Genomic DNA, 57,671 nt, shown 5'->3' on the forward strand with positions numbered 1-57,671 from the left:
AGTGAGTACGAATAGCCTAACGATTAGCCCGGCTAATGCCATAATTTATGCGCGTACGCCCATTATTGTTGAATTGCTGTCATTTTCGACTAAACTAATTTAGTGAAATTAGTTTAGCTTTTTAGATGGACAGCCCTGTCATCTTATCGAATTCTGCATCTACTATACTAAAGACGAAAGGAGGTGAATTAAATGGCGCTTACCCTTATTAATATTAACGTGAACGTTTCAGGTACTTCGACGAGGTTTTTTAATGTATTGGCAGCACCTTTAGTTGTCGAAGATGGTACTACTGTCGCTGCAACTACTTTTTTGGATGACAGTGGAACGGCTGCAACGGCTTTTCCTGTAGTAACAAATGGCTACTATAATTTTTATTTAAATGGTGTGTTACAAGAGGGCGATTCGTATACAATTTCTGCAACAGAATTGACCTTTAATACTGTCACCGGCAGTATATCTGCTGGAACTCCATTGGTTATAGAAGCAGTAGAGTTAGTAACAGTAACTTAACTGGAACTTTTGGCTATGTGGGACAAGCTGATCGATGGATATGGGTACCAACCTATACCCGATTTAAATTCCTCACAGGAAGAAATTCCAATCCTCAAAAAGTAATTTTCCCCGCGAATCTGCCAATTTCAGCTATCAAAAAGAGAAGATATCCGTGATGGGTATCTTCTCTTTTTCTGCTGTTATTCCACTTTAGAAAACAAATCATTCAGCGCCTCACTCATCGAGGGATGTGTGAAAATGGTATCCCGCAAAAATGTATACGGCAATTTTGCTTCCATTGCAATACGTACTGTATTGATCATCTCACTGGATTCAGCACAAAATAGTGTGCAACCTAAAATCTCTTTGGTGTCTGGATCTACAAGGGTTTTCAATAATCCGTCCGTTTGTTTCACGATACGGGCACGAGGAATCGCAGCTGCTGGAAGTGTGACCACTTTGTAGGCAATCCCTTTTTCTTTAGCCGTTTTTTCATTCAACCCTACCTGCGATAAAACCGGATCAATGAAAACAGAGTAGGGGACGTTACTTCGGGCTTTCCTCGTGTAGTTTCCATCGCCAACTAATTGGTCTTTGATAATCCGGAAATCATCTAGTGAAATATAAGTAAACTGTGGTCCACCATTCACATCACCCAATGCCCAAATGTTTTTAGCGTTTGTTTTCAATGAATCATCAACCACAATTGCCCCTCTATCATTTACTTCTACAGAAGTGTTTTCAAGACCTAATCCTGCAGTGTTTGGCTTTCTGCCTGTAGCCAGTAAAACTGCATTTCCGTAAGCTTCCGCATGATCAGCGTCACCCGTCTTATAAGAAACAACCACACCACCATCAAGATTTTCAATTGACTCGACGCTGCTGTCTACTACAAACGTGATATTTTTTGCCTCCAGCACTTTTTTCACTTCTTCTGCGATATCACGATCATCATTCCGTAAAAACTCAGGTGAATGGTCAATAACCGTCACCTCTGAACCAAAGCTCGCATAAATCGAAGCAAACTCAAGACCAATATAACCTCCACCAATGATGACCAACTTTTCAGGAAGTGTATCTAATTGTTGAAGAGTAGTCGAATTATAAATGAAATCAGCCCCCTCTAATCCCTCAATTGGCGGAGTGATAGGGGAAGAACCTGTGTTAATAAAGAATTTATCCGCTGTTAACTCGAATTGTTCATTGTCAGTTTTCACTTGGATCTTATCATCATCTAAAAAGGAAGCAACTCCTGTAAAGACCGTCACCTTTTCAAGGTCATCTAGCATATGAAAATTCTTATCGCGCAAAAATGAAGTTAAATGATCTTTTTCTTCAATCGCTTCTTTATAAAATTTCATTTTAGGTACTTCTGAGTATTTACGATTATTAGATTGGAAAACGAGTGATTTCGTTGGAATACAAGCAATGTTGATGCACGTTCCACCATACATTTTTGCCGACTTTTCAATCATTGCAACGCGCTGACCCTCTTTAGCCAGCATTGCCGCCAGTGTCTTTCCACCTTTACCAAACCCAATAATGACTGCATCAAATTTCTTCATTGTTCACCCTCCTTGTCTATCTATTACCTTGTTAGTGGAAGTGTAAACAGACGGTTTTTAAGAACTATGAAGAGGATGACTATGGATGTGCTACTAACAACGGTCCATACACTCGTAGCACCATGGTTGTAATGTAGCTTGGTGTGCGGAAACCAGGACTAAATAGGCTAATTAAATCCCCTAATTCATGGGTGCTCTTTTCTAGTATATTAATATGGGGTTGGTAATATATTTCATACCATGTGTTAAAGAAACTTTACTTTAGGAATGAAATATATTACACTCTGTTTATAAGAGGTGATGAAATGACTTTAACTAATGAAAGAAAGATACGAAACAGAATTGTTGTACTAAGGGCCGAAAGAGGCTTATCACAAAGAGAAGTGGCTGATAAATTGGGGGTGAGCAGGCAAACAATTATTTCTCTGGAAAAAAATAGGTACAATCCATCTTTAAAATTAGCATATGACATCTCACTGATGTTTGGGGTAGATTTACACGAAGTTTTTCAATATGAAGTCGAGGAGGAGTAAGAAATTATGGATATTTTATTTGCTGTGTTTAATCTTGTCTATGTAGTAATTTTCTTTATTGCAATATTTATTTCTTTGAAATTTGAATGGGGTGAAGAATACAAAGACGAACGTGGAAAAAGTATTTCGAATAAATCATATAGTATAGTATTTCCACTATTGCCTCTCGGGTGGCTTTTCCTCGAATTGTATAATCGATTCATCAGCACCCTGGATTACGAAGCGTATAAATTGGCAATTTGGTTTTTAGTCACAGGATTATTAATTCTTCAAGCAACTATCCTATCGGTATTAAAAAGAAAGTATTAAGTTAGCTATTCGCTCACACGTAATGTACGTGAAAAACTAAGATTGTAAGAAAGGGAGTTGTTGTGTGAATACTCTTTCGTGGATTGGGATGGTAGGAATCGTGATTCTTACACTCTTGCCATTAGTCAAAAAAGAGAACAGAACAAAAGAGGAGATGCGGAAAGCAATAGTAACGGTAGCAATTGTACTCGGCATCATTATCACCGTATTAGTTTTCGGCGTTAATTACTTACTTGCATTGATAGTCGGTTTCTTTGCAATGATTGTATTCGATAAAAAAACGTATACAAAAAAGCGCTTAATTATCTATGGATCAATTATTTTAGTTATAGGAATCGCGGGCTTCGCCATATTGAGAGACAATCCGGAGTATGTCTTAAACCATCTGAAGGACAATCCACAAACGACCTCCCTGTACCTAGCTGAAAACGGTGTGGCATTAACCAGGTACCAATCGGATGTAGTACGACCGCTGGCAAGTACCGTGAAGATACTGATTGCTGCCGAATACGCTATGCAAATCGATACAGGCCAGCTGAACAAAGACAGTTCCGTACCGGTTGCGGATTTAAACCGCTACTACTTAAAAAACTCGGATGGCGGGGCTCATGAAGAGTGGTTAAAGGCGATGCAAAGTGAAGACAAAATCGAAAATAACGAAGTGACATTGCATGATGTCGCAAAAGGGATGGCCACCTATAGCTCCAACGCCAACACGGACTACCTAATCGACCTGCTCGGAATATCTGCCATCAATGAGCGGGCAAAGGCCCTCGGGCTAACACAGCATGAGGAAGTCTACCCAATTGTCAGCGCAGTCTTAATTCCAAATCAAATAAAAAGTGAATCGATGAACGATAAGCAATTAATCAAAAAACTCGAGTCCATGTCGATGGATGAATATCGTACATTAGCTGAAGAACTGAGTGAACAAATGAAAGAGGGAACAATCCAAACTGGAGATATGAAATATAATTCGTCTAGGGGTGTTCAAAAAGTGTGGTCAGATCGTTTAATTGGTGCATCCGCCAGCGACTACGGGAAGTTACTAACGGTAATTTCGAACGACCAACTTCCGACGACAGCTGCTGAAACCATAAGAGATTTACTTGAATGGCCAATGCAGCTAAACGAGAGCAATCATGACCGCTTTGTCCACCTAGGCGCAAAGGGAGGATCGACCGCATTCATACTGAACGACGCATTGTATGCAGAAAATCACAATGGGGATAAAATCGAAATCGTCTTCCTGATAGACGACCTGAACTTCTGGCAAGGAATGCTCATCAGAAAAAACATGAATTCATTCGAATCGAAGTTACTTGGAAGTGAAGATTTCCGATTGAAAGTTCAAAGGGAACTCATGGGGGTGTAATGAATCTGGAAAAGCCATCGAACATTGAAATGTCGATGGCTTTCACATTCATATTCTCTTGCCTTTATAATGTTCCGAGGGGGACTTTCTAAATGGGCTGCTTGACCTTTACTTGTGAACAGTGCATATTAATTAATATACATTATGAATTATATTATAAGTGTTTTATGTACAATTGTTAAAGATACTTTAATAATTAATACATAATGGTGAGGAGGGAATTATTAATGGATGTGACTGATAAAAGAATTATCGAACTACTCATAGATAATGGACGGCTCTCTTATGTAGATATAGGTAAAGAACTTAACTTGTCACGTGTTGCAGTACGGGAAAGAATTCATAATCTTCAAGAGGATGGTACTATCGAGCGTTTTACAGTTGTAGTGAATAGCGAAAAAGTGGGAAAGGGGGTTTCGGCATTCTTCGAGGTGGACTGTGAACCATCGTCTTTAGTGAGTGTAGCAGAGGCACTCGCTGATATTTCTTCTGTTGCGAGCTGCTATCAAATGACAGGTCCATCAACACTTCATATGCATGTGTTGGTTGATGATTTTACGGATTTGGAAAAGTTTATCAACGAAGAATTATATGCACTAGATGGGATAACGAGAGTAGAGAGTCATATATTACTTCGACGCTTTAAGAGTCGATCCGGTTTGAAATTGTGAATAATTAAGAGTGAAAACCTATCTTTGGATAGGTTTTTTTATTTTGTGAAACGAAGTGTTTGAATGTACTGTCGTTAATGAGAATTCCATTTCAGTACAAATAGTAAGGTTATGGCATCATCTACTTACTATTTGGCGGTATATGATAATCAGGTGATCTGAATGTAGTGTAAATTCTCTATATACTAACTATACGAAATATTATGTTGCTTTAACGGAATATTTGTTTTATACTCGTATCTAACTTGATAACGACATTTGTTAAGTAAAGTTGGTTATTTGGTTAACAAATGATTAGATGTGGGGGGATTTAATGATTGCATTAATTGTACGTAGGGCCTTTGAACTTATATTCCTTCTATTTGGAATTTCTTTTCTCGTTTTTTCTTCAATGCACATCGCACCTGGCGATCCGGCATCGATGATTGGAGGACCTACTGCTACTGAGTCTGATTTGGCTGCAATAAGAACTAATTTAGGTCTCGATGATCCATTTCTAGTGCAATACGGAAGATATGTAAAGGATGCAGTACAGGGTGATTTTGGCTACTCATACCAAACAAAACAGCCGGTATCAGAGGCTATTGCAGTGCGATTTCCAAATACGCTCAAATTAGCTATCGCGAGTATGATAATTGCTGTTATTATCGGCATCTCCGCGGGGCTCATTTCAGCACTACGACACAATTCTTGGCTCGATGTATCGTCGACCACTTTCGCACTCGCGGGAATATCCATTCCGAATTTTTGGCTGGGTGCATTACTTATTCTTGTATTTGCAGTAAATTTTCAAATATTACCAGTAGGGGGTCTATCGAGTCCCTTTTATACATGGCAGGGCATAAAAGAACTAATTTTACCGGCTATAACCCTTGGAACTGGTTCGGCAGCGATGATCGCTCGAATGACACGTTCTTCAATGCTTGAAGTCATACGTGCAGACTATGTGAGGACTGCAAGGGCGAAAGGAGTAAAAGAACGTAATGTAATCTGGATTCACACATTGAAAAATGCAATGATTCCGGTAATAACAGTTATCGGACTGAACTTTGGATTTTTGCTGGGTGGGACAATCATCACAGAGAAGGTATTTGCTATAAATGGTATTGGTCGTCTAATGATTGATGCCATAGCTTCAAGAGATTTTCCGATGGTTCAAGGGTCGGTATTACTCGTCGCAACATTGTTTGTTATTGTGAACTTGATTGTTGACATTATTTATACGTTTATTGATCCGCGAATCAAATACGATTGAAAGGAGAGAAAATAATATGGAGCAATCTGTTAGCGGATTGAAATTAAAAAAGAAAACAGCATACAAGAAAGAGAAAATTTATATTGCCACGTTAAAAAAAGTATTAAAAAATAAATTGGCTGTGGCTGGTTGTATTATTATTCTAGTTCAGATATTGATGGCAATATTTGCGCCGTTTATCGTTATTCACGATCCGGTCAAGCAGAATCTATCTGCAAGCGAACTTCCTATGCTCAGTGAAGGTCATTGGCTTGGAACTGATAATTATGGAAGAGATGTATGGAGTCGTATTGTTTACGGAGCCCGTGTTTCGCTAGTTGTAGGAATAGCTGCGGTGACTTTAGGTCTGATTGGCGGAGTAACGCTAGGTTTGTTAGGCGGTTACTATCGTAAACTTGACGGTGTTATTATGCGAATCGTGGATTTACTGTTCTCATTTCCAGGAATTCTGCTAGCGATGCTTATCATTGCAGTTCTCGGTACAAGTCTTGTGAATGTTGCAATTGCTATCAGTATTTGGTCTATACCGACATGTGCTCGTATTGTTAGGGGATCCGTCTTATCGATTAAAGAAAAAGAATATATTATGGCTATGAAATCAATGGGTGCTTCCGACATTAGAATAATGCTAAAACATATATTGCCTAATGCGTTCGCCCCAATCATTGTTTTTGCCACAATGAGGATGGCCACAGCAATCCTCTCAACCGCTTCACTTAGTTATTTGGGATTGGGGGCTCAACCACCGACGCCTGAATGGGGAGCGATGATTTCGCAGGGGCAAAGTTTTATGTGGACATCTCCACATCTGACGATTATTCCTGGTATTGCAATTATGTTAACTGTATTTGCTTTCAATGTTGTTGGTGATGGTTTAAGAGATGCGTTAGATCCGAACATGGATATTCACTAAAAACTTAGGGGGAAAGAAAATGAAGAAAAACTCACTAATTATAATTATTTTTAGTTTGTTATTGATGCTCGCGGCATGTTCTGAGGGGGAGTCTTCAGAAAAAGAAAAAGGAAATGGTAATAAGGGCGGTGAAAAGTCTATTATTTTTGCAACAACAAGTGATGTCGTTGGACTTTCACCTATATTAATGAATGACTCTGTATCTGCTAATGCTACTGAACATCTATATGAACAACTGTTTAAGTTAAATGGAGATACGATGGAAATTGAACCGCTACTAGCTGAGTCCTATGAAAATCCGGACGAACTCACTTGGACTATCAAGCTTAAAAAGGATATTAGTTTCCATGACGGTACACCATTTAATGCGGAAGCAGTGAAATATACTTTTGAAAAACTGCGTGACCCTGCCACAGCTGCCCCACGTGCTTCGCTTATGGAACCAATTGATACGATTACTGTTATTGATGAACATACTATTGAAATAAAAACGCTTTATCCGTATGGACCATTCCTAGCAACGCTATCCCATACTAACGCGGCTATTGTAAGTCCTACAGCTGATCAAAAACAAGACCTAATGAGAGAACCAGTAGGGACAGGGCCATATAAATTCGTAAGTTGGACGCCTGGCGATCAGGTTGTAATGGCGGCTAATGAAGACTACTGGGGTGGGAAACCCGAAATGGATAAATTCACAATAAAAGTTGTTCCTGAAATTTCTACAGCTATTTCCATGCTACAAGCTGGGGAAGTTCAATTCATCGATAATCTTCCAACAGAGCAAATTGAACGTCTGGAAGGGATGGGAAATATTAATATCGAGAAAAAAGAAGGAACCACAATTTACTATCTTACATTCAACCATGCGAAGGATCGTAACAAAGATCCTGATTTTAGAAAAGCAGTAGCGAGCGCGATTGACCGTGATGCATTTATCTCCAAATTGAATGGACTTGGTGTTCGCAGTGATAGTATCCTTGGGCCAAAAGTTTTCGGATATGATGAATCAGCTGATAAAGCGGGGACTCCATATGATGTGGAGGCAGCTAAAGCACTTGTTGAAAAGAATGGATACGGTAAAGAGCCAATCAAGTTACTGACGGCGAACCGTTCTAACTTCATTCTTATGGCTGAAATCGTACAAGCTCAATTAACGGAAGCAGGTTTCAAAGTTCAAATTGAATCGATGGAGTGGGCAACTTTCCTGGATACAGCAAGAGCGGGAGACTATGATCTGACATTTTTGAGCTGGGCAAACGTAACAGCTGATGGATCTGAAATGTTCTATCCGAACTTCCATAGTGATAACGTTGGTTCTTCTAACCGTTCTCATTACAGTAACGCTGAATTCGATAAGCTTGTGGATGCTTCAAGAAGCACAATTGATCAGGATGAGCGTAAAAATTATTTAGAGCAGGCAAATAAACTAATGCTCGATGAAGACGTAGCCGTCGTTATGAATCATGGATTTGTTACAGCAGCATTAAATAAAGAATACTCTGGTCTGCAACTCGATCCAAATGGAAAATGGTATATCACTGACGTTACTAGAAAGTAGGAGAAATTATGAAGGAGACATTGCTTGAGGTGAAAAATCTAGTCACTGTTTTCCGAACGAAGGAAGGAACACTTCCTGCTGTTCGGGACGTCTCCTTTTCTATTAATAAAGGGGAGACATTGTGTATTGTGGGAGAATCCGGATGCGGGAAAAGTATCACGTCTCTATCGGTAATGGGATTACTTCCTTCTAACGGCAACATATCGTCGGGTGAGATTTTACTGGGTGGTAAACCGATTCATAATCTGCACCCTGAAGAGTTGAGAAAGATACGGGGTAATCAGATGTCGATGATTTTTCAGGAACCAATGACCGCCCTTAACCCAGTACTTACAATTGGCTTTCAACTAACTGAACCACTAATGCTTCATCAAAAATTAACAAAAAAACAGGCGTATGAACAAGGCATTAAGTTACTGGAACAAGTAGGTATGCCATATGCTGAAAAAAGAATTAGGCAGTATCCACATGAACTGAGTGGCGGGATGCGACAACGCGTAATGATTGCTATTGCTCTTTCATGTGGTCCTCAGTTGCTCATTGCGGATGAGCCAACAACCGCACTTGATGTAACGATACAAGCTCAAATTCTTGATCTGATTAAAGAGTTGAAAGAAAAACTCGATATGGGAATCATGATGATTACGCATGACATGGGGGTTGTTGCGGAAGTCGCAGATAAGGTGATGGTCATGTATGCAGGACAGAAAGTAGAAGAAGCGCTTGTAGGAGAAATTTTCGACAATCCGAAACATCCATATACTATCGGCCTTCTCAATTCAGTACCAGATATTGATAATCCGGATTTTGAACTTGAAGCGATTCCGGGAACTTTACCAAGTCTGAGCGAAGAAATATCAGGTTGTCGTTTCCATCCTCGATGTAAATTTGCCATGGATAAATGCCGGATTGAATCCCCGCCTGAATTTAAAGTTTCGAATGGTCATACAGTTAGTTGCTGGTTACAAGAGGAGGTCGGACTTGATGGTAGTGGAAATGAAGTACACAGAACAGAACTCGCCAGAAGTGCTAGTGGAATTGAGGGGAGTGAAAAAATACTTTCCAATTAAGGGGGGAGTACTAAAGCGTGTGCAAGGACAAGTGAAAGCGGTTGAAGACGTTTCACTTCAGTTATATGAAGGTGAAAGTCTCGGTGTAGTAGGAGAATCTGGTTGTGGGAAATCAACATTAGGACGGGCTGTATTAGGTTTAGAAGGCCTCACAGAAGGTAAAGTATTTTTTCGCGGCAATGAAATTCAAGACTTAAAAAGAAGAGAAAGACTAAAGTTTGTTAAAGAAATGCAAATGATTTTTCAAGATCCCTACGCTTCATTGAACCCAAGACAACGTATAGGAAATGCATTGGAAGAGGTATTTACAATGCATACCGATTTATCTCCAAAAGAAAAGCGGGATACAGTAATTCAATTATTACAGGAAGTGGGACTTAAAGAAGAACATTTTGACCGCTACCCACATGAATTTAGTGGCGGCCAACGTCAGCGTATTGGGATTGCTCGTGCAATAGCACTTAACCCATCTTTTATAATATGTGATGAGGCTGTTTCCGCATTGGATGTGTCTGTTCAAGCACAAGTACTTAAACTATTAAAAGTATTGCAGACTAAATATAACTTGTCATACATGTTTATTTCGCATGACCTAGGCGTTGTAAGATACTTTTGCGATCGAGTGCTAGTTATGTATTTAGGGACAACTGTGGAATTAGGCTCTGTAAAATCGTTGTTCGATAACCCCATTCATCCATACACGCAAGCACTACTATCTGCAATCCCTAGGCCATCAGTTCATGCTAAGAGAATTAGGGTGAGGCTAAAAGGTGATTTACCGAATCCGGCAGATCCGCCGACAGGCTGTCCGTTTCATACGCGATGCCCTGTTGCTCAAAGTATTTGTAGTGAAAAGAAACCAGTTTGGGAAGAAGTGGAACCGCAACATTTCGCAGCCTGTCATTTCGCAGGCATAAAAATATAACAGGAAATAGTATAGTTCAGAGGAGGATTTTCATGGATTACTTGTATCATCCGTATCAATCTAAACGTCATACGGTATTTGCTCGAAAAGGTATGGTCGCTACATCACAGCCGCTTGCCGCAAGTGTGGGTTTGGATATTTTGCAAAAAGGAGGCAATGCAATTGATGCAGCAATTGCTACCGCGGCAGCACTTACTGTTGTCGAGCCAACTTCAAATGGCATAGGGGGCGATGCATTCGCACTTGTCTGGGTGAAGGATAAAATGTACGGACTCAATGCATCAGGGCCAGCTCCAGCAACTTTGACGCCGGAAGCGGTGAAGGCGCTTGGTCACGACAAGATGCCTGCATACGGAATGATTCCTATTACGGTGCCGGGTACGCCTGCTGCTTGGGCGGAATTGTCACGTAGGTTTGGCAAGCTCCCTTTAAAGGAAGTGTTGGAACCAGCGATTCGCTATGCCGAAGAAGGTTTTCCTCTCACGCCGATACTTGGTAAGTACTGGGCAATTGCGTATAAAAAGTTTAAAGAACAATGCAGCGGTGATGAATTCAATACCTGGTTCGAAACGTTTGCACCGAATGGACGCGCACCTAAAACGGGTGAGATGTGGTCATCACCAGGTCATGCAAAAACACTACGAGCCATTGCTGAAACAGATGCACGCGATTTTTATGAAGGCGAAATTGCCGATGAAATTGTAGCTTGCATGAAAAAATATGGCGGTTTTATATCGAAAGAAGATCTTGCTACATACAAACCAGAATGGGTTGACCCTATATCCGTGAATTATAAAGGCTATGATGTATGGGAAATCCCCCCGAATGGTCATGGAATGGTAACACTGATGGCGCTAAATATTTACAAGAAACTGAGTAAACCAGAGTGGGAGTCTACTCAAACGATTCACGAACAAATTGAAAGTATGAAACTAGCATTTATAGATGGCAAGGCATTCATTACAGAAGAAGCGGATATGCCAGTCGAGACAGCACACTTGTTATCGGATGAATACGCGGCGAAGCGGGTCTTGCTGATTGAAGATGAAGCGATGGATCCACAACCGTATGAATTGCCGAAGGGTGGTACCGTGTATCTTGCTACGGCAGATGAAGAAGGCAACATGGTCTCCTTCATTCAATCCAACTACATGGGATTTGGTTCAGGTATTGTTGTTCCTGGAACAGGGATTGCACTTCAAAATCGAGGACATGATTTTTCGCTCGACAAAAACCACCCGAACGTCCTTAGACCAGGTAAACGATCATATAACACAATTATTCCTGGCTTCCTCACAAAAGGCGGAAAAGCGGTTGGTCCATTTGGGGTAATGGGAGGCTATATGCAACCGCAAGGCCATTTTCAAGTAGTCATAAATACAATCGATTTCCTGCTAAATCCACAGGCAGCGCTTGACGTGCCAAGGTGGCAGTGGACGGAAGCAAGAAAAGTACTGGTAGAGCCGGAGTTCCCGAACTATCTGGTGCAGGCGCTTATTAGAAAAGGCCATGAAGTGACAATTTCACCGGATGGCGGAGGTTTCGGACGCGGGCAAATTATATGGCGAAATCCAGAAACGGGTGTGCTTCAGGGCGGAACTGAATCTCGCACAGACGGAGCACTTGCAGTTTGGTGAAAGGTATACAGACTTCCCCGAGTGAGGAGAAATTACCTGTTCAGGGGAGGTGGGGGTTGCAAAAAGATTTGTTCATCGCCTTTTGCAGAGTAGGCTTATTGGGCTTCGGCGGAGGACCTTCTGCAATTCCGCTGTTCCATCAAGAAGTCGTACGCAAATACAAATGGATGGATGAAGACGAATTCAGTGATACACTCGCGCTTGCAAATGCGATGCCTGGACCGATTGCAACAAAATTGGCAGGGTATATTGGCTACAAAGTGGGGGGGAAGTTGGGCTGTCTCAATGCCATACTTGCCTCTGTAATACCGACGTCCTTAATGATGATCATGTTAATTGGCATCTTACAGGCATACAAAGATATTCCATGGGTTAAAAACATGTCCGCTTCCGTTGTGCCAGTCGTGGCGGTTATGCTAGGCATACTAGCCTGGGATTTTATCAAAAAATCCGGCGATACTCTTGGTTGGAAGAAGGCACTGACGATGATGGTCACCGCGGGGATTTTAATGGAAGTATTGAATGTACATCCTGCATTTATTATACTAATCGTCCTTGTTTTCATCTTCCTTCCAATTAAAAGTAGGAGGGTGAAAGTATGATTTATGTGCAACTGTTTCTCGCGTTTTTCATATCCGGAATGCTAGGGTACGGGGGCGGACCAGCTACAATTCCTCTCGTGGAGAATGAAGTAGTTGGTACATACGGATGGATGGACACCCAAGAATTCAGTGAGGTTGTCGCTATCGGGAATTCCTTACCAGGACCAATTGCGACAAAAATGGCTGCATCCATCGGCTATTCAGAAGGTGGGATTCTCGGAGCATTTGTCGCCTTATTTGCGTCCGTTGCACCCTCTCTGTTTCTAATGATTGGATTAATGGCGATCCTCATGAAATACAAGGACCATCCCAAAGTGAAAAGTATAACGAAACTTATCAGGCCAATCATTGCCATCCTCTTGTTGTTCATGACTGTCCAGTTTGTGCAAACATCTGTCGGAGGTATTGGGTTTCTATTCACCGGCGTTATCGCCCTGGCAAGTTTTCTAATGCTTCAAAAGTGGAATTGGCATCCGGCATTCGTTATAATGCTAGCGCTAAGTTTTGGGGCATTGACTGGGATTGACTGGTGAACCTTACACTGCAAAAGCGGTTTTTTTAATGTCTCAAGCCCCCTGCTAATAACAAACCTTGATAAGCTAGAATTTATGGGAAACCGTATTTAAAAACGCCATTGCAGATATTAAATCTGGCAATGGCGTTTTCCTATTTGCAATGGAGTACCGATACTCACTAGAAGGTGCGCAACTCTGTACAATTTATGAATTAGTCTAAGAGCACTTCGGATTTATCTGTACAACAAGTTACGAGTTAAACATCATACTCCCCGCTCAGGATCTTCGCATGAAAGGCCTAAAGGATGATGAGTGTTTATTTTCAAAATGTGGAATACTGGTGCCAGAAGGATTTTGCTTTGAATCGGTTACAACATCGAATGAATATTTAACGGTTCATGACAACGGGAATATTGTGATTGTAGGAGAAATATAGTATGCAAGGGGTCTTGAAGAATTGAAGGTCTCAGATAAATTAATAATTCACATGGCAACTATATGGTATGATTTGTTTATATTAACAGATAATTATTTCTGGCATGAAAAATAGAATAAGAATAGGTGATTACAATTAAAAAAATAGTACATGTTGTTGGAGCAATTATAGAAAATGAAACTGGTAAAATCCTTTGTGCACTACGAGGACCTGAAATGACCTTGCCGAATTTTTGGGAGTTTCCAGGCGGTAAGATTGAAGAAGGCGAAACAAAAGAAGAGGCCTTAAAGCGAGAAGTTCAAGAAGAGCTGGGCTGTACCATTGAAGTGTTTGATCAAATTGAAGATACAACATATGAATATGAAAAATTTATCGTGAGGCTTGAGACATTTATGTCGAAAGTTATTTCTGGAACACCAATGCTTTCGGAACATGCGGAAATAAGATGGGTTTCGAGAGAAGAGTTACCATCATTGAACTGGGCGCCTGCTGATATTCCAGCAATTGAAAAGTTAACGAATCTAATCCGGAAGAAATAAAATAGCAAAGAGACGCGGTGATCATATGGAAAGTTTTATGCGGAATTTAAATGACTCACTGCAAGAGGGATTCATCGATAAAAACCAAAGCAAATTGGGTAGTTTTAAACCAGAACTATTAATCAATAATGTGAAGAAAAATATAAACGTTTTAAATACACTACAAGAAGAACTTGAAACCAGTGAAGATTTCATCTTTTCAGTAGCGTTCATTACTGAAAGTGGTCTTGCTACAATGAAATCCCTGTTTTTAGATCTTAAGGACAAGGGTGTTTCAGGTCGAATATTAACCTCTACATATTTATATTTTAATCAACCAAAAGTATTTAAAGAACTCATGAAGTTAACGAATGTAGAAGTGCGCCTAACGCAGTTAAAAGGCTTTCATTCCAAAGGTTATATCTTTAAACAAAAAACGCACTACTCTCTGATCGTGGGAAGTTCCAATTTAACCGCGCATGCTTTGAAAGTGAATTACGAGTGGAATGTGAAATTGACTTCCCATGAAGATGGCGATATTGTTCATCACTTTAAAAATCAGTTTGAAGATGTATGGTCCGGCTCGGTATTACTAACTAAAGAGTGGATAGAAAGTTATGAAATAGAGTACGAGAAAAATGCGGATAAAAGGATAGTTGAGCAAGTTGTTGAGATGCCCGGTAAGTATGCGACCAATGCAATCGAAGAGTCATTAAAAATAATCCCCAACAATATGCAGCAAGCAGCATTGTTACAAATTCAGGCGGTCCGTGATGAAGGAAAAGATAAGGGGCTCGTTATTTCTGCGACGGGTACTGGAAAAACGTATTTATCTGCATTTGATGTGAGAAACTTTGCGCCTAAGCGCATGTTGTTTATTGTTCATCGGGAGCAAATCTTAAACAAGGCAAAGGATGACTTTCAAAGAATTCTTGGTGGGATCAGTGAAGATTTTGGCATGTATGTGGGGGCAAGTAAGCAGCTTGATAAGAAATACCTATTTGCTAGTATTCAAACTCTATCAAAACAAGAGAATCTTAGCCAATTCGATCCAACAGATTTTGATTATATATTGATAGACGAAGTACATAAGGCTGGGGCAGCTTCTTATTTGAGGGTAATTGACTATTTCAAGCCGAAGTTTTTAATGGGCATGACAGCTACGCCAGAACGAACAGATGACTTTAATATTTATGAGTTGTTCGATTACAACATCGCGTATGAAATCCGCTTACAGGAAGCGCTTGAAGAGGATATGCTTTGTCCATTTCATTATTTTGGTGTGACAGATTTTGAACGTGATGGAGAGGAAATTGATGATGCAACACTGTTATCAAAGCTTGTCACGGAAGAACGTGTCGATCATATACTTGAAAAGGTTGAGTACTATGGTTTTTCTGGTGAGAGTATAAAGGGGTTAATGTTCTGTAGTCGAAAAGATGAAGCTGTAGAGTTATCTGATGCGCTAAATGCTAGGGGATTGCGAACGGTTGCTTTGTTAGGCGATCACGCTCCAGAGGAACGAGAGCGTCAGATAAACTTATTGGAAAACGGATTCCTTGATTACATTTTAACCGTGGATATTTTTAATGAAGGAATCGATATTCCTTGTATCAATCAAGTCGTCATGCTGAGACAAACGCAGTCGAGCATTATCTTTATCCAACAGCTTGGAAGAGGCCTGCGGAAGCATAATTCGAAAAGCTATGTCACGATCATTGATTTTATCGGGAATTATAAAAACAACTATCTTATTCCAGTTGCACTTTCTGGCGACCAGTCTCTAAATAAAGATAATATACGTCGACATACGAAAGATACGAGTTATATAAAAGGTGTTTCAACGATTAACTTCGAGGAAATTGCTAAGAAAAAAATCTTCAGCTCCATCAATCAAAGTAATCTAACGGCGTTAAGGATTTTAAGAGACGCGTATACTGATTTGAAAAATAAAATCGGTAGAGTTCCGTATTTTTATGATTTTGTTGTAAATCATTCCATTGATCCGATAGTTATCGCGGATAAGTATGTGAACTACTATCGCTTTTTATTGAAAATGAATGAAGAAGTTTCCGCATTAAGTGTTTATGAAGATAAAGTATTAACAATGCTTTCCGCAGAAGTTTTAAATGGTAAACGCAAGCATGAAATCATTTTGATTGAGATGTTATTGAAGCAAAATGAAGTATCACACGATGACTATTTGGAGCAGTTAACAGCCAATGATTGTCGTACAGATAAAGGTACCCTGCAATCAGTAAATCGCATCTTGGATCTTTCATTTTTTACGTTGGCCAATAAAAGTAAGTACGGAGAAAAGCCGATTGCGGAAATGAATGAGGCCGGACGCTATCAGCTCAATATATCCATACAGGAAAGTCTGGCGAAGAATCCATATTTCACAAAAATAATTAAAGATGTCATAGACAGTGCAAAAGAGAAAACAGAAAAATATCAATGCGATCAGCCGCTTACACTGTACGAAAAGTATTCAAGAAAAGATGCATGTAAACTATTGGATTGGGGCAGTGACGAAAGCTCGACGATGTACGGGTACAAGCCTAAGCACGGCACATGTCCAATCTTCGTGACCTACCATAAAAATGATAAAGTCGAATCAAGTGTCGACTACGGAGATGAGTTCTTAAGCCCAGGACTTTTTAAATGGTATACAAGAAGTAACAGGACGTTGCAATCTCAGGAAGTTCAAAGAGTTATTCAATCAGCTGAGAACAATATGGATATTCACATATTCGTAAAGAAGGATGACGATGAAGGAACTGATTTTTATTATCTAGGAAGAGGGGTTCCGGACAAGTCTAGTGTTGAGGAAGATAGAATGACGGATAAGAATGGGAAGGAACTTCCGGTTGTGCATATGAACATGGTGATGGAGCAGGCTGTGGAGGGGAAGTTGTATAATTATTTGATGAAAGAGTAGAGTTATTATTTTTTAATTAGCAACAAGAAAATACATTTAATGTAATGAAATTATAATGATTTTAGTTACATTAATTTAATAGAGGTGACATATGCAATCGGGTACTGATATTATGCATGATTATTTAAACTCGTTTATGGAAACAAATAACATAGATAAAGAGTATATGAAATACGATTCTAAACTTAAAAATCTAGCGAGTAGAACTGAAAAATGGTTAAGCAAAGTTACGGAAGAAGAAAAAGAAACTTTTTTATACTTATTATCAAAGTTTACCTATATGAGCAGATTCAATATCGAAGATAGATTAAGAAAATTATATTCAAAGTATAAAGAGATAGAACCAAATTTTAAAGATACTATTTTTTTATCTGTGACATCTTTTGGGGGGATATACAATGGTGCAGTCAATATATTAGAGTGTTTTGAAGAAGCGGTTGATAGCGAAGAATTTATATCTAAAAAAAATATAGCTATTGACCCACTTAGTTTTTTTGATAGTTTTAATCTGGATTCGGTTAAAAATATCGTTTTTTTAGATGATATAGTAGGTAGTGGAGACACCTTTATTGACTTTATTTACCGTATAAGTAGTCAGTTGCCTGATTTGATAAGTGGAAGGAATTTATATTTATTTTCTTTAATTAACCTTGAAAAGGGCATGGATAAAGTAAACGAACTTTCCGTTGATTTGGAATGGGATATAAAGGTGATTAATGAAACGGTAGAGGGAAAAATATTTGATAATTTATCTATATACCCAAACCAAGATATTAAAAAGAAGCATAAAAAAATAATTAGAAAGTACGAAAAAGTCCTTATAGATAAGGATGAAAATGATGAAATTTATGCCATGGGTTATAAAAAGTCTAGCGTTATGGTAGCATTTTACTATAATACTCCAAATAACACACTCTCCACGTTTTGGAAGGAGAATGGAGATGATTGGTACCCTGTATTTCCTAGAAAGAAAGATCATCATAAGTTCAAATTGAAAAGTGAGAATCCCTTCCAGGAAATTAGAGAGATGAAGGAATTAAAATTGAAAAGAAAAGAATTTATAAAAAAACAAAGAGAAAAAGTTAGAAGAGGTAATTAATGAGAGAATTAGATTTTAAACATGACCTAATTTTGATCTTTTTAAATGAAAAGAAGTATATATATAATTCTTACGATATCATGTTAGTACTGTCAGTTAATTATGAAATGTTAAATCTATTTTTTGAAGATTTATTTGAACATGAACTTATTGTTAAAGACAAAGTAGTAAAGAGATACATATTAACAAAATTAGGCTTGAAAAGGCTTAAAGAACATTATCTTAATAACTTTGATTTGGATGCTTTCTTAAATCTTGAATTTACTGATTCCAAAGTTGTCAAACAGCGGAATTTGTCTCATGAAAATATTGTGTATATTCCGAATAACTTTGAAAAGTAACTGAAATGTTTTATACTAGAGTTGGGCCCTCTAGAAAATTGGGCGTCGCAGTCGACGTCTATTAAAGAAAAGTTACTAATGGATTATAAAACAAAGGAAAGCGCTCTGTTTCATAATCCATAGGTTAGGGATAAAGAAAACTAAGAATATTGTTAGATAGCGTAGAGGGCCCCTTTTAAATACTTTGAGTAAGAGTGATAAAAATGAATAATTATATAAGTACCTTAACTGACAGAATGATTAAAGAAGGTTACGAAACTGATTATATTAAAACGGTAGTCGGTTATTCTGAGCGGCTAATGCAAAAGGATTTACCTGTGATATTTGATTTAGCGCATCTTGCTTTGTATTTAGATGAATCTGAAGAAACTTTATCAGAAATGGTAAATAACTCTACTTCCTTCTATTCGAAAGCAAAAATAAAAAGCAAAAAAGGAAAAGTAAGAAACATTTATATTCCTTACGAAAAGTTAAAGAAGATTCAAATCTGGATTTTATATAAAATATTATATAAAGTTGAGACTCCAAAATGTGTGAAAGGTTTTAAATTAGGCAGCTCCATAGTAGATAATGCAATACCACATGTAAATAAAAACTATGTATTAAATCTTGATTTCAAAAATTTTTTTGAGACCATTAAAGAAAAACAAATAATTACAGTTTTTACTTCCTTAGGCTATAATAAAATAGTGTCTAGCGCACTTTCAAAAATATGTAACTATAATGGTTCTTTACCTCAAGGTTCACCAAGTAGTCCATATTTGTCTAATTTGGTATGTAGAAATTTAGACAATAAGATTATTGAATTAATAAAGTTTGAAGATGTAACCTATACAAGATATGCTGATGATTTAACATTCTCTTCTAATCAAAAACTAGATAGCTTAATACCCTTACTAGAAGAACTGATAGTAAGTGAAAAGTTTAAAATAAATGAAAGCAAAACAAGAATGCAATTAAAAAATCAAAGACAATTAGTGACGGGGTTAGTTGTAAATTCGCAGGTGAGTGTTCCACGTAAATATATTAGAGAGTTACGTTCAGAGATATATTATTGTAAAAAGTATGGTGTTTCTGGTCATATGGATAGAAAAGGTATACTTTATTCAAATTATAAACTTCATTTATACGGAAAAGCATTATATATTAAAATGGTAGATAAAAGTAAGGGTGAAAGTTTTTTAAAAGAGTTAGATAAGATAAATTGGCAATATTAATTTTAAAGTTGTGCATTTTCATACATTAAAGTGAAATTTACTATAAGTAGACGAGGCTTCTCTGCTTAATAAAAGTAAGCGTCGGATATTATCCATCTTTTAACATTTCTCGAAACATACCGGTGCGGAATCAATTTAACAGCTGTTATTTCAATAACGTAATAAGTTGCGCCCAGCTCAGGAAGGTTTGCTTTATATGGCTAAAGTTGCTATTGGGATTCTTATGGTGAGTTTTATCATTGGAACTATATAGGTTGAACTAATGATTCTATATAGTCTCCGGCGGGAGGCATCCCCTAGCGCTAACACAAATGCAAATCATTCAATCACTAGGAGAAGCGATGAGTTGGTTAGAATGAGAACTCAGCTGGGGAGCGTATCTGGCTGAGTTACGATACCTCATGGGACGTATAGGTGAATTATATGTAGTGATGTATACGAATGAAAATTTGGCAGAGCTGGCTCTGTTCAGTTACGATGAACGGATTTCGGCAAAGACGACGACGCGTATGAGTGCGCAAGGTCATGTTTATTTCAATCTGAATACCTTACAATTCGTGGACCGGGTGATTATTTTACAATTTAATGCAGAAGAAATGGAGCTGGAAAGTGGGACGATTGAAGTTTTTGAGGATGGCGTGAAGCAAGTTGTTGTAAAGCCGATTTTGTGGAAGCTTGCTGGCATGCTTTCGATTTACGCATTTAATTCAAAAGGTAATCCCTACAATACACGCCAGCTGGGGACGCTAATTATTCGGGAATTGATTTAGCCATACAACAAATAAGGTGCCTGGTTCCAACAAGTAAGTATTGTTGGAACCAGGCACCTTATTTTATTTCACAACCGACACTGAAAGTGAAATCTCATCTAGACAACAACATCAAATGCTATAACATGTTTCATATTCCGTCTCTTCCTGTTGTATTTAGGATTCATCTTCAGCTTATCAATTCCTATTTCTTATAGCCAATTTGAATGGGTCCAACATACATAAATCAGATTCAAATAAGGGTGGTGAAGTAGCTAGTTTTTTATAGGGATTCGAGATCTTGAGAAAACGTATATTCTGTATTCTTTTTTTAATGTATAATGCGATATAGGTTTACTTATTTCGTTTAATATGCGATATTGTATATATAATTATAGTTATTATAGGCAGGGGGATGAAAATGGCTTCTATTCAGAGCAACGAAGACTTGTTAAAAAAAATGACACGGGCTTTTTCAGATAGTTACGACGAAGAACTAGGAGATATTAAAGCCGTAACTGGCGGTAAAACGAGTAATGCCAAAAATCAAAACATTTGGGATGTTAAGTACTCTCGCTTGCATGATGTAGCGATAGAAACTGGGAATACACCTCTACATATTAAAAGAAACGCTTTATGGGAATGTGTTACTATTCTCGAAAATGAAAAAAAAGAGTTATTTGTTTTTTTTAGAGACAAGAATTATCAAAGTATTTTGAGGGATCTGGGAAAGAAGCCATTTCATTATTTAGATTGCTTACTTGTGAAAAATAAATCTAAAGATGGCCAAGCCCCTTTTTATCAACCTGATCTTTTTGATGATACTTCATATGATGATGAAAGAGACAAGCAATTGAGAGAAATATTAGGGGACTCGTATGAAGAAGTGAATAGCATTGTTGTTTTTACACTGGAAGAAGCAAAAGGCATTGCAACAACTGTTAAAGCTATTTTGTTAACAAGCAACGGCGAGTTGATTGACGAAATGAATCTGTCTAAATACATGTCAACCAACTATTCATCTAGTGCTGCAATTAATGACGAAGCACCGGAGAAAACTATTGTGAAATTAAAAGCTAAAGTAAAAGATAAGAATGAAAAGATTAATGAAATTAAGCTATCTAAAAAAGCTGAAGAGGAAAAAGGGTGACACTGCTTCTTCTTAAGCTAACTTGGAGGAATTAGTAATGTCTGATGTGAAATTTAACGGAAATAGGTTAAGGGAGGCAAGGCGCTTTAGAACGAAATCCATCACTGATTTAGCTGGAGAAGTTGGTGTAACTAAACAAATGATATCAAAGTATGAGAATAGCAAGGCTGTACCAAGTCTTGAAGTCCTTTTTCAAATAATAAATAATCTTAAGTTTCCGAGAGAGTTTTTCTTTGGGGAAGATACATTTTCATTGGAAACGGAAGGTACTTTTTTTAGATCCCGTCTAACATCGACACAAAAAGAAAAGGTGCCTAGTGAATTCACGAAAAATATGTCGGTTGTCATAAGAGACTTTCTAGAAAACTATATTGATTTCCCAATGTTACCAATTAAGCCGAATGTCGATGATTTTGAATCAATTGAAGCTCTTGCTTATCAAGTACGAAAAGATTTCGGATTATCTAATAAGCCTATAAGTAATATCTTAAGAATTTTGGAGGAGCAAGGTTTTGTTGTTTCATTAATTTCGAATAATATGGATAAGGTCGACGCATTTAGTAGTCAAACAAAAATTAATGAGAATGTTTACTATACTGTAATCCTGGAAGGAGAAAACTATTCGTATTATAGACAACAATTTAGCATAGCGCATGAGTTAGGCCACTGGGTTTTACACTCTGAAGTATTAGATCCACAGAGCTTAGAAAAAGATGAATATAGGGAGATGGAGGAAGAAGCTAATGAATTTGCTGCTTGCTTTATGTTACCTAAAGAAACCTTTACAAAAGATATTAGCTTGGACCCTTTAAATCTAGATTACTACGTAAATTTAAAGAAAAAATGGCAGGTCTCTATTGGGGCAATGGTAATGAGGGCTTTTAATTTAGGACTTATATCTAGCGACGATTATCAAAGACTTCAGAGGCAAATGAGTTATAGGAAGTGGAGGACTAGTGAACCGCTAGATAATGTAAAAACAATATCGAAGCCAATCGCTTTAAAGCAGGCTATAGAGTTGTTGGTTGAAAATAGTATTCTTAAGGGACATGAAATACCAAAGGAGATTTTTAAACACTATAATTTATTGCTTCCCACGGACTTTATTGAAGAAATTACAAATGTCGAGAATGGTTACCTTGAGTATCAGGAGCCGCAAATTGTATCATTGATTAATGAAAAAGAAAATAGAAGTAAATCATAAAGCAATAAATGGTATCAAAATAGTGGTTACTTGAAATAGAACTGAAATGATTAAGGGGGGCATTCTCTAGCACCAATAGTTGTTGATAAGATTCTTTATTTCAACATATAGTTAGAAAAGCTTTTTGTCTGTTTTAGGAAGCGAGAGGAGATATAGTATGTCAGTAAGTACTAACTTTCAAACATTCTGTACTAACTTAAGGATGGCAAATGAAACTACTGATAAAATTCAAATTAGGTACCGCCAGATAACAAAAAGAATTAATATAGATTACTGGGATAGTACATCGGAGACATCATATAGTTTATACGTAGGCTCTTATGGCCGAGGTACTGAAATATGGACCAGTGATATTGATATGGTTGTTCAATTGCCTTATGCGATATATAAAAAATATGATGGTTATAGTAGCAATGGTCAGTCTGCTTTATTGCAAGACGTAAAAGTGGCGTTACAAAAGACATATAGTGCGTCGAATTTAAAAGGTGATGGGCAAGTCATAGGAATTAGTTTTACGGATGGAATCTGTTTTGAAATAGTTCCTTCTTTTATTAATGATGACGGTAGCTTTACGTATCCCGATACTAACAATGGTGGGACATGGAAAACTGCTGACCCGCGGAAAGAAATCAGTGCAATGGATGCTCGCAATAATGCTACAAACAAAAATTTAAAACGACTATGCAGGATGGCACGAGCATGGAAGAACAAATGTGATGTTCCGATGAGTGGAATTTTAATTGATACTCTAGCCTATAAATTCATTAATGAATGGGCGTATAAAAATGAATCTTTTGCTTTTTATGATTATATGAGTAGAGACTTCTTTATGTTCCTTAAGGATATAGATGAAGCTAACCTTTACTGGTTAGCACCAGGTAGTAGTCGATATGTCTGGAAGAGTGGTAACTTTCAAAGTGAGGCATCTAGAGCATATAGTCTTTCTATAGAGGCTATTGTGCGCGAAACAAATGGTAACCCTTATTCATCTAAGCAAAAATGGAGGGAAGTTTATGGAACGAAATTCCCTAGCTAGTCAAGGCTATAAGTTGGAGTCACAGATTAGGGAAGCCTATGGGCGTGTAGTCTATACATTTACTTGCCAAAATAAAATTGTACAGCGGCTTCTATCAAAAAGTAATACTATTAAGGTTTGGCAGATTGTATTGTCGGCTTTAACTACAGGAAGTTTTTTAGCAATTATTTTGTCTAATGAGATATTTGTAAGTGTTGTGGGGGCTGTTATTTCTATAGCTTTGTTAATACTAAATGCTTACACTAAAAATTTCGACTTGGTTGAAACAGCCCAGTCCCATCAGCAGGCTGCTGATGCATTATGGAAAATAAGAGAAGAATATGTTTCGTTACTTATAGACTTCGACTTACTTGAAGCGTCAGAAGTAATGGAACAAAGAGATGATTTACAAAATAGGACAGCGGAAATTTATGCTCAATCACCAAGAACAGATTCCAAAAGCTATAAGGAAGCACAGAAGGCATTAAAAACAGAAGAGGAACAGACTTTTTCAGAGAAGGAAATTGATGTAATGCTTCCAAACTCTATAAGAAGAGAGAATAGATAATATTTTTTTATTGGATTAGAATATTCAGGGAGGTGGAAAATAGGGCTACATTTTCAGAAGAAAAACTAGGCAAGTACTAACTCCATTTGAAAATAAACTGGTCGCTAACCAAGAAAGCCACATTTAAATATTTTATGGAGAGCCTTTCCGTATGTAAACTATAATAGCCTAAGCAATTGTTATACAACTGCTTAGGCTATTATAAAAAAAAACTAAAAAAATACACAATACTTTACCAATTAAAATAAGCACGGCTCGGTGGTAAGATTTCTTATGCAATTTTATGATATCGGAGAATGAATAAACAGTTAAATAGTAGCTAAAAGGGGAAATTATACTTCCACAATGCTTTTTAAAACTGTAGAAATATAAAAATGAAATGAGTTTTTTGATTAGTCTAATAGGTTGATTATTTTACAACTTCTTGCGAAAAATTGTCGGCTTGCTTTCGATTTCCACATTTAATTCAAAAGGAGATCCCTTCAACACACGACAGCTAGGAACACTCATCATTCAAGAATTGATTCAACCACAAAACAAATAAGGTGCCTGATTCCCAACAATTACATACCGTTGGGAACCAAGTACCTTATTTCATTTCACATAATCTCCAGCAACATAAACCCCAATCCATATAGACGACACTGGCCATTATTGATAGTATGAGAAAAGTAGGACTACTTTCAAATAATGCTGAATAATGCAGATATGGAGAATAAAATGAAGAAATTTGTATGGATTGCTTCTTTAATTTATTGTTTGAATGGGTTTGGTCATATTATTATTGGGACCGTTTTAGAACCTATGGTGGATTCGTATGGGATTCATTACAAGGATGGCGGACAGTTGATTATGAATCAATTTTTAGGTTTTTTAGGTGGAGTAATGATCGCGCCGCTTATCGTTAATCGAATTGGGCGGAGAATGACGATTTTTCTTGCCTTACTCATTTTTGCGCTTTCCCAGTTTGTGTTTAGCGTCTTACCCAATTGGACTGTGATGTTAGCTATTGCTCCATTTGGTGGGGCGGGAATAGGGATTGCTGAAACAATTGTTGCTTCCCTTATTATTGGCCATTTAAAAGAAAAGAAGGCTACGACACTTGTTATAGTTGAAATCTTTTTTGGGGTAGGCGCATTGGCGATTCCAGTCATTTCTGCATTTTTGATTATGACGGGTGTATGGAACTTTTCGTTTACATTTGTAGCCGTGTTTGCCTCGGTCATTATGCTACTCTGGTTATTTCTTTCGTTTGGAGAATTGGATCCGATTTTAAAAAGACAGGTGAAGGCTTTACCTGAAGACGGGAATAAACCTGAAAGAAAACGTTACTCTAAAAGGCAATTACCGATTATTGCGACGGGTGCGTTGTTTTTCTTTATGTATGTGGGAACGGAAATGGTTTTGCCAAACTACTTGCCGACAATCATGAGCAAAACAACGAATTTAGATGCGTCCACGCTGGCCTTAAGCATTACTGTCTTTTGGGCAGCGATGACACTTGGACGTATCAGTATGACTGGCATCATAGATAGAATAGGTTATAGCAAGCTCTTTATTATTTGCTGTACGGGTCAGTTTTTCACCCTCTTGATGTTTGCTTATTCAACCTCTGTCATGTTTAGCTTTATCTCGATATTTTTAACGGGTTTATTAATGGGTGGAGTTTTCTCAATTGGTCTCTTGATTATTAATGAAACGTCTAAAGGATTAGAGGAATGGACAACAAGCATACTGATGGCAATGGGGGGATTAGGCGGTGCATTTCTGCCAAGAATTGTTGGCGAACTGATAGATCGATACCCAATCAGTGTTACCCTATGGTCACTTGTATTATGTACCTTTATTCTTGCGTGTTTAATGGCCGTCATTTTTCACTTTAGAAAAAAAGCAATGGACTTTAAAGGATTGCAACCGATAAAAGCGAGTAATGTTGTATAAACTACAGTGAAGCCTAGGTGCAAGGCAGCGCCTGAAGAGACCAGCTCATGATAGTGAAAGTGTGCTTAGTAAGCAGGCGACGTTTCAAAACTATATGCTGAGCAAATGAATATCTGTATTAACCAAGCGAAGGCACCTTATTTTAGGCACCAGTTTAGAGTAAGTCGGGAATTATATATGCTGACAAATGCATGATAAAGCTGATTGAATGGATCAATGAACCACGGAGGGCTTTCTGCAAGTATGGAGCCGGCGTGCAATTTTAAAAGGTTTTATAAACAGCCATGACGGAACAAACATATAAATACAATAAGGGGTAGTTCCCACAAGTACATTTGTGATAAGGGACTGCCTTTTTTGTATAAGCATTGGTTAACGTCATTACATGTGATATAGATTAATTTTGCTGGAAAGGAGGATATTCGAGTGAAGAATAAAAGCGAAATCATGACGATTATTCAGCAATTGGATCATCATATTGCAGATGATTTTGAAGCGCAGGACCTAGACTTTAAACAATGGAATTATAGTGCTGAGGAGGAAAATGTCAATAAAATGATTAAATATGCTGTTTGTATGGCGAATGGCGGCGGGGGTAGCGTTGTTTTCGGCGTGGCCGACAAAGTGCGGGGAATAGACAATGTTTTAATAGGGATTCCATTTGATGTAGACATAAAGGAATTAGAAAAAAGGGTATTTGAAAATACAGATCCACACATTATTCCTTCATTTGATGAACTATTTTATAAAGATCATTCGATTCGGCTCCTTGTCATGAACGTTTTGCCGGAAACCCCACCTTATACAACAACGAATGGTACAGCAACCATTAGGCAAGGAAAAGAGTGTCTGCCGTACAGGAACAATTCGTAGGGATAGTCTGATTTTATGAGTAGGTAAAGGGATCCTTATAAATAGTGACTGGGATGAATTGTGTTCCGTTTTAATCACTAATAATACGATAAAAAGAATATAACCCACTATGGTGAGGGGGATTTCATGTTCCTAGATCAACTAAAAAACCAGTTAAATGAAAAACAGCCCCTGTTTATAGGGGAGGAAACAGCTCTTCGTTCCGCGGTTTTAATACCGCTAGTTCAAGTGGATGAAGAATGGCATATCCTTTTCGAAGTACGTTCATTTACCATGAGAAAACAACCAGGTGATATTAGTTTTCCCGGTGGTCGCATCGACTCCACAGACCCATCCCCAATGGAAGCCGCTTTACGAGAAACGCATGAAGAATTAGGTGTCGACCCAAAAACGGTTACGATTGTAGGGACATTAAGTCCTTATGTTGCCTCCTCTTCATTTGTTATCTACCCATTTGTAGGAACCATTGATTACAATCAAATTATTCATTCGTATAACAAGGAAGAAGTTGAAGAAGTATTTATGATACCTGTCAAATGGCTATTGAATTATGAGCCTTATATGCATTCAGTATCCGTTGAACCAGTGCCTTCGCTAAACTTTCCTTATGAAAAAATAATGAATGGCACACAGTATCAATGGAGAGCTCGTTCAATGGAAGAATGGTTTTACGATTATGAAAACTATACAATTTGGGGTTTAACGGCTAGGATTTTGAAACATTTTATAGAAATCATAAAATGAGTGAAACTTGTAATCTTGAAGAAGCGCCGATTATGAAAATTAATAAACCTCACTTAGTACCATAAGTAAATGAGGTTTTAAATGGCTTGCCTTTGCCCGATAGCTTACTTAAAAGTAAAAGGCTGTTCCACTCAAAAGTGTTGAGTGGAGCAGCCTTTTCATATTAACTTTCATTCTTTGTCGTAAAATCAGGTACGAGCCAATAAATGAGCAATCCAGCGATCGTCGCGTAGGCTATACCATGAGCATATCCAACTCCGATGATAAAGATAACTGCGACAATGACCAAGTTTTTCATATTCGCCAGATTAACTTTTTCCTCAATGATGTGACGGATCCCCATGCCTGCAATCATACCGAATAACAAGATACAGATGCCGCCCATCACGGCAACTGGAATGGATTGGATAGCAGCTCCAACTTTACCGAACAGACCTAGAATAATCGCAATAACAGCAGCACCTTGAATGATTCTACTGGAAAATTGGCGTGTGATGGCTAAAACGCCGAGGTTTTCCGCATAAGTCGTTTGTGCAGGCCCGCCGATGAAACCGGAGACTAATGTTGCAAGACCATTCCCCCATAGGATTCTTGAAAACCCAGGATCCTTTGTTACGTCTTTACCTGTAATCTCTTTTAGTACCATCATATGTCCAAGGTCTTCGATGATGGTAACCAAGGCAATCGGCGCCATCCCCAAGATGACGACCCATGTGAATTCTGGCATTACGAACTGTGGAAGGGCAAACACTGGTGCATTGGCAATGGTACCAAAATCAACTAATCCACGCACCGCAGCATAGACATAACCTACTCCAAGACCAATGAGGAGCGGGAAAAGGCGGATCATCTTAGTACCTGCAAGCGTAGCAAAGATTGCTGCAAGAAGGCTGACGATAGCTACATCCCAATTGACAGCAGCCATGTTGTTCACCGCCGTGCTTGCTAGTGCAAGACCGATGATACTGACTACTGGTCCAACAACAACTGGAGGAATTGCTCTTCGAACTTTTTCAAAACCGACATATGAAATGATAATAGATACAATGGCATAAACAATGGAAACACCGATAAGACCTGCAACGGCCTGACCGGGTGAATTTAACTCTCCTACATACAATGCTAGAGGAGCAATGAAAGCGAAAGATGAACCTAAATAAGTAGGAACTTTTCCTCGTGTAATAAGATGGAAAATTAACGTTCCTACACCACTGGCAACAAGTGCACTCCCTGGATCTAGACCAGTTAGTGCTGGAACTAAAACTGTCGCACCAAACATTGCAAACAAATGCTGTAAGGATAATGGTATAGCTTTCAAAAAACCTTTCAAATGTGTCCCCCCTTTACTAGTGTTAATACATGATATTTCTCCTATTTAATATTTAGAATAAGAATTAAAGAGTAATACTGAATAATATTTTACGCTTACATGGAAAAGTAATTTTCACATCACAAGAACTATCATAAGAAAGAAAAGGATATCACTTATAATTTTATTCAGGAGTGAAACAAATGAATGAGTATATACAGCTTATGATAGATTGGGTTGAAGAACATTTAAACAAAGAGTTTTCACTAGATGAATTGGCTAATTACATGGGTTATTCCCCTTATTACTGTTCTTTTAAATTTCATCAGGTAACAGGGATCAGTATTAGGCGCTATGTTCTTTTAAGAAGGCTATATTTATCTACAGCAGACTTGTCGAGCAATCAGAAGGTAATTGAAATAGCTTTTGAATATGGCTATTCATCTCAAGAGGCTTATAGTAGAGCCTTTAAAAAGGTTTTTGGTGTAACTCCAAGAGAATTTCAACTAAATAAGTTGCCTGTACAGTCATTTGTTAAACTTACTGTCGATCAAAGCGAGGATGGGGATAGCGTGTATATGTCTAGAAAAAATGAGGTTGAACAGTTACAAAATGTGAAGAGAGAACTGTTTGACAAAGACGTACTTAACGTATTGAATGGTCAAGTTATGTATGAAGAGTTTAAAGCAGAAAAACTGATGGGGGATTCTGATTATGTACCATTCAATGAGGCGATGTGTGTACATGCGACGACGCCACAAGTTTTTGACGACGAGTTTATTCAAACAAGAGCATTAGGACATCATGTGTCAGTAGAAAACTACATCAGGAAGGTTATTTATCCCTTCAATACTATTTTTAAGGAGGAGTATAAATATATCGTTCTATGGTTTGGTGAAGACATGTTTTGTCAGATGAATCTTCTTACAATTCTTACTTACTTTGAACAGTCCGGATACAAAGGAAAAGTATTATTAAATAGCTTTAGAGAGGATGAATTTAAAGTCAGCCAAACTGAGCTTCAATTAGGAGATTATGAATCTGTATACAAAGAAGTATTGATAAACCATAGAAAGCCATCGATTGAATTACTCCCAGTAATGTATCAGGCAATAGATATATTTTTAGATATGTTAAAAGAAAATAATGAAGTAGTAAAATATATTTCCAAAAATAAAGATCTTTCAACAGCGGAATTAGTTAATAGGTTATTTGATCTTTTTCCCACAATAGGATACGGAGATTCGCAATATATCGAGCTTATTAATAAAGCTAAGTGAACTTAAATTATTTTTATACAAAAAACTTCACTTAGTTACATCACGGAGAACCGTATCAGAAGTAAATGCGGTTTTTTCAGAAAAATAAAAAGCCAAAAATGAACAAGTTATGAATAGAACCTTGCTCATTTTTGGCATTTATAAGGAAGATCAGCATCCGTTACAATAGTAAAGCCTTTCTAATTAAAAATTAAAGGAAAAGTAAATGTAACGAAAGCTGCCCAAAGTACGTAGACCGGCAAATACTTAGTAACCGCATCTTGGATGGTTGAAGGCCCGGTTTTGTTTTGTAGAAAACGCATATAGGAGACCATGATCCAGATTAGATTTCCCCAGATAAGTATGTTTACGCCTAAAACAGCAATTCTGTTGGGTGTAATCCCATAAGAAGAAAGTCTGAACACTATGGCTGACAAAGCCACACTGTCAATGATAAGAGCAAGAATAATTAGGGCGAAGCTTATATAATCAGAAATGTTCTTTTTCTTGTCTGTACCGCTTTCGGTAATGGAAAATATGGTAACGGCCAATACACTAAAGAGTATCCCGTTGAAGACTAGCAGGAAATTGCGATCCAAGAATGGATTTTTTCCGACCCAAATAACCGTTATAAGATAGACCAACAATGTGGCCAGAACAAGAGGACTAAAAATTTTAGCGATATAGGGTGTAATATTCTTAGCAAGTTTAAGATTCATCGATACCAGGTATGTAGCCACAATAGCGAGAGCGGCAGCACCGAATAAAACGACATTTCTAAAATAGAAGTCTTCTATATCCAAACCGACAAAACTAAATAACTGCATGGTTAATGCTGCTAGCAACATTCCGCTAATTGCCATGCTGGCGTAGAGTATGCAAAATTCCAAATTAAATTTAAGATAGGCTAATCTTGTGCTGCCCATACCATATTCATTTCCTATAAATGCAAGCCCAATCAATCCCCATAAAAATATGGGAAGGTGTAAATAAGCAAGGATAATACTGTCATTATGATTTGATGGCAGCATATTAAGATACAACCCAGAGAGTAGGAACATCAATGCAAGGGTGTAAAGAACCTTTTTTGGGGGGTTATTTTTGTATACAAAATAAGCTGCAATGAAGGGAAGAATCCCAAAAGCAAGGTTAATTGGGGCAATTGCTTCCTGTTCGACAAAATGGAAAATGATCCTGGTGCTTATCCCCGCCAGAATGGCTAAAATGCCCATGAACAAGAAACCTTTCTGAAGCAAGGAAGTTTTTTCTGTATGTGCCGCCTCCTTGAAATTCAATCTTTCATACCAAGCAGCAAGAACCGGCGAATCAGGGTTTTGTTCCCAGGCGTGTGAGAATGACTTTTTAAAAGCTTTGGGGTCTTCTCTATACATTCTCTCCAGCTCACGTGGATTAGCAATATTTTTACTAATCGAATTGTCGATTTCCACGGTTATACCTCCTCTAATAATTGTCATACAAGTCCTACTTTCCTCCACGATGCATATAAACAAACTTAAATGTCTTCGTCACTTTTGTATTCTGAAATATCTCCAGGTGACATTCTAAAGCCTTACGAATCGCCTCTAGAGTTAACAATCGAATGGGTTTTGCCTTTCCATATTTTCAATATAGCAAGGTTATCTATTGATTACACCGCATATCGTTAAATCATTTCTGGTTTCATGAAAAGCAATTCATATATATATTGTATGTTTCATTTTAACGCATAATTTATTGTTTATCAATAAATATTTATTAACTTTAGCGATATTATTGTTGTTATAGTATGAATTAGACAAAATATAAAACATTCCTCATTACAAATAAAACTCATGCAACTAACCTGTCTGTGACTTCCATAATGAATAAGGGCTAAACTGGAATTAAACTTTTGAGGCATAAAAGATGGATTCAAGATAAAATTGAAGGCTATAAAGAAAGTTAAAATAAAAGTAACTAATGTAGGTGCATTACGGGGAACCGTATCATAAGTAATGAGGTTATTTATTTACGGAAAAACAAAGGTCGATTTTCTATGTTAATAGAAAATCGACCTTTACAAACCTTATATGGATTTTTCATGTACTAATATTATTGTGCAGTTAATCCACCATCGATAACGAATTCTGAACCTGTTGAATAGCTAGACTCATCAGAAGCTAAGAATAGTACCATGTTAGATACTTCTTCTGGTTGTGCTACGCGTTTTAGTGGAATATGTTTAGAGAATGCTTCTACAGCTGCTTTTGTATCTTCCTGAACCACCATTGGTGTGGCGATTACGCCTGGGTGTACAGAGTTTACACGAATACCCATTGGCGCTAAGTTGATTGCAGCTGCTTTCGTCATACCACGTACTGCAAATTTTGTATCAGTGTAACCTACAGCGCCAGCAACCAAGCCGTTCATAGAAGAAATATTGACGATTGAACCACCGCCAGCTTTTATCATTGAAGCTGCTACAGTCTTCATGCCCAAGAATACTGACACTTGGTTAATGTCCACGATACGACGGTATTCTTCTACTGTAATATCAAGCATATTTTTCGCCATTGTAATACCGGCGTTATTTACTAATACGTTTACTGGACCGAAAGTTTCTTCTGTTTTCGCAATAACTGTCGCCCAATCTTCTTCAGATGCTACATTTTGTTTAATGAAAAGTGCATTTTCACCTAATTCAGCTGCGAATGCATTTCCTTTTTCCTCATTTAAATCTGTTAAAACAACCTTTGCACCGTGCTCAATGAATAATTTTGCATGTGATGCACCCATACCTTGTGCTGCTCCTGTAATAATCGCTACTTTACCTGATAACCGACTCATATAAAATTCCTCCTAGAATAGATTCGCAAAAGGTGATAGTCGACTATCACTTTTATACTTACTAGTAAACAGCTTTCTCATGCGAATGTCAATTCATATGGCCCTAATTTTATGGCTGAATATAGCGTAAAAATACATCCTTCATCATCGCCAGCTGCTTGTCCGAAGTAAGCAATGTCGAAAGATTGGTATCATGCTTTGTTAGGCTTGATTTATAAGTGAATAAGCTGAAATTTTGTACCATTGTCATGATAAATAGATCCAAATCAACATCCGATCTTAACGAACCGTCTCGCTTGCCCTGTTCACTTACTGTTAATAAAATACGAGCTAATTTGCTCCGTACAGATAAGTATTCAGCATAGTCTTCAGGCGATTCTTCTGCTATTTTTTCATATAAATTAAAGGACTCGAAATATTTTGCTAAACGCAGTTGTAGATCCTTCGTTATGCCTATATAATACTCCAAAATTTGCTCGGTTTTTTCATATGCCGTCACCGGCTGCTCGACAATCTGCCCAATATCCGTGGCCATTTCATCTGTAATCGCATTCGTCGCCGCAATCATTAAATACTCTTTTTTAGGGAAATAGCGGAATAACGTTGCAATCCCAATGCCAGCAGTAGTTGCAACATCTTGCATTTGTATAGTTTGCACACCTTCTTCCAAAAATAAATCCTTTGCAATTAGGATGATGTTTTGACGACGTTGCTGTTTTTGTTGTTCTCGTTTACTCATTTTCGTCACTCCAACTGTTTTTCATGCATTGATTGTAACATGTTTATTTGGTATCAACTTGTAATCGCATCGGGGTAAGTACTAAAATTTAAGCATGATATTTTAAAGAAGTTGATAGGGTAGTGGTTCGATTATTCCCCAATATATTCAATTGGAAATATGTGAGTTTTCGTTGACGCAATAACTTCTTCGATAAATTCTTCTTGAGATTCTTTGAGGTCACTGTTAATCCAATTCAGAATAAGTCCGTAAAATCCAAAGGCAGTATAACGTTTAAAATAATCCAAGTTTACAGGGATATTGTTAATCGTTTGGAAAATGAATTGTTCTTGATAAATTTTTAAAATTGTTTGTGGGAATCTTGTATGCAATCCTGGTAAAGGCTCATCATATTTGATCAGCTCAAAAAAATTCCGGTTTTCATATATGTAAGAAATGATATTAAAAGAAGGTGTATTTAGCTTTGTTGTATAAAATTTTTGACCAGGTATATATGGCTTTCCCAATGAATTTTCTAAGCCTTTCAGCATCGATTCAAGTAAGTCTTCTGCCAATTGAATTTTATCTTGATAATGTACATAAAACGTACTGCGATTATATGAGGCGTGATTGAGGCATCCCCAAAGCGCCAAACGTTCTACAATCCACACCTCGAATTACAACTCTCTCATTATCGAGAACCACAGCAGATTCTATGGGATTCTTTAATTGTCAATCTTTACATGGTACGATAAAAAGAATATAACCAACTATGGAGAGGGGGATTTCATGTTCTTAGATCAACTAAAAAACCAGTTAAATGAAAATCAGCCCCTGTTTATAGGGGAGGAAACAGCTCTTCGTTCAGCGGTTTTAATACCACTTGTTCAAGTGGATGAAGAATGGCATATCCTTTTCGAAGTACGTTCATTCACTATGAGAAAACAGCCCGGTGATATTAGTTTTCCTGGTGGTCGAATCGACTCCACAGACCCATCCCCAATGGCTGCCGCTTTACGAGAAACGCATGAAGAATTAGGTGTCGACCCAAAGATGGTTACGATTGTAGGGACATTAAGCCCTTATGTTGCCTCATCTTCATTTGTTATTTATCCATTTGTAGCAACCATTGATTACAATCAAATTATTCATTCGTATAACAAAGAAGAAGTTGAAGAGGTATTTACAATACCCATTAAATGGCTATTGAATTATGAGCCTTATATGCATGTAGTATCCGTTGAACCAGTGCCTTTGCCAAGCTTTCCCTATGAAAAAATAATGAATGGTACGCAGTATCAATGGAGAGCTCGTTCAATGGAAGAATGGTTTTTTGATTATGAAAACTATACAATTTGGGGTTTAACGGCTAGGATTTTGAAACATTTTATAGGAATTATAAAGTGAGTGATGTTTTTAATTATGAAGGAACTACTTATTACATTGAAATAACCTCACTTTGTACCATTATGGAGAGTCTTTTCAATGTAATCACATGTTGACTATGAATCTGCCGAGGGAGTCAATTCATCTGGAAACTGCATGTAATAGTATTAAACTTCAGGTGCCTGGTTCTGATACAATTCGCGATTGCATTAGCACCTTTCATAACTTTATAAATATAGAATTGCAAAAAGGAATCGGAAACGAGTACAAATTATACTGTATTCCATTCCTATTTCAAGGAGGACTTTATGGGCTTTAAAGACGATTTTAAACGTGAGATGCGTAACATAAAGAAAGACGTAGAAAAAGAAGTACATAAAACCTGGGAGATGGATTACAAAGGGCATCGGATTGAAGTTATAAACCAGATGAAAGAAGAGTTACTTATCATTGATGGTGTAACAGTTGATCGAAATAAACGAAAATCTTTACTTTCTCATATTATCCCGTATTCCAAGTTATCAGGCATACTTGATCTGCAAGATGGCAGAAAGCATGTCATTTCCGTTAAACTCGGTGGTTATGTAAAACTTAATTGTATTGTGAAAATAGATAATGAAACGGTTTTAGACGACTCCCTGAAGTTAGATTTTCTTCCGTGGGATAATAAAGAAAAAATTGTGGCCTTTATTCAACAACAAATTCAAACGCACAACAAAATAGTAGATGATCATTTACCAGATGAAGAATATTTGTATGATGAAAATCATCCACGAATGGCTTCAGGTATGTTCGATAATGTTGCAGATGATATACCTACACCATTTTACGTGAAAAAACTACTGAAGCTTTTTGAAGAGCAGCTAAATCGTCCTTCTACCAAAACACGAAAAGGTACATATGAAAAAATCATTTTTGACAATATGGCCAACTACAGTGATGAATTCATTGAACGATTCAAGCAAGCCGAATTTGACGAATCCCGTGTACAACAAGAGGCATTATGGCTTCTAGAGCATGCAGCACATAGGGAGGTTGTAAAATTTTCAATCACCGTACTTGGATGTACGGATTGTGAAAAATATAAAGAGCTATTATTCACATTGGGTATGCATGAAGAGTTTACGCCCTATGTCCTATTTGCATTGAAAAATGGCACAATGCTGGCAAATAACCAGGTTTGGCAACTTGCTCAATCCGTTCATGGTTGGGGGAAGATTGCGGCTGTTGGCCAACTGGAAGCAACAACGCCAGAAATAAAACAATGGTTACTGACAAAGGGCTGCAGAAATAAAATTATGGATGAGTATTTAGCCTATAGTTGTGCCGTAAAAGGAGAGCTTGACGTAGCTCTATATGAAGAAACGATTTCGAAAGAGCTATATGATGGAGCAGGTCTTATCATCCAAGCCCTTCTTAATGAGCGTGCTCCAGAAAGTATCGAAGATTATCCATATGCAAGCGCGGTTCTTTCACGCTTCGTTTACCATGCACGTACTCACTGTAAAACACTTGAGGATTTTTATCCGTTAATGAAAATAAGTGAATTTTTAAATGCCGATAGTGAAGTTTGGGAAGAACGTTTTAACGATCAGTGGAAACAACAAGAGTACGCTTCCATTCAGCAAGCGATTCAACCTATTATAAATGAACCTAAATGGTCACAGCTTGTATTGGAAGCACTACAGCAAGAAAACAATATGAAAGCACTTAAAATCGCTCTCTTTTATCAAGTAGACGTTACACAGAATTTGTTTGATATGCTAGAGAAAGATCCCGAAAACAGGGAACTATATGTAGTGGTTATGGATACAAAAAATCATAAGTATATCGAAGACATCTGCATATTTGCAGAAACGCATTTATCGTTATCAAGTCTGTCAAATGAAGAACAACATTGTCTGCAATGCATTGTTCAAGATTTGTATGGGTATGAAGGAGTGGGATTACCACTGATTCAAGCTGCTCTTGCATCAGATAATGGGAGTTTGCAATACCATGCACTCAGTGTGCTAGAAAGGTGGTCTCCATCGATTTCCCAACAGCCTGCTTTGCAGAAAAGCATTAAAAATATTGCAATTACGACAAAAGATAAAGAAGACCGCCAGCTAGCAAATAGATTATTGGTAAAATAATAAAAGAGATTTATTCAGTATTCCTCGATTTCCTTGACGCTTCTTGCAATTGGTGAATTACCTTCATTCACTGTAATTTAAGGTACCTGGTTCAGATGCAATTCCGAATTGTATTAGTATCGGGTACCTTTTTGAAATTAATTCCATTTTCATAATTTCTCGCTTTTAAGACAAGCTATATAAAAGGAGAAAGGTGATTAAATGGATATTAATTATGGATTAGGTAGTTCGCAGTATGAATAAACCCTTCACACCACAGCTTGTCTATTTTGAGCCTAATGCACTTGAATATCCGCTTGGAAAAGAATTAAAGGAAAAGTTCGAGAAAATGGGGATTGAAACGCGCTTTACGACCTCACATAATCAGATTCGGGACTTGCCGGGTGATACGGACGCTCAAAAATACCGTATCGCGAAATCTACCTTGGTCGTAGGCATTCGGAAAACGTTAAAATTTGAGACGTCGAAACCATCAGCCGAATATGCAATCCCGCTTGCGACAGGGTGTATGGGGCATTGTCATTATTGTTATTTGCAAACGACGATGGGCAGCAAACCCTATATTCGAACTTACGTTAACGTGGAGGAGATTTTAGAAGCGGCTGATCGCTACATCGAAGAACGTGCGCCTGAAATTACCCGATTCGAAGCTGCGTGTACATCCGATATTGTAGGAATTGACCATTTGACACATTCATTAAAAAGAGCAATTGAACATATTGGTCAAACAGAATTAGGTAGGCTGCGTTTTGTGACGAAATTCCATTTTGTAGACCATCTATTGGATGCTAAGCATAATGGCAATACGCGATTCAGATTTAGCGTAAACGCTGATTATGTTATCAAGAACTTCGAGCCCGGCACTTCTCCTCTGGATAAAAGAATCGAGGCTGCAGGGAAAGTCGCGAGAGCTGGTTACCCACTAGGCTTTATAGTTGCTCCCATTTACCTTCATGAGGGCTGGGAGGAAGGCTACCGCTACTTGTTTGAGCGACTTGACGAGGAATTGCCGCAAGATGCAAGAGAGGATATTACTTTTGAATTCATTCAACACCGATTTACGAAGCCTGCGAAAAAAGTAATTGAAAAGAACTACCCGAAGACAAAATTGGAGTTAGATGAAGATAAAAGGCGCTACAAGTGGGGCAAGTATGGAATCGGTAAGTATATTTACCAAAAGGACGAAGAGGAAGAAATCAAATCATATTTATACGGCTACATGGAAAAGTACTTTCCGAATGCGAAGTTGGAGTATTTTACTTGAGCCACCAAAAAAGCATAAGGGCCCAGGTAAACCGAGGCTTTACGGGGATTTGTATGAAATATGGATGATATAGATTGAGTGCAACAAGAAAACAGCCACCTGATTCAGGTGGCTGTTACATGTTATTGAACTATTCCTATAAAGTCTTCGAGTGCATCCTGCCAAATGGTTACACCTTGGCTCATTGCGGAACCGCCGCCTAGAGCCGCAGCCACCCCAATTGCCTCCATCATTTCTTCCTCAGTGCCACCCGCATCCAGGCAACCCTTTGTATGATAGAGGATGCAATATTCGTTATTTGCGTGCACGCTAATGGCGAGAGCGATTAGCTGTTTGTCTTTCCGATTCAATTTGCCGTCTTCGAAACACGACTCAGTGAATGCATGAAACGCCCTAGCCACCTCCGGCAATTTTTCTGAGAAACTGCCCATTCCAACTTTGTATTCCTGTAATACGGCTTCTGAATAAGTGATTTCATCCATTTAGTACCCTCCTATTCGAAGGTAGTATTAGCGAGACGGAGGAAGGCATGCATGCATTGTTTTTAAGATAAATAAATTCCTTGCTTTTAAATTGATATAGCCTCTGCCGTGCATACTTTTAGAATATTTCACAATACTAAGTGCGCTGTAACTTATTTTATTTGTAGGAAGGGAAGAGGTATAAATGGCTAAGCGTTCTGATACAAGTTGGAAGAAGGATAATCCAAACACATTTTTAAGCAACTCTGTTCAAAAAGCGGATCGTGCAGTGAAGCAAGCCATGACGCACCCAGAAGAGATTGCAGTTGAGCATGCTTTCAATTCGATATCACGCGCTGACAAGGCTCGCTTACATGCTGAACAGCAGGATGAGCCAGCAAATTCAGTCCAGCAAAACAAAGAACAGCTAGATTTGATAAAGGGGCAATTAAACGAAGCCAATGGGATTGTGAAAGATCATTAAAATGAGGCAATCACCCCCACAGGTTCCGTAAAGCTTTTGGGGGAGAAACAGCCCTCGTTTTACGTACCTAGTTTAGTGTTTCCCTTCAAATAGGATGAAAAACAGCATGGGATAAATTACGAAAGAAACACTACAGTGACTTGCTGTAGTGTTTCTTTCGTATGAACGGAAATACCTGGCGAATAATTAGGAGTAAGTAGGGGGAGATGGGGTAATTCAGATAATAGAGTAGCTACCGAAACGCTCCATTGTTTCGGAAACAGCTAACCTTTGAAAAACGCAAAGGAGGAATAGACTAAAATGGATAAAATGCAACAGCCGATACCAACACACCCGCCCACACTCGGGCAGTATCTTTTCGACAGTCTAAAAGCGGAGGGTATTACCGAGGTTTTTGGCGTTCCAGGCGATTATAATTTTAGCCTTCTGGATACGTTGGAGCAATATGATGGAATTCGTTTCATAAATGCACGCAACGAGCTGGGGGCGGGATATGCAACTGATGGCTACGGACGACTTCGTGGCTTGTCAGCGTTCATTACAACTTTTGGTGTTGGCGAGATGAGTGCCTGCAATCCTATCGCGGGTGCGAACAGTGAATATGTGCCACTCATACATATCGTCGGAGCTCCCAAATCAATGGATCAGCAGGCGCATAAATTAGCGCACCATTCCCTACTGGACGGCGATTTTGACGTATTCCGGCAAGTGTCTACGCATCTGTGCGCCTATACAGCAATCGTGACGCCGGAAAATGCCGAACAGGAGATTTCAGCAGCAATCCGCATAGCTAAACAAAAACGCAAGCCGGTCTATTTGATGGTAGCTATGGATTTGGTCACGAAGCCCATCGTTCAGCGGGGTGTTCCGGAAGTCACTAAAGTCACGACATATAAACCAGCGCTTGAGGCTGCGATTCAGCATATAACGAGATTGTTGAACGGTACGAACAATGTAGTTCTTTTATCGGATATGCTGTCGCTCCGCTATGGACTTAGAGATAGCGTTCACCAGCTGGCATCGAATTTTAACGTACCGGCTGCTTCGCTTATGATGGGCAAGAGTAGCTTCGACGAACAGCACCCGAATTATATCGGTGTGTATGGCGGATCATTAGGAAGTGAACAGGTCAGAACAATCGTTGAAAGCGCGGACTGTGTGATTGCGATTGGCATGATTTGGAACGACACGAATTCCGCGAAGGAAACGGCAATGCTTCATCGTCTTCGTCTCATCGACATTCAGCCTGAGTTTGTACGGGTCGGAGAATCCATGTACGAGCAGGTGATGGCGGCAGATCTCGTCGCTGCCTTAAACACGTGCGGGTGGACCCAAAGCGGGGCTTTACCTCAAGTTTCCTTCCCTTATGATGAACTATCTGGTGAGCCGGAGCAGCCAATTCGAGTAGCATCTTATTATCCACGCTTCCAGCGGATGTTGAAGGACAAAGACATTGTTGTGGTTGAGACTGGAACCTTTGGGTATGGGATGTCACAAGTGCGACTGCCGGCAGGAGCCGAATATATTAGCCAGCAAGGTTGGCAGAGCATCGGTTATGCAACACCAGCTGCATTCGGGGCATGCATCGCGGAACCGGACAGACGTGTGCTGCTGTTTACTGGGGAAGGTTCGCTGCAGGTGACGGTTCAAGAAATCAGTACGATGCTGGATAATGGCTGCCGACCCATTCTGTTCATCCTCAATAACAGCGGCTACACAATTGAAAAATACTTAAATATCAAGACGTCTAACCAGCAGTATAACGAGATTCCAAACTGGCATTATACGCAGCTAGCTGAAGCCTTTGGCGGAAAGGCATTCACGGTTGAAGTGCGCACAAACCAAGAGTTGGATGAGGCAATTTCCGCAGCGGAACAAGCGCAAACGAGCCAGCTGTGCATGATTGAAATGATTGTCACTGACTCGATGGATGCACCGGATTATTTAATCCGGCTTCGCAAGCATTTAGAAGAACAGGAACGTCTGAAAGAGTAGCTGTATGCTGGTACTTCAAATAAGGAATTGCATTGAGCGCACTTCTCGGAGTGCGCTTTAATGTTTATTAGACTACGAGAACGTTACCCGCAACACAACAATGCATAAACCTAAGTGAAAACATGGGGAAATAAGTAATCCCAATTACTTTTCCAATCGATTTACAACTACCGGCAGAAAAACCCCTCAACTGGCACGTCGTAATCCATAAATGCCTCGCTGAATAAAGCCTTGCCGATGAGTTCGCGCAAGACACCTGAATAATAGCCGGGCAAATTCCGGACTTTTTTCTGTTTCGTTGTTTGAACCGCAATACGAAGGGCTTGCATGGCCAATTGCTCGAAAAGCTCCCCCTTGTCTTCGTGAATGCTGAACTTTAGCATTTGCAGGGACTGTTTCCGGTAGACGCCGTAAAAATTACGTGCTAATTTACTTTCTCCGATTGTTGAAGAAAGAAGAGATTTCATCTTGCCGAAAAGTGTAGTAGGCACAATTTCCGTAGGAGACGTTCTTTTAAGGTCTTTAGGTTTTATCGCTTTAGAAAGAGAAGCTTCGGTTTGTAGATTAGCGGGTTCAAACTTACTGCTAGAAGGCTTTTCGTCATTCTCTGGGGTGTTCAATTTCGACTGGTCATTAGTAGGTTTAATGACATAAATGTTAGCGCCTAGACCGCTCATAACAGGGCGGATATAGTGAATGCGTTCGATGATTTCGAGCTTTTCTAATTTACGGATGGCGCGTCGTACAGTTGCGTTGGATTTCTTGATAGCCTTTTCGATTGTTTCGTGTTTCAAATGTGCAGCACCGTATTTAACGGAGTAACGACGAATCATATCGAGAACAGCCCGCTCTGTTTGATTCATGTCGTTCCAATTCGTGAGTACGTGTTGTCTTGTCGCTGCGTCTAAATCGTGTTTGTTTGTGAAGTGTGCGTATTCCGTTAGGTAAGTTGTCATAAAGAATATCCCCTTTATTCTTTATATAGAAGGGAATTGAGGTTTAGGGGACAATGTTGTGAAAAAAGTTTTTGTGATTTTATCAGAAGAGCGCAAGCAAATTTAAACTTGTTTGCCTGGACTCATCTATTCAGTCAAAATAGTGAGATCTGGATGTAAATCGTTTTTTACTAAATTGGATTAAAGTCTGCCATGATTGTTGAGCGTTCTACAATCGTAGTGATGTTCATTTGAAAATTATATTCTGAATAGAAAAAAGGACTGAATGGCACATTGGCCATTCAGTCCTTTTATAAGCTCAGCGCTTAGTGGTTTTGCTATTAACCATCTGTGCCGGCATCAGTATCCGTACCTTCGTCAGTATCTACGTCCACATCCGTATCTGCATCGGTATCTGTACCATCGTCAGTATCTACATCCACATCCGCATCTGTACCATCGTCAGTATCTACATCCACATTTGTATCTGTACCATCATTAGGATCAACATCTTCTACAGGGTTATTAACATCCACGTCGACGTCGTCTTCACCGTCGCCGCACGCTGCAAGCATCCCGACAGACAGGATTGTTGCTGCACCAAGTTTCAACCATTTCTTTTCTCCTGTGAGTTTCAAAGCCATTATAATCTCCTCCAAAATTTTGTCTAGTTGTATAAGTGAAGCATGTCCTTGTTATACCCCGATTTTAATCTCTTAATCATGTGGAAGACGTCGCCGTATCATTCGAAGTTGATTGTGGTTCTACCATCATCAAAAACATTGCTATAATAAGGGAGTATCAAATGCTGAATCAAAGCATTGACGCTCTTTTTAAGTTTATAATGTGAGTTTTACATTCGACATGACAGATTATACTAGTTGGGGAGTTGAAATAGAGATGAATAAGAAGGACATTGCAGCGATTCGCAAGCAATTTAAGTTGGATACGGATTTACTGAAAATCACTGACATTTACAAAGTGTATATTAAGCAGGAGAGCAGTGATTTCTATCATGAGGAAAGCCAGCCATTTGCCCTATTGGACAGAGAGCAACAGGAGTTGTTTCTGACCAACTTTAAAAAAGTGTTAGGTGGAAAACTGGGTTTGAAATTATTTGAGGTGAAGTTTCAAGAGCAAGCGGAGGAGCAAACGGACCATACGCAACTGCTTTTATATGAGGGTCTCCATACGAATGAAGTAGAAGAGTGGAAAACGAATATGGAAAGCATCGCCCGAAAGATGGTGCAAGACGCTCAATATGAAAAGGACGTCGTAGTGACTTTTATTCGTGGTAATTATTATAAACCGACGAAAAGGAATCATGATGAAGAGGAAGTCGCAAAGCAGGATGAAGTGTACAAGAACCCATTCATTCTTTGCAGCATGAATCAGACTGAACTGCCGAAACGGTCACTTATATTTGATTTCAATGAGAAGGAATTTAAGTCGCGTGACATGCTTGATCCGATTATCAATTTAACTTCTCCAATTGGTGGATTTGTGTTCCCTTGCTTTACTGACAATGCGGCAGACGTCAATCACATCTTGTATGCTGCTGGCAAAGCGAATAAGCCAGATTACCACTTCATCGAGAATGTGCTAGACGGCGAAGAGATTATGACTGCAGAGGATGATAAAGCCGTCTTTGAAGAAATCGTAAAAGAAGTGGCTGGTAATGAGATGAATACAAAAACCCTTGCCAGTGTATACGATGAATTAAACAGTATGTTGCTTGTGGAAAACGAGGAAGAAGATGAAAGCCTTTCTACTTTGGATACTAAAGAAGTGGAGCGTGTGCTGAAGGCAAGTGGAGTGAAAGATGTGAGCACGGAAAAAGTGGAAAGGGCATTTCAGAAAGTAATCGAAGACAAAACATATGAAATGAAGGCAAGCCACATCCTTCCAAGTTACGCATCCAAGTCCATCAAGATTGAAACGAAAGTAGCAAATATTGCTATTAGCCCGCAAGACTTGAGGTATGTGAGGCAGGTCACTGTTAATGGAAAACGTTGCATATTGATTGAGGTGGAAGAAGACACGATAATTGAAGGGTTTACGCTACTTGAAGAAGAATTGTTGGAGTAGACAAGACAATAACCTCATTTTGATGCGCTATGGTAGCCTTATCATAAGTAGGTGAGGTCTCTTATTTGAGAAAAATACTAGTACTATCAAATTTCAGGTACCCCTCATTCAAAGGAGTTGTCAATTATGCATATCCGTTGTACGAAAAAACTTTTAGTTGAACTCAAAGTCGAACCTGAATCAGTTACCGAGGACAATCCACTTTTCTCTTGGCATGCAAATTTAATCACGGTTAATCGTAGGAAAGCGGTTGTGTTAGTGAATGATCATAATCGTTATGCCGTTGTGTTGTACGGACTGAAAGCAAAAGACTTTAAAAGGTTCAACGAGATTGCCTTGCAAGGAATCCGCGAAACATTTCAGGTAGAAGGGATATCGGACAAGGTGATTGACCAGTATTTACTTCATACTGGTGAAGTTTCCATTACAAAGACAAAGAATCGGACTTCTGTGGCAAGGATGAATAAGGCTTGTGATAATGTATACTTTTTTGATGAGTTATGGGATGTAGATTCTATTTTCCAGCCGGACATGGGTATCAAGATTAGTCGCATGTTAGTCGGAGACGGAAAGAACAGTTATTTTCTACCGCATGAAGAGATGTATAAAGATCTCAACCTTTTTGCTGGCCAATCAACTTTTGAAGCGAAAGCCGCAGTCCTGAAAGTTACACTTAGGTTCGAAAATCGTCAAGTATGGCGGCGACTTGTGGTCCCTGTAAATAAAACATTTAACCAATTACACCAAATTATACAGACGGCCTTTGGATGGCAAGATTACCATCTTCATGACTTTTTTGTTTATGGTAAGGCGGACAATACGGGGAATCACATCACTGAAGGGCATAATGAAAAAATCCAAAAACCAATCATCAATCTTGTTTGCACCGAAGAGGCTTTTGATTATCCAGGGCAAGTAAACATGAAGCTTGAAAAAGACGTGAAGCTATCGGAATATATTCCTGCATACGAGAAGCTGACATACAATTATGATTTTGGTGATGACTGGAACCATGATATCGAAGTAGAAAGCATTATAGAGAACTATGAGTCCAACTATTCTGTTTGCTTGGAAGGTGAAGGGAATACACCACCAGAAGATGTAGGCGGTGAGTATGGTTATGAAGAATTTCTCAAGATTCTTGCTGATCACGACCACCCTGAGTATGAGCATATGGTTAATTGGGGACGGATGCAGCGTTATGAGGATTTTGCTATTGACTCTATAAATAGAGGGTTGAAGGGACTTTAATCGACTAAGGCAGAAGTCTCCTTCCTCAACGCGAAGCGTAGGTGGGAGATGAATGCTTGCCGAATTTATGGAAATGTTGCTTTATAAATTAGAAGACTGAATGATTCTATCCACTCGATTTACTATCCTATCGCCAATAAAACCCCTCCACTGGCACATGAACCTCCTGAAAACAGCACTAAACAAAGCCTTCCCAATGAGTTCAAGAAGCACTAGATACGTTTTTTCTTTGTTATTTTACCCCCGCGATTCCGTATCATTGAACGAGTTTTGATGGAGAATTGCGAGTAATTACCCGCTTAGTTCCGTCTTGATTGCGTAATAAATTAAATTTAACATATTGAAACTCCTCAGTCTTCAAGTTCGAATGAAAAGATTCAATCACCGCATTGTCCCAACAGTTTCCTCTACGCGGCATACTGCAGACAAGGTCGCGCATATGACGTGTAAATACTTCCTTGATCTGAATCCACAATCACACCTTCAGCTAATTTGTTGTATAGAAAAAGCACCTACAATAAATTCGTTTTCTTCAGCTGTATAAATCCATCCTTTGATCGATGCGCTATTTTGTAGTTCACTAATATTCATTATTAATTAGAATAGCAGATAATAAAAAAATAATAATGGAGGAAGAACAAAAAAATTATTAAAGTAAAAAAGATTTAAGTAACAGAGGGCAATGCTGAGTAAATGGGTGATCGTTTTGCAGGTCATCGTGCCAACAGAGTCAAACCAGCACCTTCTTATATTATCGATAGCCGTCAAGAGCTTTATCATATGCGTAGTCAAAAAAAGTATTTTGATGCGTCAGTAACTTGAAAGGTAGAACATAACGCCCGATTTATAGAAGTTATTAAATAGGGCGTTTCTGCTTATGCTTTTGTTCTTAGAGTGCCCTGCACCTATCAAAATGGTAATCATCATTTTTTACTGTGACCTGTTTTGGATCAATAGGTCCTTTGACAGTTGAGACATTTTCAATATTCATGTAATATGTACTCATAAATGATAATGATAATCATTATCATTTATGAGTATGATGTGTAGCTATTAGTCTATTGTTATCCTGTAAATTCTTAATTTTCTTTTTAATTAACAGGAAGGTGTATCATATGTCAGCAACAAATTTGTTTCCATTTACTTCTTATATGAGTCTTTCTAATTAGGAAGACTAATTTTTTTGGCGGTAAATGATAATAGTTATCATTCACTAGTGAAAGGCTCTATGAAAGGATGGTAAATTACATGCAACAGGTTGCTAAACAGATTGCAGAAAATGCAACGTTTCAGGCGTTTATGAATTGTTATATACGAGAAGTGAGTAGCGGACACTGGGTCAAAAAGGAGGAGTGGATAAAAGAACAGCGACTATCTATCCTGATTACAGAGGCACATATGTTAGAGCTTGAGTTGCCGATGCAAAACACCCGTTTTGCATTTGGTGTGGAATACAAATCTCTTGTTGGAAGACATACATTTGGTGTCGCGTTGAAGTATTGTACGAAACAAAAACAATGGCTTCTTGAAGATAAATTAACGATACTCATCACGCTCATTCAAGAACTACATTTAATGGCTAAGGCAGATGGATGTTCTGAACTTTCTTCCTGTTTTGATGAACTCATTCTTCGCATAATTGAGAGCTATCAAACGATGGCAAATTATATTGAAAAGAGTTTGGAAGATAAGAAACCAAATGGAGCTAACGATACGTTTATTGAAGCTGAGCAGTCTCTCTTATTTGGACATTGGCTTCATCCGACACCTAAAAGCAGACAAGGGATGGCAAATTGGCAACAAACGAGTTTTGCTCCAGAGCTACAAGGTTCTTTCCAGCTTCACTATTTTCGTGTCGACCGTAAAATTGTGAAAGAGTCCTCTGTATTAGAAAGAAGTGCGAGTGAACTCATTTCTCAGTCTTTAACAAAATCACAACCTGATTTTGTTAAGTCAGAGAAGGATTGCCTCATTCCGATGCACCCGCTTCAAGCACAGTGGCTCTTACAGCAACAGTATGTAAAAAAAGCAATTGCCGAAGGATTGATAAAATACGAAGGTGCGCTTGGAGCATTTTATACAGCAACCTCTTCGATAAGAACGGTATATAGCTCAAATGAGGAAATGATGTATAAGTTTTCAATTCCAGTCAAAATAACGAATTCATTGAGGGTAAATCGAACTCATGAACTAAAAGCGGGAATTGTTATGGCTCGGTTAATGAATAAGATTGATTTCTTACAGAACCATTCATCTTTTCAGATGATTGATGACCCAGCCTATATGACTGTAGAGTTTCCAAATCAGACGGAATCAGGGTTTGAAGTTATTTTTCGCTCAAACATATTTCCTAAAGGACATGATGAAGGAATCTGCATGATCGCTGCTCTTGTTCAAGAGCCTCTGCCAAAAGAAAAATCGAGACTGTGTCAGCTCATCATGAAACTCTCTCAATCAGAATTCCGCTCATTAGAAAGTGTAAGTTTAGATTGGTTTAAAGCCTATTGGAAATGTGCTATTGAATCATTATTAAGGTTATACGATGAGTATGGTATAGCTCTCGAAGCACATCAGCAAAATAGTGTGTTAAACATTTCTTCAGGTTATCCAACTACTTATTATTATCGTGATAACCAAGGATATTACTTATCAAAAACGTATAAAGAAGAACTTCTTTCAATAGAGCCTTCTCTACATGAAACAGAAGAGCTATTTTACGAAGATGCCCTTATTCATGATAGATTTGCCTATTATTTGTTTATGAATCAATTATTTCCCGTTATTTCCCGATTTGGAGCAGATCGGCTAGTCGATGAAAAAATTCTTTTGAAGTGGTCTATCGATCAACTGCACTTATTAGAAAAAGAATTTACAGGTCACGGGAAGGCATTTGTTCGTAACATTCTAAAACAAGAAAATCTTGCGTTCAAAGCAAATTTATTAACAAGGTTTCATGATGTAGATGAACTAGAAGCCGAGCTTGAACAAGCGGTATACACGAAAATTCCAAATCCGTTTGTGCTTCAGTATGAGGAGGCAGAATATGCAGCAGCTACAGCCTTTAGCTTCTAAACAAGGAGAGCTACGTGTAAGACGGCAGCTTGTGGAAGCAATGATTTTTGAAGGATTAATCAAATATGAAGAAACTCGTCTAGATAAATGGACTTCAATCCTTACTCTTGTTGGACAGAAGTACACCTATCGTTGTGAAGGCCGAAGAATGGCATTTGATCGCATCCGAATAAAGGGAGATAGCATTTTTCAAGTAGGAAGGGATGAAACGTTACTAGAGGCGACGCTTGAGGATCTAGTAGATGAATTACTTTCGACTCTTAGTGACAAAGCTCGATTACTGAAAGAACTTTATTTAACGAGTAAGCTTTGTGAATGGAATGATCGTCATCTCCAAATGCCAATGTCGAGAAGAAATTCGAGTTATGAAGAATTAGAATCAGAAATCATTGAAGGACATCCATATCACCCTTGTTATAAATCAAGAACTGGTTTTACAATCGACGACCATAAAGACTACGGCCCTGAGGCAAAGCAATCATTTACCCTCCAATGGGTTGCGGTGAGACGAAGCTACGTACGAATCACTGTTCTTGAAGAGGAAGAGAGTTTTTGGAAAAGGGAGCTAGGGCATTTGATGTGGGAAGGCCTTCTTGCAAAGCTTGCAGTATTCAATGGAACATATGAAGAATATACGTTTTTACCGGTTCATCCTTGGCAGTGGCATAACCTGAAACATGAACTAGCTGAATTAATTGAGCAAAAAGATCTAATTCCTCTAGAAGTGAAAGGAGATTACTATCGGGCATCCCAATCGGTGCGAACATTATGGAATTTTTCAAATCCTGAAAAGGCGCAATTAAAATGCTCGATGAATATGGTGAATACCTCTTCATTACGAAATTTGCATTCTCATGCTGTTTGTGCCGCTCCTCATATTTCAACATGGCTTAAACAGGTGATTCAATTAGACTCCTATTTACAAAAGGAAGCGTCTCTTATTGTACTGGAAGAATATGCAGGGATTATTTTTGAACCGAGTGCAAAAGAGCATAGCAAAAAATTAGAAGGTCAGCTTGGCTCGATATGGCGAGAAAGTGTGCGCTCGTATATGAAGGATGATGAAGAAGCGGTACCATTTACGGTGCTAATGATGATGGAGAAAGATGGGCGTCCGTTTATAGATGATTGGCTTTTCCGATATGGAACGGAGAAGTGGGTAAAACGCTTGATCGAAGTGAGTGTTATTCCTGTGTGGCACTTGCTTGTCGCTCACGGTATTGCTGTTGAGGCCCATGCGCAAAATATGATTTTATTACATCAAAATGGCTGGCCGACTCGGGTTGTACTGAGGGATTTCCATGACAGTATCGAATATACTGAAGAATTTATTGCGGACAGAAGCCTCATTCCAGACTTTGAAACGATACACGAACGTTTTAAAGATGCACCTGTCGATCATTATTATTGGATGTCTTCTGTAGAGGCTTTACGAGAGTTAGTGATGGATACATTATTCGTGTTTCATTTAAGTGAACTATCTAATTTGCTAGAAGAGCAGTATGGATTTGCAGAAACATGTTTTTGGAGTCAAGTTAGGGACGGAATACAAAAGCACTTTGAACGGTTTCCATCATTATGCTCAAGAAATGAACAGCTTCAGCATACTAACATACATATTTATGTTGAATCTTTGTTAACAAAAAAACTTCGAAATCAAGAAGAAGGTAACTTTCGACATATCGTCAGCAATACATTGGCGCAAGCGAATAAGAAGGGGAAATGATGATGTTTTATGTCAATGATCAATTTTATACAGTAGAAGATATCGAGAAGCAATATGAAATATACGAAAGCTTATCTCATCTAAGAGAGTGTAATAATCGCAGACTAGCAATTTGTACGGATGATACTTTCCAATATATGGCTCTTTGTTTATATATTCGCCAAAAAGGTGGATCAGTCGTCCCAATCCATTCAGCGACGCCAAAAGAGGGAGCTGTGCGGCTTGCTTCTTCAGCAGGTAGTCATCTTTTGTTGTTCCAATCGATCGATTCTTTCATCGAACTATCAAATCATTCCAATAACCAAGAAGGAGTATTAATTCAAATGAGTTCAGGTACAACAGGAGCTCCGAAATGTATTGAACGAACGTGGAGTTCAGTGGAAGAAGAGATTGAAAGCTATGTGAAGACATTACCTGTCGATTCCTTGACAAATTCTGTTGTCGCTTGTCCAGTTACTCATTCTTATGGATTCATTTGTGGTGTCTTGGCCTGCATAAGAAGGGGAGCAAAGCCGGTTATTATTACGAATAGTAATCCTAAATATATTCTGAAAAAGCTAAAAGAATATCCTAAGCACATACTCTATGCGGCTCCAGCGTTACTTTATACATTAAGTCGATTATTGCCTATTGATCAACAATTTGATCGTGTGATGACGTCAGGAACTGTGATGCCGCATAGTTGGTTGACATTATTAAGAGAGAAATCTCGCCAAGTATTACAGCAGTATGGATGTTCTGAATCCGGGTGTGTTGCGATTCACCCTAATATGGAGGATCCGAAAGAAATGGGCTATCCCCTTCCTCATGTGAAGGTGACAGCTGGTGACAAACAAACACCGAGCGAAATTATCATTGAATTGTCTTCACAAACGATTTATACAAAAGATCTTGGCTATATAGAAGATAATGTTCTTTCTTTTCTTGCAAGAATGGATGACACGATTAATGTAGCAGGCTTGAATGTGTATCCGCTAGAAGTTGAAACTGTGTTAATGGATGACCCAAGAATAGTCGAAGCGGTCGTCTATAAGAAACAAAACAACCTATCAGGAGAGCGAGTATGCGCACAATACGTATCTACTGAACCAATCGATAATATGGAACTTAGAGAATGGTGTCGGAAATTTCTCGCTCCACATCAAATTCCGATGGAGTTTGTATTTGTTCATGAAATTGAAAAACTGCCAAATGGAAAGGTAAGTAGAAAAAAACTTGGAGGCATACCAGTATGACGAGACAACAATTAATCAAGGGCATCTATGACATTATGGAAAATTCATTAGAGTTGCAGACACTGTCTTCTTTTAGTGAAGATGCTCGGTTAAATGAGGATTTGTATATGGATTCAATTATGGTCCTTCAACTGATTCTTCATTTAGAGTTGGATCTTGGCATTTCCATTCCCGATGAGATTCTCGTTCCTAAAGATTTCAAAACAGTAGGAACACTAGCAAGCTTTCTAGAAAAACAGCAAAAAGTACAATAATCGGAGGGGAAAAATGATAAAAGTACATTGTTTTGTAAGCTGTGTTTGTGAAGTTATTAAGAAAACGAAAGGCGTTGATCATAGGCCCTACTATTTTGGGGTATGGGATGCAGATTTTGATGTGCTCGATAATGGAGTGCTAACATATCACTCAGATCGAATTGATCATCATTTCTTTCAAACATGGTATGAAATGCTCTATGGAATCAAGCTTTACAAATGGTATGACGAAGAACAATCAAAACAAGAAAATATAAACAAGCTGCTAAGGTTATTAGAAAATAAATCTCCACATCAACATGTGATGGTGATGCTGGATTTATCGATGCTTCCAGAGCGAGAGAATAAATTTCATCAACGTCCATTTCCACATTATGTGATGCTAGAATCGACAGAAAATGAAGCAGAGTGGTTTATGTATGATCCTGATTTTCGCTGGGAAGGGATTTTGCCGAAGGAGAGGATTATAGGTGCAATCCAAGAGCCAACTGTCGGTGGTGGCTATTACTTTGATTCAGAGACAATTATTGCTCCAACTACAGAGGCGGTTGAAGCCTATTTTAATACATGTATAAAGCTTCATTGTAATCCGGTGACAGACGCAATTACCGAGATTATTAAAGAGTATACCGTAGGAAAAGAAAAAGAAAGTATGTCAAAACTTCCAACTGCATTAAAACAATTGCCGGTTTTAGCGATTAGAAAGTATGCATATGAACATGCATTCGCCTATTTTTGGGAAGCTCTTGGACGCGATGAGGAAGGCTTTGAAACTTGGTGTGATGAAATTGAGCGTCTAGTGAATGGTTATACTACGATTCACTATCGAGCGATGAAACTTGCGATGACGCAAGATTTGTTATTAGCTGAAGATATTTTTGCGAAGTTAGAAGAACAAAATCTCCTTGAGTTCAAGATTAAGCAAGGATTACAAGATTGTTTTCAAGCATGGTTGACATTACAGCACAGGAAAGAGGTTGTACTATGAAACTATCTATCTGTACGATCTCGTTTCGGCACCATCTCCACTCGATTGATCAATTAGCTCACTTTGCAAAAACTCAAGGTTTTCAAGGAATCGAGCTCTGGGGTGTTCATGCAAAGAACTTGGCAGATGAACTTCATTATGGAGCAGATTGGCTAAGCTCCTACGGTTTGGAAACAAGCATGCTTAGTGATTATTTGCCATTAGAAGCACCAATTTCTGAGATGATGGCTGAAACAGAAAAGTTATCTTCACTTGCAAAGCGCTGGGGAACGAATAAGATTCGTACATTTGTAGGAAAACAGGGCAGTTCAGACACGAGTAAGAAAGAAAGGAAAGAACTGATTTCCAGGCTCAGAATGCTCTGTGATTATCTTGAGTCAAAAGGACAAGATTTGCTTGTTGAAACTCATCCGAACACATTGACAGATAATCTACCTTCAACGATGCAGTTACTCGAAGAAACGAATCACTCAAGCCTACGAGTGAACTTTGACGTTTTGCATATATGGGAATCAGGGATAAACCCTATTGTCGCCATGAAGCAACTTCGTCCTTATATCTCACATTTCCACTTTAAAAATATTGCCTCACGTGCACAACTTGGTGTTTTTTCTCCAAACAATGTTTATGCTGCATCAGGGTCTAGAGAAGGGATGGTCCCATTGTTTGAAGGTGCAATTGATTATGATGAATTCCTAGCAGGAGTACTATCACTGAAGGAGGTAGATGCGTCATTGGAATGGTTCGGATCAAATGTGAAGAGCGTATTAGCAAAAGATGTTCAGGAGGTTAAGAAGGCGTTGCAGTTGGTGCAAGTATAACGTAAGTTTGTTTAAAACATATATGAGAATCGCTTGATTCAATCTAAATTTAGTTTTTGGTACCTATGTAAGAAATATTCATGAATGTTTGCTAAAAAGATCCCTTTTGTTGAGATTAACAAAAGGGATTAGGAGTCTAACGAGATAATAGATGGATGGTCTTTTGCGTAATATGGAAGTTTATCTAACAAACTCTGTGTAGACAGTTACATATAAAGCAACGTTGTCCGATTTTGTGGCAGGGTTGCTTTATAAATTAGAAGAATGAATGATTCTATCCACTCGATTTATCATCTCTATCCTATCGCCAATAACCCCTCGATATATGGTACTCCAGAAAAATAACACTAAGCAAAGCCTTCCCAAAGAGTTCGAAAAGCACAAGGTACGTTTTTTCTTTGTTATTTTAGCCCCGCGATTCCGTGTCATTGAACGAGTTTTGATGGAGAATTGCGAGTAATTGTTCGGCCATATAATCCGGTGAATATAAGAATTCGCTGTCTATCCAAACAGTAATCATCCCCCAAATTGCGTATGCCTGGTAATTGGCTAACATCTTGATGTTGATATTTGTGTGTATGGTTCTATTGGATATGTCTTGAAGGACAAGTTGTGATAATTCGTTGCATATACGGGCTTGTAGACCTGTTAATATATTTGACTTTCCTAGTAATGTATAAAAATTGGCGTTAGTAGCCACGTGTTCGAATATTTTAATGGCTGAAGCAGTAAGCTTGCTGACTTCGAAAACAGTCAGACTTTCATAAGGTGCACGGTATGATGTGATTAAATCCTTCATGACTTCATCGATTATTTCTTCCAACAGTTCTTCTTTGTCTGGGTAGTGTTTGTAAAATGTTCCCCGATTAAGATCGGCAAGTTGGACAATATCTGTAATTGAAATATGTTTGAAGTCTTTTGATTGCATTAAGGTTAAAAGCGCGTTTTTTAGTGCTACTTTTGATTTTCGAATTCTTCTATCCACGCTTGGTGGTGTAGTAGACATTAGTAAACCCCCTCATTTTTTTAATAAACGAACAAAATTCGGATAGATTGTCTAGTAGTCAACAAGTCGATGTTGATTTGCTGATTGAATGGAGTAGCTTGAATTGATTATACTATAATTGAAAGATATTAAACATCTGTTCATTATCGTAATTGTGAAAGCACATTCAGTTAAAAATAGGAGGGAATAAAATGAAACTTCAAGACAAAGTAGCAGTTGTAACAGGAGCTGGTTCAGGCATGGGGAAAGCAATAGCTATGCTCTATGCGCAAGAAGGGGCAAAAGTGGTTGTGTCCGATATTAACGGTGATTCTGCTAATACGGTGGTAGAAGAAATTAAATCAAATGGTGGGGAAGCCATTGGTGTCGTTGCGAATGTTGCTAAAGAAGAGGACATTCAAAATCTAATAGACACAGCTGTCAGCACGTATGGCACGGTTGATGTGTTGGTGAATAATGCGGGTATCATGGACAACTTTGAAGCCGCGGGTGATATTGAAGATGACAAATGGGATCGAATTTTTGCGATAAATACGACGAGTGTTATGCGTTCAACCCGTAAAGTATTGCCGATCTTTTTGGCGAAAGAGCAAGGTGTAATCATTAATATAGCTTCAGCAGGAGGATTATACGGTGCTCGTGCGGGTGCAGCATACACAGCATCTAAGCATGCCGTTGTTGGCTTTACAAAAAATACGGGCTTTATGTACGCTAAGCAAGGCATTCGTTGTAACGCCATTGCACCAGGGGGAGTAGAAACGAACATCGGAGCTTCGATGACATCCATCAATGCGTTTGGGATGGGACGTATTCAACCGGGACTTGCCATTAATCCACGTACGGGCAAATCTGAAGAGATTGCGAAGGTGGCATTGTTCCTAGCTTCAGACGATTCGAGCTTCGTCAATGGTACGGTCTTAACGGCAGATGCAGGATGGACCGCTTATTAAATGAAATATAGATACCTGGATCTGAAACGACTCTAAACCGTTTCGGATCCAGGTATTTTTATTAGTAGCGGTTTATGGAAACAAAATTTCAGGTGCAGGGAGTCGCACCATAAGTAAGTGATATTTTTGCTTTAAATTTTTCAAATTAGATATGAATACAAAAATAAAGCCGATTTTCTGAGCAAACAGAAAATCGGCTTTTATAAATTTTCATGTACTTCAAGTTATATAATTTTCTAAGATTTTATATTGAATCAGGAAACACAGAATCGTCTATTCGGCATAATTATATTTACTTAGGAAAAAAACTAAGAAAGTCTTAAGAATTGGTGTGCGTGTTTGTTAAGATTTAAATAGTATCATATCCTTATACAGATCCTATAGGGGTGATCACATGAGCCTAAAGAGATGGAGGAATGAATGTAGTTGAACATTTTGATTTGTGATGATGATAAAGAAATTGTAAGAGCGATTAGCGTTTATTTGGAAAATGAGGGTTATCAAGTATTCAAAGCTTACAATGGGATAGAGGCAATCGATCTTATTCGAGATCACGTTATTCACCTAATTATTATGGATATTATGATGCCGAAAATGGATGGGATTACGGCGACGATGAAGATTCGACAAGATAATATGATTCCGGTAATTATGCTTTCTGCCAAGTCTGAGGATTATGATAAAATACTTGGATTAAATATCGGAGCAGATGATTATATGGCCAAGCCGTTTAATCCATTAGAACTTGTGGCTAGAGTGAAATCGCAGCTAAGAAGGTATACGACATTCGGGAGTCTTGAGGCGAGTAGTTATGTACTTCAAACGGGCGGGCTCATGATTGATGATGAACAGAAAATCATTACCGTTGATAAACAAGAGGTCTATTTGACACCAGTGCAGTATAAAATTTTAAAGCTTCTCACAGCAAATGCTGGGAGAGTATTCACGATTGAAGAGATTTATGAAAAGGTATGGAATGAAAGGGCCATTAATCCAGAAAATACGGTTTCGGTTCATATTCGAAAGATTCGAGAAAAAATTGAAATTAATCCGAAAGAGCCGAAGTATTTAAAAGTTGTATGGGGAGTTGGGTATAAAGTTGAGAAATATTAGTCATGCACTCATTACGAAAGTGGTTGTGTTTCTGATTGCCATCGTTTGTTTAACTGGTGCAGCGAAGGCAATTATCAACATGGAATTTAATGAGGTTCATCTTAGTAGTATAAATCAAGATAATTATTTTGAGAGCCGAGTATTTGCTGATGAAAGTTACGATCTTATTACCT

The 57,671-nt window shown here is 38.4% G+C and carries 54 protein-coding genes and 2 pseudogenes (2 of these 56 running past the window's edge); 44 read left to right on the forward strand and 12 right to left on the reverse strand.

Annotated features, from left to right (window positions below; translation table 11 throughout):
* Together H7992_RS00560 and H7992_RS00565 are read left to right on the forward strand one after the other, a co-directional pair.
* A protein-coding gene (locus H7992_RS00560) for a DUF4183 domain-containing protein (RefSeq protein ID WP_187046366.1) crosses the window boundary here: on the forward strand, positions 1 to 103 show its 3' end. Its footprint begins 311 nt before the window's first position; only the last 103 of its 414 coding nucleotides appear in the window; its start codon lies beyond the left edge, outside the window; its stop codon occupies positions 101 to 103.
* 89 nt (positions 104 to 192) lie between these two features.
* Positions 193 to 513 (forward strand): DUF4183 domain-containing protein, encoded by a 321-nt coding sequence (locus tag H7992_RS00565; RefSeq protein WP_067204413.1) that lies wholly within the window; start codon positions 193 to 195, stop codon positions 511 to 513.
* A gap of 182 nt (positions 514 to 695) precedes the next feature.
* Here H7992_RS00565 and H7992_RS00570 read toward each other — a convergent pair whose 3' ends face one another.
* Complete coding sequence (locus tag H7992_RS00570) at positions 696 to 2,060, reverse strand: FAD-dependent oxidoreductase (protein WP_187046367.1); 1,365 nt, start codon at positions 2,058 to 2,060, stop codon at positions 696 to 698.
* Between the two features lie 305 nt (positions 2,061 to 2,365).
* Here H7992_RS00570 and H7992_RS00575 point away from each other — a divergent pair, with 305 nt between their 5' ends.
* The 25 genes from H7992_RS00575 to H7992_RS00695 all read left to right on the forward strand — a co-directional run bounded on the left by H7992_RS00575 (position 2,366) and on the right by H7992_RS00695 (position 28,222).
* Positions 2,366 to 2,593 (forward strand): helix-turn-helix transcriptional regulator, encoded by a 228-nt coding sequence (locus H7992_RS00575; protein ID WP_149581802.1) that lies wholly within the window; start codon positions 2,366 to 2,368, stop codon positions 2,591 to 2,593.
* A 6-nt stretch (positions 2,594 to 2,599) separates the two neighbouring features.
* Positions 2,600 to 2,902 (forward strand): hypothetical protein, encoded by a 303-nt coding sequence (locus H7992_RS00580; RefSeq protein WP_187046368.1) that lies wholly within the window; start codon positions 2,600 to 2,602, stop codon positions 2,900 to 2,902.
* A 64-nt stretch (positions 2,903 to 2,966) separates the two neighbouring features.
* Complete coding sequence (locus H7992_RS00585; protein ID WP_187046369.1) at positions 2,967 to 4,277, forward strand: serine hydrolase; 1,311 nt, start codon at positions 2,967 to 2,969, stop codon at positions 4,275 to 4,277.
* 227 nt (positions 4,278 to 4,504) lie between these two features.
* Positions 4,505 to 4,948, forward strand: coding sequence for an Lrp/AsnC family transcriptional regulator (locus H7992_RS00590; RefSeq protein WP_231885753.1), 444 nt, complete (start codon positions 4,505 to 4,507; stop codon positions 4,946 to 4,948).
* A 313-nt stretch (positions 4,949 to 5,261) separates the two neighbouring features.
* A complete protein-coding gene (gene nikB, locus H7992_RS00595) occupies positions 5,262 to 6,203 on the forward strand; it encodes a nickel ABC transporter permease (protein ID WP_187046370.1) in 942 nt (313 codons plus the stop codon).
* Between the two features lie 16 nt (positions 6,204 to 6,219).
* Entirely contained in the window at positions 6,220 to 7,116 is an 897-nt protein-coding gene (locus tag H7992_RS00600) for an ABC transporter permease (protein WP_187046371.1), read from the forward strand.
* Positions 7,117 to 7,135: 19 nt separating this feature from the next.
* Positions 7,136 to 8,677, forward strand: a complete 1,542-nt coding sequence (locus H7992_RS00605) for an ABC transporter substrate-binding protein (protein ID WP_187046372.1) — start codon at positions 7,136 to 7,138, stop codon at positions 8,675 to 8,677.
* 8 nt (positions 8,678 to 8,685) lie between these two features.
* Positions 8,686 to 9,747, forward strand: a complete 1,062-nt coding sequence (locus H7992_RS00610) for an ABC transporter ATP-binding protein (protein ID WP_187046373.1) — start codon at positions 8,686 to 8,688, stop codon at positions 9,745 to 9,747.
* Positions 9,662 to 10,672: an ABC transporter ATP-binding protein gene (locus H7992_RS00615; RefSeq protein WP_370569940.1), complete on the forward strand. Its 1,011-nt coding sequence runs from the start codon at positions 9,662 to 9,664 to the stop codon at positions 10,670 to 10,672. The genes H7992_RS00610 and H7992_RS00615 overlap by 86 nt, the downstream gene beginning before the upstream one ends.
* Positions 10,673 to 10,704: 32 nt before the next feature.
* Complete coding sequence (locus H7992_RS00620) at positions 10,705 to 12,309, forward strand: gamma-glutamyltransferase family protein (RefSeq protein ID WP_187046374.1); 1,605 nt, start codon at positions 10,705 to 10,707, stop codon at positions 12,307 to 12,309.
* A gap of 56 nt (positions 12,310 to 12,365) precedes the next feature.
* On the forward strand, positions 12,366 to 12,911 hold the full coding sequence (locus tag H7992_RS00625; RefSeq protein WP_067213793.1) for a chromate transporter: 546 nt from the start codon (positions 12,366 to 12,368) through the stop codon (positions 12,909 to 12,911).
* Positions 12,908 to 13,444: a chromate transporter gene (locus tag H7992_RS00630; protein WP_187046375.1), complete on the forward strand. Its 537-nt coding sequence runs from the start codon at positions 12,908 to 12,910 to the stop codon at positions 13,442 to 13,444. The genes H7992_RS00625 and H7992_RS00630 overlap by 4 nt, the downstream gene beginning before the upstream one ends.
* A gap of 552 nt (positions 13,445 to 13,996) precedes the next feature.
* Positions 13,997 to 14,401, forward strand: coding sequence for a (deoxy)nucleoside triphosphate pyrophosphohydrolase (locus H7992_RS00635; protein ID WP_187047747.1), 405 nt, complete (start codon positions 13,997 to 13,999; stop codon positions 14,399 to 14,401).
* Between the two features lie 25 nt (positions 14,402 to 14,426).
* The gene (locus H7992_RS00640; protein ID WP_187046376.1) at positions 14,427 to 17,321 is read left to right on the forward strand and encodes a DEAD/DEAH box helicase; all 2,895 of its coding nucleotides are present in this window, start codon (positions 14,427 to 14,429) and stop codon (positions 17,319 to 17,321) included.
* Positions 17,322 to 17,412: 91 nt separating this feature from the next.
* Positions 17,413 to 18,420, forward strand: a complete 1,008-nt coding sequence (locus H7992_RS00645; RefSeq protein ID WP_187046377.1) for a phosphoribosyltransferase-like protein — start codon at positions 17,413 to 17,415, stop codon at positions 18,418 to 18,420.
* On the forward strand, positions 18,420 to 18,761 hold the full coding sequence (locus H7992_RS00650; protein ID WP_187046378.1) for a hypothetical protein: 342 nt from the start codon (positions 18,420 to 18,422) through the stop codon (positions 18,759 to 18,761). Before H7992_RS00645 ends, H7992_RS00650 begins: the two co-directional genes overlap by 1 nt.
* 203 nt (positions 18,762 to 18,964) lie before the next feature.
* Entirely contained in the window at positions 18,965 to 19,978 is a 1,014-nt protein-coding gene (locus tag H7992_RS00655; RefSeq protein ID WP_187046379.1) for a retron St85 family RNA-directed DNA polymerase, read from the forward strand.
* A 428-nt stretch (positions 19,979 to 20,406) separates the two neighbouring features.
* Entirely contained in the window at positions 20,407 to 20,748 is a 342-nt protein-coding gene (locus tag H7992_RS00660) for a hypothetical protein (protein WP_222617999.1), read from the forward strand.
* 400 nt (positions 20,749 to 21,148) lie between these two features.
* The gene (locus H7992_RS00665) at positions 21,149 to 21,877 is read left to right on the forward strand and encodes a DUF5986 family protein (RefSeq protein ID WP_187046380.1); all 729 of its coding nucleotides are present in this window, start codon (positions 21,149 to 21,151) and stop codon (positions 21,875 to 21,877) included.
* Positions 21,878 to 21,914: 37 nt separating this feature from the next.
* Positions 21,915 to 23,081 carry a helix-turn-helix domain-containing protein gene (locus H7992_RS00670; RefSeq protein WP_187046381.1) on the forward strand — a complete coding sequence of 389 codons (1,167 nt, stop codon included), beginning with the start codon at positions 21,915 to 21,917 and terminating at the stop codon, positions 23,079 to 23,081.
* Between the two features lie 157 nt (positions 23,082 to 23,238).
* Complete coding sequence (locus tag H7992_RS00675; RefSeq protein WP_187046382.1) at positions 23,239 to 24,117, forward strand: nucleotidyltransferase; 879 nt, start codon at positions 23,239 to 23,241, stop codon at positions 24,115 to 24,117.
* Positions 24,095 to 24,664, forward strand: a complete 570-nt coding sequence (locus H7992_RS00680) for an SLATT domain-containing protein (RefSeq protein ID WP_187046383.1) — start codon at positions 24,095 to 24,097, stop codon at positions 24,662 to 24,664. The genes H7992_RS00675 and H7992_RS00680 overlap by 23 nt, the downstream gene beginning before the upstream one ends.
* 720 nt (positions 24,665 to 25,384) lie before the next feature.
* Positions 25,385 to 26,605 carry an MFS transporter gene (locus H7992_RS00685; protein ID WP_187046384.1) on the forward strand — a complete coding sequence of 407 codons (1,221 nt, stop codon included), beginning with the start codon at positions 25,385 to 25,387 and terminating at the stop codon, positions 26,603 to 26,605.
* A 426-nt stretch (positions 26,606 to 27,031) separates the two neighbouring features.
* Positions 27,032 to 27,478, forward strand: coding sequence for an ATP-binding protein (locus H7992_RS00690; protein WP_187046385.1), 447 nt, complete (start codon positions 27,032 to 27,034; stop codon positions 27,476 to 27,478).
* 126 nt (positions 27,479 to 27,604) lie between these two features.
* The gene (locus H7992_RS00695; RefSeq protein WP_187046386.1) at positions 27,605 to 28,222 is read left to right on the forward strand and encodes an NUDIX hydrolase; all 618 of its coding nucleotides are present in this window, start codon (positions 27,605 to 27,607) and stop codon (positions 28,220 to 28,222) included.
* Between the two features lie 163 nt (positions 28,223 to 28,385).
* Here H7992_RS00695 and H7992_RS00700 read toward each other — a convergent pair whose 3' ends face one another.
* A complete protein-coding gene (locus tag H7992_RS00700; protein ID WP_082786452.1) occupies positions 28,386 to 29,552 on the reverse strand; it encodes a solute carrier family 23 protein in 1,167 nt (388 codons plus the stop codon).
* A 182-nt stretch (positions 29,553 to 29,734) separates the two neighbouring features.
* Here H7992_RS00700 and H7992_RS00705 point away from each other — a divergent pair, with 182 nt between their 5' ends.
* Complete coding sequence (locus tag H7992_RS00705; RefSeq protein WP_187046387.1) at positions 29,735 to 30,811, forward strand: helix-turn-helix transcriptional regulator; 1,077 nt, start codon at positions 29,735 to 29,737, stop codon at positions 30,809 to 30,811.
* 179 nt (positions 30,812 to 30,990) lie between these two features.
* Here H7992_RS00705 and H7992_RS00710 read toward each other — a convergent pair whose 3' ends face one another.
* The 5 genes and pseudogenes from H7992_RS00710 to H7992_RS00725 all read right to left on the reverse strand — a co-directional run bounded on the left by H7992_RS00710 (position 30,991) and on the right by H7992_RS00725 (position 35,005).
* Positions 30,991 to 32,238, reverse strand: coding sequence for a DUF4153 domain-containing protein (locus H7992_RS00710; RefSeq protein WP_187046388.1), 1,248 nt, complete (start codon positions 32,236 to 32,238; stop codon positions 30,991 to 30,993).
* 65 nt (positions 32,239 to 32,303) lie between these two features.
* Positions 32,304 to 32,413: pseudogene (locus H7992_RS24995) on the reverse strand (helix-turn-helix domain-containing protein); the annotation flags it as partial.
* A gap of 468 nt (positions 32,414 to 32,881) precedes the next feature.
* Positions 32,882 to 33,616 (reverse strand): glucose 1-dehydrogenase, encoded by a 735-nt coding sequence (locus tag H7992_RS00715; protein ID WP_187046389.1) that lies wholly within the window; start codon positions 33,614 to 33,616, stop codon positions 32,882 to 32,884.
* 109 nt (positions 33,617 to 33,725) lie between these two features.
* Positions 33,726 to 34,355 (reverse strand): TetR/AcrR family transcriptional regulator, encoded by a 630-nt coding sequence (locus H7992_RS00720; RefSeq protein WP_187046390.1) that lies wholly within the window; start codon positions 34,353 to 34,355, stop codon positions 33,726 to 33,728.
* Between the two features lie 131 nt (positions 34,356 to 34,486).
* Positions 34,487 to 35,005, reverse strand: a complete 519-nt coding sequence (locus tag H7992_RS00725; RefSeq protein WP_255428548.1) for a TetR-like C-terminal domain-containing protein — start codon at positions 35,003 to 35,005, stop codon at positions 34,487 to 34,489.
* 118 nt (positions 35,006 to 35,123) lie between these two features.
* Here H7992_RS00725 and H7992_RS00730 point away from each other — a divergent pair, with 118 nt between their 5' ends.
* The 3 genes from H7992_RS00730 to splB all read left to right on the forward strand — a co-directional run bounded on the left by H7992_RS00730 (position 35,124) and on the right by splB (position 39,119).
* Positions 35,124 to 35,741 carry an NUDIX hydrolase gene (locus H7992_RS00730; RefSeq protein WP_187046391.1) on the forward strand — a complete coding sequence of 206 codons (618 nt, stop codon included), beginning with the start codon at positions 35,124 to 35,126 and terminating at the stop codon, positions 35,739 to 35,741.
* A 287-nt stretch (positions 35,742 to 36,028) separates the two neighbouring features.
* Positions 36,029 to 37,855, forward strand: coding sequence for a hypothetical protein (locus H7992_RS00735; RefSeq protein WP_187046392.1), 1,827 nt, complete (start codon positions 36,029 to 36,031; stop codon positions 37,853 to 37,855).
* Positions 37,856 to 38,090: 235 nt separating this feature from the next.
* A complete protein-coding gene (splB, locus tag H7992_RS00740) occupies positions 38,091 to 39,119 on the forward strand; it encodes a spore photoproduct lyase (RefSeq protein ID WP_187046393.1) in 1,029 nt (342 codons plus the stop codon).
* Between the two features lie 122 nt (positions 39,120 to 39,241).
* On the opposite strand, the gene H7992_RS00745 is transcribed toward splB, so the two are convergent.
* Positions 39,242 to 39,601 carry a carboxymuconolactone decarboxylase family protein gene (locus tag H7992_RS00745; RefSeq protein WP_187046394.1) on the reverse strand — a complete coding sequence of 120 codons (360 nt, stop codon included), beginning with the start codon at positions 39,599 to 39,601 and terminating at the stop codon, positions 39,242 to 39,244.
* 184 nt (positions 39,602 to 39,785) lie between these two features.
* Between H7992_RS00745 and H7992_RS00750 the strand changes: the two genes are divergently transcribed.
* On the forward strand, positions 39,786 to 40,064 hold the full coding sequence (locus H7992_RS00750; RefSeq protein ID WP_187046395.1) for a hypothetical protein: 279 nt from the start codon (positions 39,786 to 39,788) through the stop codon (positions 40,062 to 40,064).
* A 300-nt stretch (positions 40,065 to 40,364) separates the two neighbouring features.
* Positions 40,365 to 42,059 carry an alpha-keto acid decarboxylase family protein gene (locus H7992_RS00755; protein ID WP_187046396.1) on the forward strand — a complete coding sequence of 565 codons (1,695 nt, stop codon included), beginning with the start codon at positions 40,365 to 40,367 and terminating at the stop codon, positions 42,057 to 42,059.
* Between the two features lie 167 nt (positions 42,060 to 42,226).
* Here H7992_RS00755 and H7992_RS00760 read toward each other — a convergent pair whose 3' ends face one another.
* Both H7992_RS00760 and H7992_RS00765 read right to left on the reverse strand, forming a co-directional pair.
* Positions 42,227 to 43,015 carry a helix-turn-helix domain-containing protein gene (locus tag H7992_RS00760; RefSeq protein ID WP_187046397.1) on the reverse strand — a complete coding sequence of 263 codons (789 nt, stop codon included), beginning with the start codon at positions 43,013 to 43,015 and terminating at the stop codon, positions 42,227 to 42,229.
* Between the two features lie 320 nt (positions 43,016 to 43,335).
* On the reverse strand, positions 43,336 to 43,638 hold the full coding sequence (locus H7992_RS00765; RefSeq protein ID WP_187046398.1) for a hypothetical protein: 303 nt from the start codon (positions 43,636 to 43,638) through the stop codon (positions 43,336 to 43,338).
* Positions 43,639 to 43,894: 256 nt separating this feature from the next.
* On the opposite strand from H7992_RS00765, the gene H7992_RS00770 reads away from it, so the two are divergent.
* On the forward strand, positions 43,895 to 45,082 hold the full coding sequence (locus H7992_RS00770; RefSeq protein WP_187046399.1) for a DUF4317 domain-containing protein: 1,188 nt from the start codon (positions 43,895 to 43,897) through the stop codon (positions 45,080 to 45,082).
* Positions 45,083 to 45,208: 126 nt separating this feature from the next.
* Complete coding sequence (locus tag H7992_RS00775) at positions 45,209 to 46,333, forward strand: plasmid pRiA4b ORF-3 family protein (RefSeq protein ID WP_187046400.1); 1,125 nt, start codon at positions 45,209 to 45,211, stop codon at positions 46,331 to 46,333.
* 340 nt (positions 46,334 to 46,673) lie between these two features.
* Here the strand turns inward: H7992_RS00775 and H7992_RS00780 are convergent.
* Positions 46,674 to 46,827, reverse strand: a pseudogene (locus tag H7992_RS00780) (IS3 family transposase); the annotation flags it as partial.
* Positions 46,828 to 47,581: 754 nt separating this feature from the next.
* Between H7992_RS00780 and H7992_RS00785 the strand changes: the two are divergent.
* From H7992_RS00785 to H7992_RS00810, 6 genes are read left to right on the forward strand one after another with little or no spacing between them, the layout of a single operon-like run.
* Positions 47,582 to 49,405 (forward strand): IucA/IucC family protein, encoded by a 1,824-nt coding sequence (locus H7992_RS00785; protein WP_187046401.1) that lies wholly within the window; start codon positions 47,582 to 47,584, stop codon positions 49,403 to 49,405.
* A complete protein-coding gene (locus H7992_RS00790; protein ID WP_187046402.1) occupies positions 49,377 to 51,131 on the forward strand; it encodes an IucA/IucC family protein in 1,755 nt (584 codons plus the stop codon). Before H7992_RS00785 ends, H7992_RS00790 begins: the two co-directional genes overlap by 29 nt.
* On the forward strand, positions 51,128 to 52,366 hold the full coding sequence (locus H7992_RS00795) for an AMP-binding protein (protein ID WP_255428549.1): 1,239 nt from the start codon (positions 51,128 to 51,130) through the stop codon (positions 52,364 to 52,366). The genes H7992_RS00790 and H7992_RS00795 overlap by 4 nt, the downstream gene beginning before the upstream one ends.
* Positions 52,363 to 52,620 carry a petrobactin biosynthesis protein AsbD gene (asbD, locus tag H7992_RS00800; protein ID WP_187046403.1) on the forward strand — a complete coding sequence of 86 codons (258 nt, stop codon included), beginning with the start codon at positions 52,363 to 52,365 and terminating at the stop codon, positions 52,618 to 52,620. Before H7992_RS00795 ends, asbD begins: the two co-directional genes overlap by 4 nt.
* Before the next feature lie 13 nt (positions 52,621 to 52,633).
* Positions 52,634 to 53,608 carry a DUF6005 family protein gene (locus tag H7992_RS00805; RefSeq protein WP_187046404.1) on the forward strand — a complete coding sequence of 325 codons (975 nt, stop codon included), beginning with the start codon at positions 52,634 to 52,636 and terminating at the stop codon, positions 53,606 to 53,608.
* Positions 53,605 to 54,429: a sugar phosphate isomerase/epimerase family protein gene (locus tag H7992_RS00810; RefSeq protein WP_187046405.1), complete on the forward strand. Its 825-nt coding sequence runs from the start codon at positions 53,605 to 53,607 to the stop codon at positions 54,427 to 54,429. The genes H7992_RS00805 and H7992_RS00810 overlap by 4 nt, the downstream gene beginning before the upstream one ends.
* A 406-nt stretch (positions 54,430 to 54,835) precedes the next feature.
* Here the strand turns inward: H7992_RS00810 and H7992_RS00815 are convergent, their stop codons facing one another.
* A complete protein-coding gene (locus H7992_RS00815; RefSeq protein ID WP_187046406.1) occupies positions 54,836 to 55,435 on the reverse strand; it encodes a TetR/AcrR family transcriptional regulator in 600 nt (199 codons plus the stop codon).
* Positions 55,436 to 55,626: 191 nt separating this feature from the next.
* Between H7992_RS00815 and H7992_RS00820 the strand changes: the two genes are divergently transcribed.
* The 3 genes from H7992_RS00820 to H7992_RS00830 all read left to right on the forward strand — a co-directional run.
* Positions 55,627 to 56,385 (forward strand): SDR family oxidoreductase, encoded by a 759-nt coding sequence (locus tag H7992_RS00820; protein WP_187046407.1) that lies wholly within the window; start codon positions 55,627 to 55,629, stop codon positions 56,383 to 56,385.
* 426 nt (positions 56,386 to 56,811) lie between these two features.
* A complete protein-coding gene (locus H7992_RS00825; RefSeq protein WP_067204501.1) occupies positions 56,812 to 57,498 on the forward strand; it encodes a response regulator transcription factor in 687 nt (228 codons plus the stop codon).
* Positions 57,485 to 57,671, forward strand: partial view of a HAMP domain-containing sensor histidine kinase gene (locus tag H7992_RS00830; RefSeq protein WP_222618000.1) — the beginning only. The gene runs 1,862 nt beyond the window's last position; the window shows 187 of its 2,049 coding nt (coding positions 1-187); it begins with the start codon at positions 57,485 to 57,487; its stop codon lies off the right edge, out of view. The genes H7992_RS00825 and H7992_RS00830 overlap by 14 nt, the downstream gene beginning before the upstream one ends.

The organism is Sporosarcina sp. resist (genome assembly GCF_014302295.1).
In the GTDB taxonomy this organism is placed as follows: domain Bacteria; phylum Bacillota; class Bacilli; order Bacillales_A; family Planococcaceae; genus Sporosarcina; species Sporosarcina psychrophila.

What these genes read in the sequence shown, in the direction of transcription:
- H7992_RS00565 (WP_067204413.1), top strand. Translation starts at nt 193, where the DNA reads ATGGCGCTTACCCTTATTAATATTAACGTGAACGTTTCAGGTACTTCG.
- H7992_RS00570 (WP_187046367.1), bottom strand. Translation starts at nt 2,060, where the DNA reads ATGAAGAAATTTGATGCAGTCATTATTGGGTTTGGTAAAGGTGGAAAG.
- H7992_RS00575 (WP_149581802.1), top strand. Translation starts at nt 2,366, where the DNA reads ATGACTTTAACTAATGAAAGAAAGATACGAAACAGAATTGTTGTACTA.
- H7992_RS00580 (WP_187046368.1), top strand. Translation starts at nt 2,600, where the DNA reads ATGGATATTTTATTTGCTGTGTTTAATCTTGTCTATGTAGTAATTTTC.
- H7992_RS00590 (WP_231885753.1), top strand. Translation starts at nt 4,505, where the DNA reads ATGGATGTGACTGATAAAAGAATTATCGAACTACTCATAGATAATGGA.
- nikB (WP_187046370.1), top strand. Translation starts at nt 5,262, where the DNA reads ATGATTGCATTAATTGTACGTAGGGCCTTTGAACTTATATTCCTTCTA.
- H7992_RS00600 (WP_187046371.1), top strand. Translation starts at nt 6,220, where the DNA reads ATGGAGCAATCTGTTAGCGGATTGAAATTAAAAAAGAAAACAGCATAC.
- H7992_RS00605 (WP_187046372.1), top strand. Translation starts at nt 7,136, where the DNA reads ATGAAGAAAAACTCACTAATTATAATTATTTTTAGTTTGTTATTGATG.
- H7992_RS00610 (WP_187046373.1), top strand. Translation starts at nt 8,686, where the DNA reads ATGAAGGAGACATTGCTTGAGGTGAAAAATCTAGTCACTGTTTTCCGA.
- H7992_RS00615 (WP_370569940.1), top strand. Translation starts at nt 9,662, where the DNA reads ATGGTAGTGGAAATGAAGTACACAGAACAGAACTCGCCAGAAGTGCTA.
- H7992_RS00620 (WP_187046374.1), top strand. Translation starts at nt 10,705, where the DNA reads ATGGATTACTTGTATCATCCGTATCAATCTAAACGTCATACGGTATTT.
- H7992_RS00630 (WP_187046375.1), top strand. Translation starts at nt 12,908, where the DNA reads ATGATTTATGTGCAACTGTTTCTCGCGTTTTTCATATCCGGAATGCTA.
- H7992_RS00640 (WP_187046376.1), top strand. Translation starts at nt 14,427, where the DNA reads ATGGAAAGTTTTATGCGGAATTTAAATGACTCACTGCAAGAGGGATTC.
- H7992_RS00645 (WP_187046377.1), top strand. Translation starts at nt 17,413, where the DNA reads ATGCAATCGGGTACTGATATTATGCATGATTATTTAAACTCGTTTATG.
- H7992_RS00650 (WP_187046378.1), top strand. Translation starts at nt 18,420, where the DNA reads ATGAGAGAATTAGATTTTAAACATGACCTAATTTTGATCTTTTTAAAT.
- H7992_RS00655 (WP_187046379.1), top strand. Translation starts at nt 18,965, where the DNA reads ATGAATAATTATATAAGTACCTTAACTGACAGAATGATTAAAGAAGGT.
- H7992_RS00665 (WP_187046380.1), top strand. Translation starts at nt 21,149, where the DNA reads ATGGCTTCTATTCAGAGCAACGAAGACTTGTTAAAAAAAATGACACGG.
- H7992_RS00670 (WP_187046381.1), top strand. Translation starts at nt 21,915, where the DNA reads ATGTCTGATGTGAAATTTAACGGAAATAGGTTAAGGGAGGCAAGGCGC.
- H7992_RS00675 (WP_187046382.1), top strand. Translation starts at nt 23,239, where the DNA reads ATGTCAGTAAGTACTAACTTTCAAACATTCTGTACTAACTTAAGGATG.
- H7992_RS00680 (WP_187046383.1), top strand. Translation starts at nt 24,095, where the DNA reads ATGGAACGAAATTCCCTAGCTAGTCAAGGCTATAAGTTGGAGTCACAG.
- H7992_RS00685 (WP_187046384.1), top strand. Translation starts at nt 25,385, where the DNA reads ATGAAGAAATTTGTATGGATTGCTTCTTTAATTTATTGTTTGAATGGG.
- H7992_RS00695 (WP_187046386.1), top strand. Translation starts at nt 27,605, where the DNA reads ATGTTCCTAGATCAACTAAAAAACCAGTTAAATGAAAAACAGCCCCTG.
- H7992_RS00705 (WP_187046387.1), top strand. Translation starts at nt 29,735, where the DNA reads ATGAATGAGTATATACAGCTTATGATAGATTGGGTTGAAGAACATTTA.
- H7992_RS00715 (WP_187046389.1), bottom strand. Translation starts at nt 33,616, where the DNA reads ATGAGTCGGTTATCAGGTAAAGTAGCGATTATTACAGGAGCAGCACAA.
- H7992_RS00720 (WP_187046390.1), bottom strand. Translation starts at nt 34,355, where the DNA reads ATGAGTAAACGAGAACAACAAAAACAGCAACGTCGTCAAAACATCATC.
- H7992_RS00730 (WP_187046391.1), top strand. Translation starts at nt 35,124, where the DNA reads ATGTTCTTAGATCAACTAAAAAACCAGTTAAATGAAAATCAGCCCCTG.
- H7992_RS00735 (WP_187046392.1), top strand. Translation starts at nt 36,029, where the DNA reads ATGGGCTTTAAAGACGATTTTAAACGTGAGATGCGTAACATAAAGAAA.
- splB (WP_187046393.1), top strand. Translation starts at nt 38,091, where the DNA reads ATGAATAAACCCTTCACACCACAGCTTGTCTATTTTGAGCCTAATGCA.
- H7992_RS00745 (WP_187046394.1), bottom strand. Translation starts at nt 39,601, where the DNA reads ATGGATGAAATCACTTATTCAGAAGCCGTATTACAGGAATACAAAGTT.
- H7992_RS00750 (WP_187046395.1), top strand. Translation starts at nt 39,786, where the DNA reads ATGGCTAAGCGTTCTGATACAAGTTGGAAGAAGGATAATCCAAACACA.
- H7992_RS00755 (WP_187046396.1), top strand. Translation starts at nt 40,365, where the DNA reads ATGGATAAAATGCAACAGCCGATACCAACACACCCGCCCACACTCGGG.
- H7992_RS00760 (WP_187046397.1), bottom strand. Translation starts at nt 43,015, where the DNA reads ATGACAACTTACCTAACGGAATACGCACACTTCACAAACAAACACGAT.
- H7992_RS00765 (WP_187046398.1), bottom strand. Translation starts at nt 43,638, where the DNA reads ATGGCTTTGAAACTCACAGGAGAAAAGAAATGGTTGAAACTTGGTGCA.
- H7992_RS00770 (WP_187046399.1), top strand. Translation starts at nt 43,895, where the DNA reads ATGAATAAGAAGGACATTGCAGCGATTCGCAAGCAATTTAAGTTGGAT.
- H7992_RS00775 (WP_187046400.1), top strand. Translation starts at nt 45,209, where the DNA reads ATGCATATCCGTTGTACGAAAAAACTTTTAGTTGAACTCAAAGTCGAA.
- H7992_RS00785 (WP_187046401.1), top strand. Translation starts at nt 47,582, where the DNA reads ATGCAACAGGTTGCTAAACAGATTGCAGAAAATGCAACGTTTCAGGCG.
- H7992_RS00790 (WP_187046402.1), top strand. Translation starts at nt 49,377, where the DNA reads ATGCAGCAGCTACAGCCTTTAGCTTCTAAACAAGGAGAGCTACGTGTA.
- H7992_RS00795 (WP_255428549.1), top strand. Translation starts at nt 51,128, where the DNA reads ATGATGATGTTTTATGTCAATGATCAATTTTATACAGTAGAAGATATC.
- asbD (WP_187046403.1), top strand. Translation starts at nt 52,363, where the DNA reads ATGACGAGACAACAATTAATCAAGGGCATCTATGACATTATGGAAAAT.
- H7992_RS00805 (WP_187046404.1), top strand. Translation starts at nt 52,634, where the DNA reads ATGATAAAAGTACATTGTTTTGTAAGCTGTGTTTGTGAAGTTATTAAG.
- H7992_RS00810 (WP_187046405.1), top strand. Translation starts at nt 53,605, where the DNA reads ATGAAACTATCTATCTGTACGATCTCGTTTCGGCACCATCTCCACTCG.
- H7992_RS00815 (WP_187046406.1), bottom strand. Translation starts at nt 55,435, where the DNA reads ATGTCTACTACACCACCAAGCGTGGATAGAAGAATTCGAAAATCAAAA.
- H7992_RS00820 (WP_187046407.1), top strand. Translation starts at nt 55,627, where the DNA reads ATGAAACTTCAAGACAAAGTAGCAGTTGTAACAGGAGCTGGTTCAGGC.